Annotated in this window: 52 protein-coding genes, 1 tRNA gene and 1 pseudogene (1 of these 54 cut by a window edge); 26 read left to right on the forward strand and 28 right to left on the reverse strand. The window is 63.9% G+C overall.

Translation table 11 applies throughout. The features are described from left to right. From GSQ89_RS30410 to GSQ89_RS30425, 4 genes and pseudogenes are all read right to left on the reverse strand, one after another. Positions 1 to 285: pseudogene (locus GSQ89_RS30410) on the reverse strand (TetR family transcriptional regulator); the annotation flags it as partial. Between the two features lie 30 nt (positions 286 to 315). Continuing rightward, a complete protein-coding gene (gene proC, locus GSQ89_RS30415; protein ID WP_158931855.1) occupies positions 316 to 1,134 on the reverse strand; it encodes a pyrroline-5-carboxylate reductase in 819 nt (272 codons plus the stop codon). A 215-nt stretch (positions 1,135 to 1,349) separates the two neighbouring features. Beyond that, positions 1,350 to 1,853 (reverse strand): YbjN domain-containing protein, encoded by a 504-nt coding sequence (locus tag GSQ89_RS30420; RefSeq protein ID WP_158931856.1) that lies wholly within the window; start codon positions 1,851 to 1,853, stop codon positions 1,350 to 1,352. 216 nt (positions 1,854 to 2,069) lie between these two features. After that, positions 2,070 to 2,381, reverse strand: coding sequence for an accessory factor UbiK family protein (locus tag GSQ89_RS30425; protein WP_158931857.1), 312 nt, complete (start codon positions 2,379 to 2,381; stop codon positions 2,070 to 2,072). A 66-nt stretch (positions 2,382 to 2,447) separates the two neighbouring features. Between GSQ89_RS30425 and rfaD the strand changes: the two genes are divergently transcribed. The 4 genes from rfaD to GSQ89_RS30445 are packed head-to-tail and all read left to right on the forward strand — an operon-like array spanning position 2,448 to position 6,119. Then, entirely contained in the window at positions 2,448 to 3,428 is a 981-nt protein-coding gene (rfaD, locus tag GSQ89_RS30430) for an ADP-glyceromanno-heptose 6-epimerase (protein WP_158931858.1), read from the forward strand. Continuing rightward, a complete protein-coding gene (lgt, locus tag GSQ89_RS30435) occupies positions 3,425 to 4,315 on the forward strand; it encodes a prolipoprotein diacylglyceryl transferase (RefSeq protein ID WP_158931859.1) in 891 nt (296 codons plus the stop codon). The genes rfaD and lgt overlap by 4 nt, the downstream gene beginning before the upstream one ends. 38 nt (positions 4,316 to 4,353) lie before the next feature. Then, positions 4,354 to 5,313 (forward strand): class I SAM-dependent methyltransferase, encoded by a 960-nt coding sequence (locus tag GSQ89_RS30440; RefSeq protein ID WP_158932025.1) that lies wholly within the window; start codon positions 4,354 to 4,356, stop codon positions 5,311 to 5,313. A gap of 20 nt (positions 5,314 to 5,333) precedes the next feature. Next, on the forward strand, positions 5,334 to 6,119 hold the full coding sequence (locus tag GSQ89_RS30445; RefSeq protein ID WP_158931860.1) for a class III extradiol ring-cleavage dioxygenase: 786 nt from the start codon (positions 5,334 to 5,336) through the stop codon (positions 6,117 to 6,119). A 172-nt stretch (positions 6,120 to 6,291) separates the two neighbouring features. Here the strand turns inward: GSQ89_RS30445 and GSQ89_RS30450 are convergent, their stop codons facing one another. After that, positions 6,292 to 7,914, reverse strand: coding sequence for a tetratricopeptide repeat protein (locus GSQ89_RS30450; protein ID WP_158931861.1), 1,623 nt, complete (start codon positions 7,912 to 7,914; stop codon positions 6,292 to 6,294). Between the two features lie 454 nt (positions 7,915 to 8,368). Here GSQ89_RS30450 and GSQ89_RS30455 point away from each other — a divergent pair, with 454 nt between their 5' ends. Together GSQ89_RS30455 and GSQ89_RS30460 are read left to right on the forward strand one after the other, a co-directional pair. Next, positions 8,369 to 9,748: a phospholipase D-like domain-containing protein gene (locus tag GSQ89_RS30455; RefSeq protein ID WP_158932026.1), complete on the forward strand. Its 1,380-nt coding sequence runs from the start codon at positions 8,369 to 8,371 to the stop codon at positions 9,746 to 9,748. 190 nt (positions 9,749 to 9,938) lie between these two features. Continuing rightward, a complete protein-coding gene (locus GSQ89_RS30460; RefSeq protein WP_158931862.1) occupies positions 9,939 to 10,589 on the forward strand; it encodes an endonuclease/exonuclease/phosphatase family protein in 651 nt (216 codons plus the stop codon). 285 nt (positions 10,590 to 10,874) lie between these two features. On the opposite strand, the gene GSQ89_RS30465 is transcribed toward GSQ89_RS30460, so the two are convergent. Next, positions 10,875 to 11,348, reverse strand: a complete 474-nt coding sequence (locus tag GSQ89_RS30465; protein ID WP_158931863.1) for a Spy/CpxP family protein refolding chaperone — start codon at positions 11,346 to 11,348, stop codon at positions 10,875 to 10,877. A 208-nt stretch (positions 11,349 to 11,556) separates the two neighbouring features. Here GSQ89_RS30465 and GSQ89_RS30470 point away from each other — a divergent pair, with 208 nt between their 5' ends. Together GSQ89_RS30470 and GSQ89_RS30475 are read left to right on the forward strand one after the other, a co-directional pair. Next, positions 11,557 to 13,098, forward strand: coding sequence for an acetolactate synthase large subunit (locus GSQ89_RS30470; protein ID WP_158931864.1), 1,542 nt, complete (start codon positions 11,557 to 11,559; stop codon positions 13,096 to 13,098). A 164-nt stretch (positions 13,099 to 13,262) separates the two neighbouring features. Beyond that, entirely contained in the window at positions 13,263 to 13,628 is a 366-nt protein-coding gene (locus GSQ89_RS30475) for a BrnA antitoxin family protein (protein ID WP_158931865.1), read from the forward strand. Between the two features lie 56 nt (positions 13,629 to 13,684). Here the strand turns inward: GSQ89_RS30475 and GSQ89_RS30480 are convergent, their stop codons facing one another. The 3 genes from GSQ89_RS30480 to ispH form a co-directional block, all read right to left on the reverse strand. Next, positions 13,685 to 13,966, reverse strand: coding sequence for a hypothetical protein (locus GSQ89_RS30480; protein WP_158931866.1), 282 nt, complete (start codon positions 13,964 to 13,966; stop codon positions 13,685 to 13,687). Between the two features lie 210 nt (positions 13,967 to 14,176). Beyond that, positions 14,177 to 15,337 carry an adenosyl-hopene transferase HpnH gene (gene hpnH, locus GSQ89_RS30485; protein WP_158931867.1) on the reverse strand — a complete coding sequence of 387 codons (1,161 nt, stop codon included), beginning with the start codon at positions 15,335 to 15,337 and terminating at the stop codon, positions 14,177 to 14,179. A gap of 14 nt (positions 15,338 to 15,351) precedes the next feature. Next, positions 15,352 to 16,281, reverse strand: a complete 930-nt coding sequence (gene ispH, locus GSQ89_RS30490; protein ID WP_158931868.1) for a 4-hydroxy-3-methylbut-2-enyl diphosphate reductase — start codon at positions 16,279 to 16,281, stop codon at positions 15,352 to 15,354. Between the two features lie 385 nt (positions 16,282 to 16,666). On the opposite strand from ispH, the gene GSQ89_RS30495 reads away from it, so the two are divergent. The 8 genes from GSQ89_RS30495 (at position 16,667) to hpnK (ending at position 24,433) form a co-directional block, all read left to right on the forward strand. Further along, on the forward strand, positions 16,667 to 17,533 hold the full coding sequence (locus GSQ89_RS30495; RefSeq protein ID WP_158931869.1) for a polyprenyl synthetase family protein: 867 nt from the start codon (positions 16,667 to 16,669) through the stop codon (positions 17,531 to 17,533). A 19-nt stretch (positions 17,534 to 17,552) separates the two neighbouring features. Beyond that, the gene (gene dxs, locus GSQ89_RS30500) at positions 17,553 to 19,535 is read left to right on the forward strand and encodes a 1-deoxy-D-xylulose-5-phosphate synthase (RefSeq protein ID WP_158931870.1); all 1,983 of its coding nucleotides are present in this window, start codon (positions 17,553 to 17,555) and stop codon (positions 19,533 to 19,535) included. Between the two features lie 34 nt (positions 19,536 to 19,569). Then, positions 19,570 to 20,205: an ABC transporter substrate-binding protein gene (locus GSQ89_RS30505; protein WP_158931871.1), complete on the forward strand. Its 636-nt coding sequence runs from the start codon at positions 19,570 to 19,572 to the stop codon at positions 20,203 to 20,205. Next, positions 20,202 to 21,440, forward strand: coding sequence for a bacteriohopanetetrol glucosamine biosynthesis glycosyltransferase HpnI (gene hpnI, locus GSQ89_RS30510; protein ID WP_158931872.1), 1,239 nt, complete (start codon positions 20,202 to 20,204; stop codon positions 21,438 to 21,440). The genes GSQ89_RS30505 and hpnI overlap by 4 nt, the downstream gene beginning before the upstream one ends. Beyond that, complete coding sequence (hpnJ, locus tag GSQ89_RS30515; protein WP_158931873.1) at positions 21,437 to 22,864, forward strand: hopanoid biosynthesis associated radical SAM protein HpnJ; 1,428 nt, start codon at positions 21,437 to 21,439, stop codon at positions 22,862 to 22,864. Before hpnI ends, hpnJ begins: the two co-directional genes overlap by 4 nt. Positions 22,865 to 22,956: 92 nt before the next feature. Further along, positions 22,957 to 23,205, forward strand: a complete 249-nt coding sequence (locus GSQ89_RS30520; RefSeq protein WP_158931874.1) for a hypothetical protein — start codon at positions 22,957 to 22,959, stop codon at positions 23,203 to 23,205. Next, complete coding sequence (locus tag GSQ89_RS30525) at positions 23,205 to 23,564, forward strand: hypothetical protein (RefSeq protein WP_158931875.1); 360 nt, start codon at positions 23,205 to 23,207, stop codon at positions 23,562 to 23,564. The genes GSQ89_RS30520 and GSQ89_RS30525 overlap by 1 nt, the downstream gene beginning before the upstream one ends. Positions 23,565 to 23,641: 77 nt before the next feature. Beyond that, the gene (hpnK, locus tag GSQ89_RS30530) at positions 23,642 to 24,433 is read left to right on the forward strand and encodes a hopanoid biosynthesis-associated protein HpnK (RefSeq protein WP_158931876.1); all 792 of its coding nucleotides are present in this window, start codon (positions 23,642 to 23,644) and stop codon (positions 24,431 to 24,433) included. Between the two features lie 99 nt (positions 24,434 to 24,532). Here hpnK and GSQ89_RS30535 read toward each other — a convergent pair whose 3' ends face one another. The 4 genes from GSQ89_RS30535 to GSQ89_RS30550 form a co-directional block, all read right to left on the reverse strand. Next, on the reverse strand, positions 24,533 to 25,996 hold the full coding sequence (locus GSQ89_RS30535) for an ATP-binding cassette domain-containing protein (RefSeq protein WP_158931877.1): 1,464 nt from the start codon (positions 25,994 to 25,996) through the stop codon (positions 24,533 to 24,535). After that, a complete protein-coding gene (locus GSQ89_RS30540) occupies positions 25,993 to 26,910 on the reverse strand; it encodes a branched-chain amino acid ABC transporter permease (protein ID WP_158931878.1) in 918 nt (305 codons plus the stop codon). The genes GSQ89_RS30535 and GSQ89_RS30540 overlap by 4 nt, the downstream gene beginning before the upstream one ends. A 1-nt stretch (position 26,911) precedes the next feature. Further along, positions 26,912 to 27,787 carry a branched-chain amino acid ABC transporter permease gene (locus GSQ89_RS30545; protein ID WP_158931879.1) on the reverse strand — a complete coding sequence of 292 codons (876 nt, stop codon included), beginning with the start codon at positions 27,785 to 27,787 and terminating at the stop codon, positions 26,912 to 26,914. 64 nt (positions 27,788 to 27,851) lie between these two features. Continuing rightward, positions 27,852 to 29,081, reverse strand: a complete 1,230-nt coding sequence (locus tag GSQ89_RS30550) for an ABC transporter substrate-binding protein (protein WP_158931880.1) — start codon at positions 29,079 to 29,081, stop codon at positions 27,852 to 27,854. Between the two features lie 258 nt (positions 29,082 to 29,339). Between GSQ89_RS30550 and GSQ89_RS30555 the strand changes: the two genes are divergently transcribed. Continuing rightward, positions 29,340 to 30,365, forward strand: coding sequence for an amidohydrolase family protein (locus tag GSQ89_RS30555; protein ID WP_158931881.1), 1,026 nt, complete (start codon positions 29,340 to 29,342; stop codon positions 30,363 to 30,365). Positions 30,366 to 30,684: 319 nt separating this feature from the next. Continuing rightward, positions 30,685 to 31,272, forward strand: coding sequence for an amidohydrolase family protein (locus GSQ89_RS30560; protein WP_305782264.1), 588 nt, complete (start codon positions 30,685 to 30,687; stop codon positions 31,270 to 31,272). Positions 31,273 to 31,435: 163 nt separating this feature from the next. Here the strand turns inward: GSQ89_RS30560 and GSQ89_RS30565 are convergent, their stop codons facing one another. The 8 genes from GSQ89_RS30565 to GSQ89_RS30600 all read right to left on the reverse strand — a co-directional run bounded on the left by GSQ89_RS30565 (position 31,436) and on the right by GSQ89_RS30600 (position 38,276). Next, positions 31,436 to 32,518: a mandelate racemase/muconate lactonizing enzyme family protein gene (locus tag GSQ89_RS30565; protein ID WP_158931882.1), complete on the reverse strand. Its 1,083-nt coding sequence runs from the start codon at positions 32,516 to 32,518 to the stop codon at positions 31,436 to 31,438. Positions 32,519 to 32,866: 348 nt separating this feature from the next. Then, entirely contained in the window at positions 32,867 to 33,676 is an 810-nt protein-coding gene (locus GSQ89_RS30570; protein ID WP_158931883.1) for a family 1 encapsulin nanocompartment shell protein, read from the reverse strand. Next, complete coding sequence (locus GSQ89_RS30575; RefSeq protein ID WP_158931884.1) at positions 33,669 to 34,718, reverse strand: Dyp-type peroxidase; 1,050 nt, start codon at positions 34,716 to 34,718, stop codon at positions 33,669 to 33,671. The genes GSQ89_RS30570 and GSQ89_RS30575 overlap by 8 nt, the downstream gene beginning before the upstream one ends. A 129-nt stretch (positions 34,719 to 34,847) precedes the next feature. Beyond that, positions 34,848 to 34,921: transfer RNA gene (locus GSQ89_RS30580), tRNA-Gln, on the reverse strand. Positions 34,922 to 34,982: 61 nt separating this feature from the next. Continuing rightward, entirely contained in the window at positions 34,983 to 35,660 is a 678-nt protein-coding gene (locus GSQ89_RS30585) for a lipid-binding SYLF domain-containing protein (RefSeq protein WP_158931885.1), read from the reverse strand. A gap of 153 nt (positions 35,661 to 35,813) precedes the next feature. Beyond that, positions 35,814 to 36,938: a CaiB/BaiF CoA-transferase family protein gene (locus GSQ89_RS30590; protein WP_158931886.1), complete on the reverse strand. Its 1,125-nt coding sequence runs from the start codon at positions 36,936 to 36,938 to the stop codon at positions 35,814 to 35,816. A 90-nt stretch (positions 36,939 to 37,028) separates the two neighbouring features. After that, positions 37,029 to 37,415, reverse strand: coding sequence for a lactoylglutathione lyase (gloA, locus tag GSQ89_RS30595; RefSeq protein WP_158931887.1), 387 nt, complete (start codon positions 37,413 to 37,415; stop codon positions 37,029 to 37,031). A 12-nt stretch (positions 37,416 to 37,427) separates the two neighbouring features. Further along, positions 37,428 to 38,276 carry an LpxI family protein gene (locus tag GSQ89_RS30600; RefSeq protein WP_254073435.1) on the reverse strand — a complete coding sequence of 283 codons (849 nt, stop codon included), beginning with the start codon at positions 38,274 to 38,276 and terminating at the stop codon, positions 37,428 to 37,430. A 113-nt stretch (positions 38,277 to 38,389) separates the two neighbouring features. Between GSQ89_RS30600 and GSQ89_RS30605 the strand changes: the two genes are divergently transcribed. Both GSQ89_RS30605 and GSQ89_RS30610 read left to right on the forward strand, forming a co-directional pair. Next, a complete protein-coding gene (locus GSQ89_RS30605) occupies positions 38,390 to 38,596 on the forward strand; it encodes a hypothetical protein (RefSeq protein WP_158931888.1) in 207 nt (68 codons plus the stop codon). Positions 38,597 to 38,848: 252 nt separating this feature from the next. After that, positions 38,849 to 41,008 (forward strand): EAL domain-containing protein, encoded by a 2,160-nt coding sequence (locus GSQ89_RS30610; protein WP_256367361.1) that lies wholly within the window; start codon positions 38,849 to 38,851, stop codon positions 41,006 to 41,008. A gap of 78 nt (positions 41,009 to 41,086) precedes the next feature. Here GSQ89_RS30610 and GSQ89_RS30615 read toward each other — a convergent pair whose 3' ends face one another. Then, positions 41,087 to 42,973: a propionyl-CoA synthetase gene (locus GSQ89_RS30615; protein ID WP_158931890.1), complete on the reverse strand. Its 1,887-nt coding sequence runs from the start codon at positions 42,971 to 42,973 to the stop codon at positions 41,087 to 41,089. 119 nt (positions 42,974 to 43,092) lie between these two features. Here GSQ89_RS30615 and GSQ89_RS30620 point away from each other — a divergent pair, with 119 nt between their 5' ends. From GSQ89_RS30620 to GSQ89_RS30635, 4 genes are all read left to right on the forward strand, one after another. Then, entirely contained in the window at positions 43,093 to 43,854 is a 762-nt protein-coding gene (locus GSQ89_RS30620) for an SDR family NAD(P)-dependent oxidoreductase (protein ID WP_158931891.1), read from the forward strand. Positions 43,855 to 43,945: 91 nt separating this feature from the next. Continuing rightward, positions 43,946 to 45,100 (forward strand): LLM class flavin-dependent oxidoreductase, encoded by a 1,155-nt coding sequence (locus GSQ89_RS30625; protein WP_158931892.1) that lies wholly within the window; start codon positions 43,946 to 43,948, stop codon positions 45,098 to 45,100. A 103-nt stretch (positions 45,101 to 45,203) separates the two neighbouring features. Further along, positions 45,204 to 45,392, forward strand: coding sequence for a hypothetical protein (locus GSQ89_RS30630; RefSeq protein WP_158931893.1), 189 nt, complete (start codon positions 45,204 to 45,206; stop codon positions 45,390 to 45,392). A gap of 21 nt (positions 45,393 to 45,413) precedes the next feature. After that, entirely contained in the window at positions 45,414 to 45,926 is a 513-nt protein-coding gene (locus GSQ89_RS30635; protein ID WP_256367362.1) for an acyltransferase family protein, read from the forward strand. Positions 45,927 to 45,930: 4 nt separating this feature from the next. Here the strand turns inward: GSQ89_RS30635 and GSQ89_RS30640 are convergent, their stop codons facing one another. The 6 genes from GSQ89_RS30640 to GSQ89_RS30665 all read right to left on the reverse strand — a co-directional run bounded on the left by GSQ89_RS30640 (position 45,931) and on the right by GSQ89_RS30665 (position 52,993). Continuing rightward, positions 45,931 to 46,989 carry an acyl-CoA dehydrogenase family protein gene (locus GSQ89_RS30640; protein WP_158931895.1) on the reverse strand — a complete coding sequence of 353 codons (1,059 nt, stop codon included), beginning with the start codon at positions 46,987 to 46,989 and terminating at the stop codon, positions 45,931 to 45,933. 16 nt (positions 46,990 to 47,005) lie between these two features. Further along, positions 47,006 to 47,671, reverse strand: a complete 666-nt coding sequence (locus tag GSQ89_RS30645; protein WP_158931896.1) for a 3-oxoacid CoA-transferase subunit B — start codon at positions 47,669 to 47,671, stop codon at positions 47,006 to 47,008. Positions 47,672 to 47,686: 15 nt separating this feature from the next. Further along, positions 47,687 to 48,370, reverse strand: coding sequence for a 3-oxoacid CoA-transferase subunit A (locus tag GSQ89_RS30650; RefSeq protein WP_158931897.1), 684 nt, complete (start codon positions 48,368 to 48,370; stop codon positions 47,687 to 47,689). A 240-nt stretch (positions 48,371 to 48,610) separates the two neighbouring features. Further along, complete coding sequence (locus GSQ89_RS30655; RefSeq protein ID WP_158931898.1) at positions 48,611 to 50,290, reverse strand: hypothetical protein; 1,680 nt, start codon at positions 50,288 to 50,290, stop codon at positions 48,611 to 48,613. A 321-nt stretch (positions 50,291 to 50,611) separates the two neighbouring features. Continuing rightward, positions 50,612 to 51,139, reverse strand: coding sequence for a hypothetical protein (locus GSQ89_RS30660; RefSeq protein WP_158931899.1), 528 nt, complete (start codon positions 51,137 to 51,139; stop codon positions 50,612 to 50,614). A gap of 213 nt (positions 51,140 to 51,352) precedes the next feature. Further along, positions 51,353 to 52,993, reverse strand: a complete 1,641-nt coding sequence (locus GSQ89_RS30665) for a sulfotransferase (RefSeq protein WP_216856488.1) — start codon at positions 52,991 to 52,993, stop codon at positions 51,353 to 51,355. Positions 52,994 to 53,705: 712 nt separating this feature from the next. On the opposite strand from GSQ89_RS30665, the gene GSQ89_RS38820 reads away from it, so the two are divergent. After that, positions 53,706 to 54,326, forward strand: coding sequence for a PEP-CTERM sorting domain-containing protein (locus GSQ89_RS38820; protein ID WP_216856489.1), 621 nt, complete (start codon positions 53,706 to 53,708; stop codon positions 54,324 to 54,326). A 196-nt stretch (positions 54,327 to 54,522) separates the two neighbouring features. Continuing rightward, a protein-coding gene (locus GSQ89_RS30675) for a tetratricopeptide repeat-containing sulfotransferase family protein (protein ID WP_158931901.1) crosses the window boundary here: on the forward strand, positions 54,523 to 56,653 show its 5' portion. Its footprint extends 77 nt past the window's final position; 2,131 of the gene's 2,208 nt are visible here — the first part of the coding sequence; its start codon is at positions 54,523 to 54,525; the stop codon falls past the right edge of the window.

Raw genomic sequence — 56,653 nt, forward strand, 5'->3', positions numbered from 1 at the left:
GCCGGCGCGATGGGCTTGCAACACGTCGAAACGGCGCATCAGCAAATCGAAAAGGCGGTCGCGGACCGACCCCTCAGACGGTGCGTCCTGCAGTGCCGCCTGGTCGGCAAGGCGGCCGAAGCGCAACAGGATCGCGGCACGAGATGGAAAACGAGCACGGGCCTCGGACAAAGAAAGGTCGGCGGCTCGGGCCGCGGCGGCAACGTTGACCTTGGGCCAGCCGTCCTCACCTGCCAGGCGAAAGGCCGCGGTGACCAGGGCGGTATCGAATTCGGTGTCGCTCATGGACTAAAGATAGGATGCGCGAACACCGGCTCAACCTGCCAGTTCGCGGGATCGCCTGGTCGCGGCGGCGATGGCCTGCGACATCGCGGTCGGCCAGGCATCCGGGTTCATCAGGACCGACAGCGCTTCCGCCGTGGTGCCGCCAGGGCTGGTGACGGCGACCCGCAGGGCGGCGGCATCTTCCTGGCTGGCGGCGAGCAGCGCGCCGGAACCGGAGACAGTCTGCCGGGCCAACAGGCGGGCGAGATCCGGCGGGATGCCCTGTTCGATAGCGGCCTGCTCCATCAGTTCGGCGAGCAGGAAGACGTAGGCCGGACCGCTGCCGGACACGGCGGTAACGGGGTCGAGCAGTGCCTCATCCTGCACCCATGCCACCTTCCCGATGGCTTGCAGCAGACGGTCGCACAACGCCTGCTGCTGCGTGCTGACGGAGGCACTGGGGCAGCCGACCGTCACCCCCTGGCGGACCGCCGCCGGCGTGTTGGGCATCGCTCTGACGATCGCGGCGGCGGAACCCACCAGGGCGGCGATGCCGGCGATGGTGCGGCCGGCCATGATCGACAGGAACACGGTGTTGGGGACGAACCGGGCATAGGCCGGCAACGTGGCGGCGGCGTTCTGCGGTTTGACCGCGAGCACGATAGCGGCGGGGGCGAAGCCCTCGGGGATAGCGGCGGGATCGGCGACCACCGTCAAGTCAGGCCCAGCGAACGCTGCCGCGGCAGGCGACGGATCGATGACAACGGATGGAGCAAGCCCCTGTTCGCGCCAGCCGGCCAGCATAGCGCTGCCCATACGACCGCATCCGACGAGGAGGATGGGCGGGATGGCGCCTGAGGTGGATGTCATGGTGTTGCCTCTCAGTGGCGGTTAGGGCACGAATTTTTCCTTTTGTGCCATAGCCAGCCCTGTGCTGGCCATCCACGCCTGTGTGTCACCATCGGCAAGTCGTGAATGGCCGAACCGAGCCCGGCCATGACACGAGGGGCAATCCTGTTCTCCGACATGACGAACACACCCATGCCCGACATACGGGATGCATCCGTCGGCCACGATGCAAGCGGCTATGCCTCCCCCACGCAGTCCAGCATGGCGGCGGCCAGAGCGTCGGTGGGGGTTTTGCCGCCCCAGAGGACGAACTGGAAGGCAGGGAAGAACCGCTCGCACTCGGTCAGGGCGATGTCTACCAGGTCTTCCAGGCTTTCCGCTGACGCGCCCTGGGCGCCGCGCAGCAGGACGGCGTGGCGGAAGACAGGGTTACCGTTGTCGCCCTCCAGGCCGAAATGGCCCAGCCACAGCTTCTCATTGGCCAGGGCGAGCAGTTCGTACAGGATGCCTCGCTGTTTTTCCGGCACTTTCAGGTCGAAGGCGCAGGTGAAGTGCATCACGCTGATTTCGTGCGACCAGTTGAAATACAGGCCGTAATCGCACCAATGCCCCGGGGCCTGGGCGGCCATTTCGGAGTCACTGCGGCGGTCGAACTCCCACTCATTCGCGGCGACGATTTGCTCCATCATGTCAAGGGGATTGGCGGCGTTGTCCAATGACGTGGTCAGCGATGCTGACATGCGGGGTCTCCCGTTAGAGGGGAAGGCCGAGCGTGGCCTTCACCCCCAGGACAGTGTCGAAGCCGGAACGCTTGCCCGGTGATTCGGAGTCGCCCGAAGTTGGCCACGGGTCGAGCCTATTCACGTGTTCGCAGCCGCCGCAAGTGGGATTCGGGCAACAAATCGTGTCTTTTTTTCCACAAACCGGTTACATTCGGGTTACGGGGCCGCCCGCGATTACACGTCGGTAGCGGGGATGGCGTCGGGATCGGGTGATTCCAGGGCGGCCAGGCGAACCTCGATCGCGGTCAGGCGGGTTTCCAGGGTGGCGAGTTTGGCTTCGGCGGCTTCCTGCCCTGCCCTTGCGTTGGCGGCGAGTTCCTGGATCGCCTCCAGTTCCTCTCGCTTCACCAGGTCGAGGCGCTGGATCAGGTCGTCGGTGCGGGCACGCACCATCGCCTCGGCTTCCTCGCGCAGGCCGGCGAGGGCGGAGATGGCGCCGCCGGCGACACCGGCGATGTCATCAAAAAATTTTGGCCGATCGCTCATGGCTTGGTGACTCCTGGTTCGAAGGCGGCTTTCGCGCCCTGCGTTCGGCACGTATATATCGCGCCCATGATCCTGATAACTGGCGGCGCCGGCTTCATCGGCTCCAACCTGCAAGCGACGCTGGCGCGGCGCGGGCAGGAAACCGTGGTCGTCGACACGCTGGGCAGCGACGGCAAGTGGCGCAACCTGGCGAAGCATCCGCCAACGCGCATCGTTCATCCGGACGACCTGGAATCGTTCCTGGACGGCCGTCCGGCAGTGGAGATGGTGTTCCATCTGGGGGCCGTCAGCGAGACGACGGCGGTGGACGGCGATCACACCTGGGCGACCAATGTCGAACTCAGCCGGCGGTTGTGGGAATGGTGCGCGGATCGCGGGGTGCGCTTTGTCTATGCGTCCTCGGCGGCGACGTACGGGGATGGGGCTCGGGGGTTCGATGACGATACCGCGCCGGCGGCGCTGGATGGGCTGCGGCCGCTGAACTTGTATGGCTGGACGAAGCACGCGTTCGACCTGCTGGTGACCCGGACCCTGCTGACCCGGCGGGAGCAGCCGCCGCAATGGGCCGGGCTGAAGTTCTTCAACGTCTATGGGCCGAACGAGTACCACAAGGGCAAGATGATCTCCGTCGTGAAGGTCAAGCACGATGAGGTCGCGGCCGGTGGGCCGGCGCGGTTGTTCAAGTCGGATCAGCCGGGGCTGCCTGATGGGGCGCAGGCGCGGGACTTCATCTGGGTGGGCGACGTCGTGGACGTGATGTTGTGGCTGATGGAGACTCCGTCGGTCAGCGGGTTGTTTAACCTGGGGACGGGGCGGGCCAGGACGTATTTGGACCTGGCGCATGCGGTGTCGGACGCGGCGGGGCAGCCTCGGCGGGTGGAGTTTATCGATATGCCGGCCAGTCTGCGCGGGCAGTACCAGTCGTTCACCCAGGCGCCGATGGACCGGTTGCGCAAGGCGGGGTACGCGGGGCAGTTCACGCCGCTGGAGGAAGGTATCCGGCGCTACGTGCAGAACCACCTGTCCGGGACCGATCCGTTCGTATGAACCACGTACTGCTGTTTCCCCAGTTCGACCCGGTCCTGGTGCAACTGGGGCCGTTGAGCATCCGATGGTATGCGCTGGCCTACATCACCGCGCTGGTTGTGGGCTGGCAGCTGGTGCGGCGGTTCGTGCGGCTGGCTCCGGTTGTGGCCACGCCGCTGCAGGTGGATGATTTTCTCACCTGGGCGACCCTGGGCGTCGTGTTCGGCGGGCGGCTGGGCTACGTGCTGTTTTACCAGCCGACGGTTTATTTCTCGCATCCGCAGTTGATCCTGGCGGTCTGGGAGGGCGGCATGAGCTTCCATGGCGGCATGTTGGGGGTGGCCGTGGCGATTGCCATATTCTGCTGGCGCAATGGGATTCCTCTGCTGGGTTTTGCCGACCGGATCGCGATCGTGGCGCCGATCGGGTTGGGGCTGGGGCGCTGCGCGAACTTTATTAATGGCGAGTTGTGGGGGCGCCCTGCCCCGCTGTGGTGGCCTGGGGCGATGGTGTTTCCCTATGCGACGCCGGCGGCGAACCCCTCGATCGAGACGTATGACGCGCTGCGAACGACGGTGTGTTCCGGACTGTTGCCGGCGCAGTGCGTGCCTCGATTCCCGAGCGAATTGTATGAGGCGCTGCTGGAGGGCCTCGTTCTGTTCGTCGTGGTGTTCTTGCTGTCCCGGAGGGAGGGGCTGCGCGCGAGGTTTGGGTTGCTGACGGGGATTTTCCTGGCTGGGTATGCTGTGGCGCGGATTATCGGCGAGTGTTTTCGGGAGCCGGATTCGTTCCTGGGGTTCCTGTCGTTCGGAACGACGATGGGGCAGATCCTGTCGGTGCCGATGCTGTTGGCGGGGCTTTGGCTGATCATCCGGGCGCGCCCGCGTGAGCGCGTTGCGGTGCCGTGACGGTGGGAGACGGGCAGCCGGAGCGGCTGGACCGGTTTATGGGCCGAGCGAACGCGATCTATTACTCGATGCATGATCCGTTTGCGGATTTTACCACGTCGCCCGAGATCAGCCAGGTGTTCGGGGAAATTATCGGGCTGTGGGCGGCGGTTAGTTGGCAGGTGCTGGGGCGGCCCGATCCGGTGTCTCTGGTGGAGGCCGGGCCGGGCCGGGGCACGCTGATGGCAGACGCGCTGCGGGCAGTGCGGCGGGTGATGTCGGATTTCTCCGCCGCGCTGCAAGTGCATCTGGTCGAGACGTCGCCTCGGTTGCGAGCGGCGCAGGCGGTTCGGGTGCCGGAGGCGACATGGCACGACAGCCTGGCGAGCGTGCCGACGGGGCCGATGATCCTGCTGGCCAATGAGTTCCTGGACGCGCTGCCGATCCGTCAGTTCGTGCGCCGGGGGGCGGGGTGGACGGAACGGTTTGTCGTGGACGGCGAATGGGTGGAGTTGGCGGTGGACGCGGCGGAAGTGCCGCCGAGACGCGCGGCCAGCGAAGGCGACGTGGTGGAGGTGAATGAGCCGGCTCGGGCGTTTGTCGGAGCGGTGGCGGAGCGGGTGGTTCGGGATGCGGGCGTGGCGCTGTTCCTGGATTATGGGCCGGAGCGCAGTGCGGTTGGGGATAGTTTGCAAGCGCTGGCGCGGAAGCGGCCGGTCGATCCGCTGGTGCAGGCGGGGTCGGCCGATCTGACGGCGCATGTGGATTTCGCCGATCTAGCGGCGGTGGCGCGGGGTGCGGGCGCCGATGTGCGGGGACCGGTGGCGCAGGGGCCGTTCCTGGCCGCATTGGGATTGTTCCAGCGGACGGAGCGGCTGGCGCAAGGGCGGACGGCGGCCGAGGCGGCGGCGCTGATGGAGGCGGCCCGCCGGTTGGCGGAACCGGCGGCGATGGGGCATTTGTTCAAGGTGATGGCGGTGTGTTCGCCGTCCTGTCCGCCGTTGCCGGGGTTGGCGTAGGTTTTTGTTATTAATGTGGAATGATACGTATAATCCCTGCCCTGTTCGTCAGTCATGGATCGCCGATGCTGGTGCTGACCGAGTCCCCGGCTCGGGATTTTCTGCGTGGGCTGGGGCGGGCGATCGGGCGGCCGAGTGCAATTCTGGTGGCGTCGGCGCATTGGGAGACCCGGGTGCCGACGCTGAATGCGGTAGCGCGAAATGCGACGATCCACGATTTCTATGGGTTCCCGCCGGCATTGTTCGCGATGCGGTATGAGCCGCCGGGGGCGTCCGAACTGGCTCGGCGGGCGGCGGGGCTGCTGGCGGCCGCGGGGTTCGAGACCGGGATCGATCCCGAACGAGGGTTGGATCACGGGACCTGGGTGCCGCTGTCGCTGATGTATCCGGACGCGGATATTCCGGTGCTGCAGGTGGGGATTCAACCGGCACTCGATCCGGCGCATCACTGGCGGGTTGGGCGGGCGCTGGCGCCGTTACGGGCGGACAATGTGCTGGTGATGGGGTCGGGGTCGTTCACGCACGATCTGTCCCGGTTGCGGCGCGGGGTGGTGGACGGGGCTCAGCCGGACGATGTTGTTGCATTTTCCGATTGGTTCGATACGGCGATCGGTGATGGACGCGCGGCGGATTTACTGGATTACCGGGAACGGGCGCCACACGCGGTGCGGCAGCACCCGACGGATGAGCATCTGCTGCCGCTGTATGTTGCGCTGGGGGCGGGTGGTGAGACGGTGGCGGCGGAGCGGCTGCATTGTTCGGCGATGTATTCGAGTTTGCGGATGGATGCGTATGCGTTCCGGTAGCGGGTTGATCTGGGTGATTGCAGTTGTAACCGTTCGATCGGCGGTGCCAGGCGGATGTGGCGTTCATGCCCCAACCGAGACGGCGTGCGGGATTTTCGGTTTCCGGTGTGAAGAACATTGTTTTCATCGCACGGGCCCTCTCTGACACCGACCCGCACCCGCATCGACACTCTCAACGAACCGCGCGGCGGAAAACGATATAGGCCAGCCGGCCCTTGATTCCGGCATCGTGCGGGGCGAGTTCGTTCGCTCGGCGCAGCGCTGTCTCGGCGCCCGCCAGATCGCCGGTGTGCAGACACAGCGCGGCCTGCTGGCCGTGCCCCGCCACATCGAGCGGCCTGGCGGCCATCGCCTTTTTCGCCCAACGGAAGGCTGCGGGCATTTTGCCACGCCGAGCGGTCAGTTCGCTCATGCGCCGCATCAGGGCGGCATCGGCGGGCGCGAGATCCAACGCTTGCTTCAGGGCGGCCTCGGCGGCCGGGAGGTCATCGTGACGAAGATACATATTGGATAAATGGGCGTGGGCACCCGCGTCGAACGGCCGGGCCACCACCGCCCGTCCGGCCCAGTCGAATGTCGCTTCGACATCGCCACGGCGAAGCGCGAGATCGCTCATGCGCCGCATCAGGTCGGTGTCGGTCGGGGCGCGTTCGAGCGCCTGGCCAAGGGCCGCACCGGCCGCTGCCAGATCGCCGCGTTGTATATGGATCGAGGCTAAATGGCCGTGGCCGGCCGGATCGAGCGGCTTGGCGGCGATGGCCCGTTCGGCCCAATCCAACGCCGCCGCCCAATCCTTGCGCCGTGACGCCAAATCACTCTTGCGCCGCATCAACCCCGCGTCGGTGGGTGCCAGTTCGATCGCCTGGGCCAACGCCGCTTCGGCCGCCGGCAGATTATCCTGCTGGATGTGGATCAAGGCGAGATGGTCATAACCGGCGGCATCGAACGGCTGGATCGCGATCACGCGCTGGGCGTGCTCCAAGGCCCCGGCCGGGTCGCCAAGCCGGGCCGCGAGGTCGCTCAACCGCCGCAGCAGGCCGATATCGTCGGGGGCGAGTTCCCGTGCCTTGGTTAGCGCGGCCAGACTGGCCGGCAGGTCGGACTGGGTGAGGTGCAGCCGAGCGCGGTGCATATGGCCACCTGGATGGTCAGGCCGTGCCGTGATCGCCTGATCGGCCCACGCGAGGGCGGACGGCATGTCGTTACGCCGAAGAGCGATTTCGCTCATGAGGTAGAGCATACCTTGGTCGTTAGGTGCGAGGTCGAGCGCCACGCGCTGCGCCGCCTCGGCCGCCGGGACATTGGCCTGCGAAAGATGCAACCGAGCCAAATGACTGTGGCTGATTGGATCGTCCGGTGCGACCGCCACGACCCGATTGGCCCATTCGACTGCCGCCGCCAGGTCGCCGCGACGGGCGGCGATGTCGCTCATGCGGCGGAGCAGCATCCGGTCCGCCGGCATGATCTCCAACGCCTGGCGCAGCGCTTCCGCCGCCGCCGCCAGGTCGTGCCGGTCCACGTGCAGGCTGATCAGTTGGTTTCTGTAGTACGATTCGGCGGGTTTAGCCTCGATTGCCTTCGCTATCCATTCACCCGCCGCCTGATGATCGCCACGTCGCACGGCGATATCGCCGCATACACTCAGCAGGCCAGCATCGGTGGGATTGAAGTCGAGCGCGAAGCGGACGACGCGCTCCGCCCCTTCCAGGTCGCGCTGCGTCAGCTTCTCACGCGCCAATCGAACTGCGTCTTGCGGTTTGGTCGGGTCGGCGAGGACTTCGAGATCGTCTGACATGACCGGTATCCTACTGGAGCTTGATCGCGCTGAACGGTCAGCGTTTCGTTGGACCGCTTATTGGCATCAGCCAAGCTGGCGGAACGCGAGAGAACGTTCAATGGAAATGAATTATCCCATCAAGCACGGCGTTAAGCGACGAACAAAATTAATCGGTCGCCGTGGCGGACGCACCTGTACTCCCCACCCTGAGATGATCGGGCGGCCCTCGGCCCGATACCCGCGAACGACGACCTCAAGCTGTCGTTGCGAGGAACGCGGCGACGCGGCAATGTCGCTGATCGATGGCATCCGGACGGGAGGATTGCCACGTTACCTCTTCCTCGCAACGACAATCCGGGCCAATGACCCAGCGACAAATCGCCCCCTTTGACACCCACTGCCCTGTCGCCAACAGCGTCCTGCCGTCGTGATTGACATCTGGGACAGCCTGACACGCGGCCGGTCCGGGGTAATGTTGGCGATTGGCCTGGTACTTGCCATTGGCGTCACCATCCACATCCTGCTGCGCAAACGGGAGGTGGCCTCGGCGGTCGGCTGGATCGGGCTTGTCTGGTTCGCGCCGAACCTCGGGGCGATCGCGTATTCGATGTTCGGCGTCAATCGGGTGCGCCGCCGCGCCCGCCGCCTCCGCCCGCGGGACAGCGATTCCGACGATCAGCCGGGGCCGCTGCCGTCGGCGGGCGACGGCGGCCTTAATGCGCTGGGACGTGGGATCGGCCATATCACCGGTCGTCCCCTGTTGGCGGGAACCGTCGTGCAGGCTTACGAGAATGGCGACAACGCCTATCCCCCCATGCTGGCGGCCATCGCCGCGGCGAAGTCCAGCGTCGGTCTGTCATCGTACATATTCCAGGACGACCGCTGGGGCGGCCGCTTTATCGAGGCCCTGACCGAGGCCAAAGCCCGCGGCGTCCAGGTGCGCGTGCTGATCGACGGGATCGGCGGCGGCTGGCTGCGGTCGCCGGCCTATCATCAATTGTGCCGGCACGGCGTGACCGCCGCGCGCTTCATGCACTCATCGCTGCCCTGGCGGATGCCGTTCGTCAACCTGCGTACCCACAAGAAGATCCTGCTGGTGGATGGAACCATCGGCTTCACCGGCGGCATGAACATCGCCGACGACAACGTCATGGCCACCCAGCCGAAGATGCCGGTGCAGGACCTGCATTTCCGGATCGAAGGGCCGGTTGTCTCCCAACTTGCCGAGGCGTTCGCGGAAGACTGGGCCTTCGCCGCCGATGAGGACCTGACGGGCAATGCCTGGTCGCCGGAAATTGTTCCGAACGATGGCGCGTTGGCGCGCGTCATCGATTCCGGCCCCGACGAGGACCTGGAGAAGGTCGAATTCGCGGTGCTTCAGGCGTTGGCCTGCGCGCGCGGCGACATCGAGGTGATGACGCCGTATTTCCTGCCCGATGAGCGCCTGGTCACCGCGCTGGCACTGGCCGCGATGCGCGGCGTGGCCGTCGACCTTGTCATACCGGCGGAGAGCAACCACCGGCTGGTGGATTGGGCGGCTCGGGCGAATATCGGGCCCTTGTTGGACGCCGGCGTCCGCATCTGGCTGAGCCCGGCACCGTTCCATCACGGCAAGATCATGGTCGTGGACAGGGAATGGTGTCTGATCGGCAGCAGCAATTGGGATATCCGTTCTTTCAGGCTGAATTTCGAGCTTTGCATGGAGGTTTACGACCACAACCTGGCGACGACGCTGACGGCCATCATGCGGCGCGCCCGCGGTCCCGCACTGACGCAGGCAGCTCTGGATGCCCGCCCGCTGCCCATTCGCATCCGCGACGCCGGCGCACGTCTGATGCTGCCCTATCTGTGACCGCACCCCGATCCCTAAAATCTCCGCCCACGGCTATTCAAGCCTCGCAATCCGGCCAGGAGGCCCCTATACGTGCGTTCCAGATCGCCATTTGGCGATGGTCGCTCCGAACATCCCTGTCGGCAAAAGGACAGCCATGCGAACCTCGTGGTTGTGCTAAGCCCTACGCCACGCCCATTTATCGAACGCAATGATCAAACTCATCAGTTGGAACCTGCTCCGTCTGACCGGGGCCTCGCTTGACGACATCGTGCGGCTGATCCGGCGGGAGCAGCCCGATCTGCTCCTGATGCAGGAGGCGACGCGGGAAATGGACGGGCTGACCATGCAGGTCGGCGGTCAGTACCAGCGGAATCTTCTGCCGGGCCGCGTCCATGGCCTGGCGGTGTGGAGTCCAATCCCGCTGCAGAGCCTGCCGGTTGTGCTGCCGCTTCAGGCTGGGGCGATGTTCAATCGCATTTGCCAAATCGTCGAAGTCGGCCCGGTCACGATCGCCAACGTCCATCTCTCGCATGGGCAAATCCTGAACCGCCGGCAACTTCGCCGGATCGCCGCTTGCCTGCCGTATCGTGCGGCCGTGGTGGGCGACTACAATCTGATCGGCCCTACATTTCTGCCCGGCTTCCGCGATGTCGGGCCCCGCGAACCAACGCATGTCGCGGGCAATGTGATCCCGTTGCGGATCGACCGGTGCCTGATACGAGGCATCGGGTGCCTGGAAGCCGGTACTTTGTTGCGGGAGGCGTCGGACCATCGGCCGATCGTGGTGAGACTCAGCACCGGGGCGCATGCTGTCCCGGCGGAGGCACCGCCGGCGGTCGCACTGGGTATTGTCGCATAAGCAGTCGGAATTACTGGTGTACCGTTGCCGAAATCACGCATTCGTGCAACCCTCTATGCCGCCCGTTCCGGCGTCGCCATGGCCGAATTTGATCCTGGTCGCTGGTGATCGCCGGGATAAGTTCGGCCGATCACCAAGCGGTAGGGTTGACGTATCAGCCTCGTCATGGACCGGCGAGTGCGGCCGTCTGATCCAGCATCTTACCGTTTCGGGTGACCAGAGTGGCGCGAGAGCCACGACGACTCCATAGAGTCGTCCTCAATCGCGATTGGTATCCAGCACGTCCTACTTCGATGTCTGCTTATGGGCCGCGCCGTGATTGCCATAGTGGCGGAACATCGCATCGGCGGCTTTCTTCTGATCGTCCGACATCGTGTTGTACAAAGCCTGGAATGAGGTCGCCAGGTTCTCGACGCCCTGCGCCCGGGCCTGCTCGATCTGTGCGAAGTTCGTCATGTTGTCGGGCGCCGTCATGGTCGCGAGCGACTCAGACCGCTTTTTGTAGGCTTCATCGGTCGACGTCACGTTGGTCCGCATCACCTGTGCGAACGCATTCCACGCCGTTTCCTGTTCCGAGGTGATCTTCAACTGTTGATGCATTCGTGTGATCCGCTGATCCACCCGCGCTTCAACCGTCGCGGTACCGGCGGCTTTCGGCGCCGGGGGCGTAACCGCCCCAGCCGGTTGCGCGAGCACCGGCCCAGCCACCAACAGCGCGACAACAAGCATGGCAAATGTCTTCACGGGGGTTCCCTTCATTGTCCGTTCACGGGAAATGGAGCGGCATGGCCTTCGTTCCAGGTAGCGCCGGATTTGTTGAGGGGAAATCGACTTATTTGTTACGAACTGTATCGACAAATCGTCGCCGTGACCACTCTGGTCAAGATATGACAAACCGGGTACAGAATCATTCCCGCCCAGGCTTGTTCGTTATGGCCGAAAATCGTGACGAGGAGACACCATCCGGATGAACGGCGCCGAAAGCCTTGTGCATTCGCTGTTGAAAAGCGGTGTGACGACCTGCTTCTCCAACCCCGGGACGTCGGAAATGCATTTCGTCGCGGCACTCGACCGCGTTCCCGGCATGCATTGTGTGCTCGGGCTGTTCGAGGGTGTGGTGACCGGCGCCGCCGATGGTTACGCACGTATGGCCGGCAAGCCGGCCGCGACACTGCTGCACTGCGGTCCAGGCCTCGCCAACGGTCTGGCCAATCTGCACAACGCACGGCGCGCCGCCACCCCGATCGTTAATATCGTCGGCGACCAGGCGACATATCACCGGCCGTTGGATTCACCGCTGACCGCGGATACCGAAGGCTGGGCACGCGGTGTGTCCGGCTGGGTGCGCACCTCGATGGACGTTCGCACGGTCGGGGCCGATGCCGCCGCCGCCGTGCAGGCGTCGATGATGGCGCCCGGCCAGATCGCCACGCTGATCCTGCCATCGGACACGTCCTGGAACGACGGCGGCATCGTCGCCGAGGCCTTGCCGGTGCTGCCCACGTCGCCGGCTTCTCCCAATCAGATCGAGGAAGCGGCGACCATTCTGCACCGCGGCGGCGCCGGCGTGGTCCTGCTGCTGGGCGGCGTCGCGCTGCACGAGGAAGGGCTGGCGCTGGCTCACCGTATCCAGGCCGCCACCGGTTGCCGCGTCGTCGCGCAAGGCTCCAACGCCCGCATGGCGCGCGGCCAAGGCCGCTTGTCGGTGGAGCGCGTTCCCTATGTGGTCGACGCCGCCGTCAAGGCGATGGCGGGAACGCAGCACCTGATCCTCGCCGGGTCCCGCAAGCCGGTCACGTTCTTCGCCTATCCGAACAAGCCACAGACCTCGATCCCGCAGGACGCGGGCATCCATATCCTGTCGCGTCCGGAACAAGATGTGGTCGAATCGCTGGCACGTCTGGCCGATGCACTGGGATGCAAGAAGGTGGCACCACCGGACAACGGCAGCCGCCCTGAAACCGGCCGCGGCGCGCTGACGCCGGAAGCCGTCGCGGCCACCGTCGGCGCGCTGATGCCGGAGCATGCGGTCATCGCCGACGAGTCGGTTAGTTTCGGCCGTGGTTTCTTCGCCAACACCAAGGCCGCCCCGCCGCATGACTGGCTGAACGTGACCGGCGGGGCGATCGGCGGTGGCATGCCGATGGCTACCGGAGCAGCGATCGGCGCGCCCGGCCGGCGGGTTATCAACCTGCAAGCCGACGGGTCAGCGATGTACACCGTGCAGGCGCTGTGGACCCAGGCGCGGGAGAAACTCGACATCACCACCGTTCTTCTCTCGAACCGGAAATATCAAATCCTCCTCGGAGAACTCGCGAACGTGGGCGCGAACCCAGGTCGTACCGCACTCGACATGATGGACATTGGCAATCCCGACATCAACTGGCCGAATCTGGCCGGTTCGTTGGGGGTGGAGGCCGCCCGCACGGACACTGCGGAAGGCTTCGCCGATCTTCTTACCCATTCCCTGAAGCGGTCCGGGCCGTTCCTGATCGAGCTGCTGATTTGAACGTCCCACAGCCGTTACAGAGAAGAATTGGCTACGGTCACTCCTAGCTTGACCGTAGCCACAAACGTGCGTACATCCAAGCCAGCTAGCTTACAAGTTGTTGGCCAACACGTTCAACCGATCTTGGAACCAACCAAGTTCGACCTGATGGGAGGAATACAAACATGGCAAAGGCAAGCCGCGGCGCGAACGGGCAATCCAAATCACGCCAAGCGCCCACCGTGAACGCCCGGTCTCGTACCAAGCCGGCCAAGGCATCGGCGCCAGCCCACGCGGCGGCCGAACCGGCCCGAGCGGGTTGGGCGACCGATCTGGTGTTCGACGTGCGGGAACCAAAGCTGGCCGTCAGCTTGCGACTGGATGCGGACGTGCTCCGCTTCTTTCGCGGCTTCGGCGGCGGTTACCAGACCCGGATCAATGAAGTGCTGAAAGCGTTCATGCAAGCGAGAGGCGGTGTTGAAGCCGTCAGTCACGCCGGCGCCAGGGCATCCCGTGCCTCGGTCAGTAACGGCAAGCGCGCGGCACGCTGAAACGCCAAAAAGACACCGGGAAGCCCCGGTGTCCCGATCGGTCGAGAACCCTCGTATCAGTCACCCGGTTGGATATCCGGCAACGGCCGCATTTGTTCGGCGATCCCGGTCCGCGGGGCGAATTCCTGTCCCTTTTGCCATTTGGTTCGGCCAGTCTTGAACCAAGCGAGCGTCTCGGCATCGATATCGGTCGTCCGGCGCGGCGACGGCCAGTCACGCATGTCCTGCACGCTGTCCGAACCGAACCGCGGCCTCGCCGGGTCGCCGCCGACATAAGTTTCCAGCAGGTTCTCATCATCGAGGGCGTCGGCGTCCTCATCCGGTTCATCTGAAATCATCGTCGATCGATACGGTTTGCTATGACTGAAAGGCTGAAATAGTCCTGAAAAAACACCTTGGAACCTGCCTGCCCATAAACCCGGTGAGGACGCCGGAGCACACCCTATCCGACATTGGTTAAAAAAAGACTAACGACCGCCGGCTTGGTGAATAACGTCGCGTGCGGCGGCGGTCGTCCTTTATGAGCAGGTGGCGGCAGGGGCCAAACCTCAATCAGCCGCGTCAGCCACTTCCTCGGTCGGCTTTTTACCGGCGCGGATGCGCTTCAATGCCGTCTCGACATGCTTGCCGAACACGTATTCCGCCGGCCGCTGTCTTGCCAGCGACACGTCCGGCGCCATCGGCCCCTCGGTGCGGATGCCGCGCATGACTTGCGCCGCGGCGCGCCAGGGCTTGCGGACGGTTTCAGCGACCGCGCTTGCCTCGTAGCCGGAATGCACCATGCAGTCGGCGCATTTTTCGTAATTGCCGGTGCCGTACTTGTCCCAGTCGGTGGTTTCCATCAGTTCCTTAAACGTCTTGGCATAGCCCTCGCCCAGCAGGTAGCAGGGGCGCTGCCAACCGAAATAGGTGCGGCACGGGTTGCCCCACGGCGTGCAGTGGAACGTCTGGTTGCCGGCGAGGAAATCCAGGAACATCGATGATTGGTTGAACGACCACTTTTTCTTCCACGTCCCCTTCCCTTGCCGGCGGAAAATGCCGCGGAACAATTCCTTGGTTTTCGACCGGTTCAGGAAGTGCTGCTGGTCCGGCGCCCGTTCGTAAGCGTAGCCGGGGGAGACGGAGATACCATCGACGCCCATCGCCATCACGTCGTCGAAGAACGTCGCGACCTTTTCGGGTTCGGCGTTGTTGAACAGCGTCGCGTTGATGATGGTGCGGAAGCCGCGCCGTTTCGACTCCCCGATCGCAGCCACCGCGCGATCGAACACGCCCTCCTGGCAGACCGAGATGTCGTGTTCCCGCTTGCCGCCATCCAGATGCACCGACCAGGAGAACCACTTGGACGGCTTGAACAGGTCCATCTTCTTTTCGAGCAGCAGCGCATTCGTACAGACGATCACGAACTTCTTGCGCGCGATCGCACCTTGCACGATCTGGTCGATTTCCTTGTGCAGCAGCGGTTCGCCGCCGGCGATCACCACCACGGGGGCGCCGCATTCGTCGACCGCCTCCATGCACTCGGCCACCGACAGGCGCTGATTCAGGATCTCGGCCGGGTAGTCGATCTTGCCGCAGCCGGCGCAGGCCAGGTTGCAGCGGAACAGCGGCTCCAGCATCAGCACCAGCGGGTAGCGCTTGCGGCCCAGCACATGCTGCTTAACGACGTAGGCGCCGACACGGATCGCCTGGTTCAACGGAACGGTCATAGTCTGTCTTTTCCTTATGCGTCGACGAGTTGCGCGGGGAAGCGGAACCGGACGTCCTCGGCCACCCCATCTTGGGTGGAGATTTCGATGTCACCGAACTGGCGGAGTCCAGCCAGCACGCCTTGCACCAGGGTCTCCGGCGCGGAGGCACCCGCGGTCACCCCGACCGAGGTAATGCCTGTAAACCATTCGGCCCGCAGCGCATCCGCATCGTCTATAAGGTATGAGGGCTTGCCGAGTTCCTGGCCGATCTCACGCAAACGGTTGGAATTGGAAGAATTGCGTGATCCTACCACCAAGATCATGTCGACTGCGCTGGCCAGGTCGCGCACGGCCTGCTGGCGATTCTGCGTGGCATAGCAGATGTCGCGCACGTCGGGGCCGACGATGGTGGGGAAGCGCTTGATCAGCGCCTGGATGATGCCGCGTGTGTCGTCCACCGACAGCGTCGTCTGGGTGATATAGGCCAGCTTGTCGGGGTCCTTGACCGTCAGCAGGTCCACGTCCTCGACCGTCTGCACCAGGTGCACCTTGGCCGGCACCTGGCCGATAGTGCCCTCGACCTCGGCGTGCCCGGCGTGGCCGACCAACACGATTTCGCGGTCCTGGCGGGCGTAGCGGCGGCCTTCATTGTGGACCTTGGCGACCAGGGGACAAGTGGCGTCGATCACCGGCAGACCGCGTTCGGCGGCTGCTTCCTCGACCCGCTTGGCGACGCCGTGGGCGGAGAACACCGTCATCGAGCCGGCCGGGATCTCATCCAGTTCGTCGACGAACACCGCGCCGCGGGTGCGCAGGTCCTCGACAACGTGTCGGTTGTGCACGATTTCGTGACGGACATAAATCGGCGGGCCGTATTTCTTCAGCGCGCGTTCGACGATCTCGATGGCCCGCTCCACACCGGCGCAGAAGCCGCGGGGCTGGGCGAGGACGACGCGAATCATGCAGACAGTCTCCGAAGTGATACCGGACCTTGGAGGTCGGGATATGGCAGGTCGGGCGTTTTGCCGCAACGCCGCATAAAGACCGGAAATGTGGCAAAACGCGGCATCGGGTCATCCATTCATCGTCACATAGGGTTGCATGTCCGGGTCCGCCATGGCTTGTGCGGAATGGTTTTGCCGACATGCTTGAGGCGGCGGCCTTCGCAGGTGGTGTGGCGTGGCAAATTGGCAACTATTTCCGTGATCGCACGTGCGTGAGCATGTGCAACATCGCCTGACGTGTTACTTATAGAAAGATTGGCTCCCGTTTCGTGGAGTCGCTTTGGTCACGAGGCTGCGTGTGGCGTCCGACGGTTCTATCTCCCCAATCGATCTTCCGAAAGAAATGGCTCGTGTCGCGAGTACCGTGGAACAGGCGCTGGATATCCTGCTGCCGCCGGTGGAAGGCGCGGAAGGCCGGCTGGCCGAGTCGATGCGCTATGCCACACTGGGCGGCGGCAAGCGCCTGCGGGCGTTCCTGGTGATGGAAAGCGCCGCACTGTTCAGCGTGAACGAGACCTGCGCCGCCCGCGTGGCTGCCTCGGTGGAGATGATGCACGCCTATTCGCTGGTGCATGACGATCTGCCGGCGATGGACGACGATGACCTGCGGCGTGGCAAACCGAGCACACACAAAGCGTTTGATGAGGCGACGGCGATCCTTGCCGGCGACGCATTGCAGTGCCGCGCGTTCGAGATACTGGGCGAGCACGACACGCATTCCGACCCCCAGGCGCGCTGCGAACTGGTCATGGCGCTGGGGGCCGCGGCGGGGGCTCGCGGCATGGCGGGCGGACAGATGATCGACATGGTGGCGGAAGGACAGGTGTTGGACGGGCCGGCGGTAACGCGGTTGCAAGCGCTCAAAACCGGTCGGCTTATCCAATACAGCGCCGAGGCGGGCGCTATTCTCGGTCGGGCCACGTCACAACAGCGCCATCTTCTTGCGGCGTATGGGCGTGATCTTGGCGCGGCGTTCCAGATCGCCGACGACGTACTGGACGTGGAAGGAGACGCGGCGGAGATCGGAAAGACAGCCGGCAAGGACGAAGCTGCCGGCAAGGCGACCATGGTAGCGGTTTTGGGATTGGAACTGGCCCGTTCCCATGCCGATATGCTGTCGCGGCAGGCGGCGGCCCATTTGGATGGTTTCGGGCACCGCGCAGCGAATCTGCGGGCATTGGCCGCTTTCGTGGTGGCTCGACGTAGCTAAAGCGAGGACAGGAGATTTGATGAGCCCAATCAACACGCCGTTACTCGACCGCGTTCAATACCCGGCCGATCTGCGCAACTTCTCCGGGGAGCAGTTGCGACAACTGGCGGACGAATTGCGTTCTGAGACGGTGGACTCGGTCTCGGTCACCGGCGGGCATCTCGGTGCTTCGCTAGGGGTGGTGGAGCTGACCGTCGCCATCCACGCAGTGTTCGACACGCCGCGCGACCGGCTGCTGTGGGACGTCGGGCACCAAGCCTACCCGCACAAGATCCTGACCGGGCGGCGCGACCGCATGCGAACGCTGCGCCAGGGCGGCGGGCTGTCCGGCTTCACCAAACGATCGGAGAGCGAATACGATCCGTTCGGCGCAGCGCATTCGTCGACGTCGATCTCGGCCGGGCTGGGCATGGCGGTCGCCCGTGACCTTAAGATGGCGCGCTACGAAGCGACGCCGCAGGCGGAACGGGCGGGCAAGAAGCCGGATGACCGCAATGTGATTTGCGTGATCGGCGACGGCGCGATGAGCGCGGGCATGGCCTATGAGGCGATGAACAACGCCGGGGCGCTGCATTCGCGGCTGATCGTGATCCTGAACGACAACGACATGTCGATCGCCCCGCCGGTGGGCGCGATGAGTGCCTATCTGTCGCGACTGATGTCGTCTCGCAGCTTCCTGTCGCTGCGCGAATTGGCAGTCCGCATGGCCAAGCGCTTCCCGCGTGGGATTGAGCGCACCGCTCGGCGTGCCGAGGAATATGCCCGCGGCATCCTGACCGGCGGCACGCTGTTCGAGGAGCTGGGCTTCTACTATGTCGGCCCGATCGACGGGCATAACCTGGATCACTTGCTGCCGGTGCTGCGCAACGTGCGTGAGGCCGAGGACACCGGGCCGATCCTGGTTCACGCGATCACGCAGAAGGGCAAGGGATACGCGCCGGCCGAGAAATCCGCCGACAAGTATCATGGCGTGTCCAAGTTCAACGTGATCACCGGTGAGCAGGCCAAGGCGCCGCCGGGTCCGCCCGGGTATACGAAAGTGTTCGCCGACGCGCTGATCGCGGAAGCCACGAAAGACCCCACCGTGGTCGCCGTCACCGCGGCGATGCCGTCGGGCACTGGGCTCGACCGATTTGGAAAAATGTTTCCGGACCGGACGTTCGATGTCGGGATTGCCGAACAGCACGCGGTGACGTTTGCCGCTGGCCTGGCGACCGAGGGGATGAAGCCGTTCTGCGCCATCTACTCTACGTTCCTGCAGCGTGCCTACGACCAGATTGTGCATGACGTGGCGCTGCAGTCGTTGCCGGTGCGGTTTGCCATGGACCGGGCCGGTTACGTTGGCGCGGACGGGGCCACCCATGCGGGCAGCTTCGATCTGTCCTATCTGGGGTGTTTGCCAAACATGGTGATCATGGCACCGGCCGATGAAGCGGAGCTGGTGCATGTCGTCGCCACCGCCGCGTCGATCTGCGACCGACCCAGCGCGTTCCGCTATCCTCGCGGCGAAGGCACCGGCGTTGCCCTGCCGACCGAGGGCGAGGTACTGACGCTGGGCAAGGGCCGACTGATGCGGGAAGGCAGCAATATCGCCATCCTGTCGCTGGGCACGCGGCTGGGCGACGCGTTGAAGGCGGCAGACGAGCTTGCGGCACGCGGCTTCCCCACAACGGTCGCCGATGCCCGGTTTGCCAAGCCGATCGACACCGCGCTGGTGGAGCAGTTGGCCCGCGATCACGAGGTGCTGATCACCATCGAGGAAGCGGCGGTCGGCGGCTTCAGCGCCCAGGTGATGCAGCATCTGGCGTGGAAGGGGCTGCTTGATTCCGGGTTGAAAATCCGGCCGATGGTGATGCCGGATGTGTTCATCGACCACGATTCGCAGCCCAAGCAACTGGCGGAAGCGGGGTTGTCGGCCAAGGACATCGTGTCGGTGGCGCTGACGGCGATGGGTGTGAAGACACCCGATGTGCGTCCGGCGAAGCTTATCACGTCGCGATGATCCATCGGAGAGCGACCCGGGGGAGATGGTTACGGTGACCAGACGCACGTTCCTGCTGTTCTCGACCGCGGCGGCGGCCATGCTGGCCATCGGTGGGCAGCGCGCTGCGTGGGCCGATGCCACCGCGCCGGTGGATCAGCCGCTGCAGGCGCTGTATGCGGCGCTGGAGGGGGCGATGCGAGCTGGTCCGCGTGCATCGTTCCCGCAGCGCTTTGATGCGCTGGCGCCGGTAGTGGATCGGGTGTTCGACCTGGAAACCGTGCTCAAGGTCTCGGTGGGGCTGCGCTGGGACGCAATGAACGCCGACGCGCGACAGCGCCTGCTGACGACGTTCCAGCGGTTCACAGTGGCGACCTATGTCGCCAATTTCGACAAATACGACGGCGAGCGCTTCCAGATCTTGCCGGGCGCGCGCGATTCCGGCAGCGACCGCATCGTCGGGACCGAGATCGTAAGCGGCAACGGCGATCATACGCGGCTGGATTACGTGATGCGGTCCGACAACGGCGCGTGGCGGGCGGTGGACGTGCTGCTGGAGGGTTCTATCAGCCGGGTGGCAGTCCAACGGTCCGATTTCCGCAAGATCCTGGCGAGCGGCGACGCCGACGCGCTGATCGCCAGCCTGCGGCAGAAGATCACCGACCTGTCGGATGGCTCGCTGAATTCATGATGACGGTGCTGGCGGGGGTGGCCGCGGTCCTGGGCGGTGTCGGGGTGGCCGAGGCGCTGGTGGTATCTCGACTGGTCGCGGGCTTTGCCCATCGGCGCCCGGCTGAGCCGTCCGCTCGGCCGCCGGTGACGGTGTTGAAGCCGCTGCACGGCGATGAGCCGCTGCTGGAGGAGGCGCTGGAGACGTTGTGCCGGCAGGATTATCCGGAATTTCAGATCGTTTTCGGTGTGCGGGAGGCGTCGGATCCGGCCGTGGTGATCGTGCGCCGATTGCAGGCTCGGTTTCCCGGCGTGGATATCGCGTTGGTGGTCGATTCCACGCTGCATGGGAGGAACCATAAGGTCAGCAACCTGATCAACATGCTGCCGGCGGCGCGTCATGACGTGCTGGTGATCGCGGACGCCGATGTGCATGCGCGGCCGGACTACCTGGATCGGCTGGTGGCGGCGCTGGAAGGGCCCGGGGTCGGGCTGGTGACCACGTTGTATGCGGGTTTACCGGTGGGCGCGTTGCCCGCTCGGCTGGGTGCCGCCCATATCACGTACGGGTTCCTGCCGAGCGCGGTACTGTCTCGGCGGCTGGGGCGCCAGGACTGCCTGGGGGCGACGATGGGTCTCCGGCGGGATGACCTGGACCGCATCGGCGGCTTGCGGGCGCTGGTCGATCACCTCGCGGACGACAATGTCCTGGGGCAGCGGATCGCCGCGCTGGGGCTGCGGATCGCGCTGGCCGATACGGTGGTGCTGACTACGGTGCCGGAGGCCAGCGTGGGGGCGTTGTTCCGACATGAGCTGCGGTGGGCGCGCACCATACGCGCGCTGGAACCGGTCGGGTTCGCGGCGTCGGTGGTGCAGTATCCGCTGGCCTGGGCGTTGCTGACAGTGCTGCTGGCGGGCGGCGCGCTGTGGTCCATCGGCGTGTTCTGCATTGCCTGGGTACTGCGGGCGGCCGCCGCACTGGTCGTCGACGGCGCACTGACTCGGGCCTGGTCCGATGCATCCGGCTCGCGGGGGCGGGACAGCATTGACGTCGTGGCGCTTGCATTCTGCTGCCCGGTCTGGCTTCTGCCGCTGCGAGACGTCTTTTCAGTGGCGGTGATGCTGGCCAGTTATGGCGGACGCCAGGTCGACTGGCGCGGTCATGGGTTGCACGCCGACACGCCGCCGCCATTTACCAGACAAGCCGCCGACCCTTCCCTGGCCCTACGCCGGATCGAGAGAACCAACGCCCAATGATGAAGACCCTGTTTCTGCAGCCGCCCTCCTTCGACGGTTTCGATGGCGGCGCTGGCTCCCGCTACCAGGCGAAGCGTGAGATCAAGTCGTTCTGGTTTCCGACGTGGCTGGCGCAGCCGGCCGCGCTGGTGCCCGGCAGCAAGCTGATCGACGCGCCGCCGGCGCGTATCGGGCTGGACGAGGTCGTGCGCCAGGTGCGTGATTATGAGCTGTGTGTGATGCACACGTCGACGCCGTCGTTCGCGTCCGACGTGAAGGTGGCGGAGGCGCTGAAAGCAGCCAATCCGTCGCTGAAGATCGGGATGGTCGGCGCCAAGGTGGCGGTGCAGCCCGCGGAGAGCCTGGCGCAGGGCGGTGTCATCGACTTTGTGGCGCGCAACGAGTTCGACTTCACCATCAAGGAGATCGCCGAGGGCCGAGACTGGGGTTCGGTCGACGGTATCTCCTACCGCAACAACGCCGGCGTCATCATCCACAACAAGGATCGTGCAACGCTGGAGGACATGGACACGCTGCCGTTCGTGACCGAGGTCTACAAACGCGACTTGCGGATCGAGGACTATTTTATCGGTTATCTGATGCACCCGTATGTGTCGCTGTACACGGGCCGCGGCTGCAAATCGCATTGCACATTCTGCCTGTGGCCGCAGACTGTCGGAGGGCATCGGTATCGGGTGCGTTCCCCCGAACACGTGGCCGAGGAAATCCGCCAGGCCAAGGCGATGTGGCCTCAGGTGCGCGAATTCTTCTTCGACGACGACACCTTCACCGACAACCTGCCGCGTGCCGAAGCGATCGCCAAGCTGCTGGGCAAGATGGGCGTTACCTGGTCGTGCAACGCCAAGGCGAATGTGCCGCGCGATACCTTGAAGGTGCTGAAGGATAATGGGCTGCGGCTGCTGCTGGTGGGTTACGAGAGCGGCAACCAGCAGATCCTGCACAACATCAAGAAGGGTATGCGGATCGAGGTCGCTCGGAAATTCACCCAGGACTGCCATGAGCTGGGGATCAAGATCCACGGCACGTTCATCCTGGGCTTGCCTGGTGAGACCAAGGATACGATCGAAGAAACGATCAAGTTCGCGACGGATATCAATCCGCATACCATCCAGGTGTCGCTGGCCGCGCCGTATCCTGGCACGTTCCTGTACAAGCAGGCGGTGGAGAACGGCTGGCTGGATGCGGAACATGCCGAACTGGTGGATGACAGCGGCGTGCAGATCGCGCCCCTGCACTATCCGCATCTGTCGCACACGGAAATCTTCGACAATGTGGAGACGTTCTACAAGCGGTTCTATTTCCGAGCGCCGAAGATCGCCTCGATCGTTGGGGAGATGGTGCGGAGCCCGCAGATGATGAAGCGGCGGCTGCGTGAGGGGGTGGAGTTCTTCCAGTTCCTCCGGGAGCGGCATCACGCGGCGTAGGGCGGGTTCTTGCACACGATTGTCTGCCGGTATGCACTTGAAATAGTTGGGGTTTTGGCTTAGTAATTCGGCGTCGGTCTGTGGAGGCGGTGATGCCGGATTACAAGGCTTACGATCATACTGATAATTTTGAATACCCGGTTATGGAAGACGCACCGCGGGGCGGGCACCAGGTTGGCGAAGGTGTGATGATGTTCGACTTCCGGCCGGCCTCGGCCGAAGAAGTCGCGATGTGCGTGCAGATCGATGAGATCCATAACCAGCTCGCACGCGACATACCGAAACTTCAGCATGAGATGGACGAACTGCTGCTTCGTGTCCGCAGGGCGGGCCTGATTTAGTGGCGCTCGCGGCGCTTGGGCAACTGTTCAAGTTCGCTCGCGACACGCAGGACCTTTACAAGCTGCATGAGACGGTCAAGGCGACGATCATGGCGCTGGACAGTCGGTTGCGGGCTGTCGAGGACCGGCTGACCCGGTTGGAGGCCGAACAGGGGCAAGTCGTCAGTGAGGCCAAGAGTGCCGCGACAGGAGCGGCCACGATGATCGCCAGTGCGGTTATCGCCGATGCTGTGACCCGGGTGACGCGCATCGAGGAGGGACTCAGCCGGTTGTCCGACCGGCATGGTATGTTGGCTGTTGCGGGCGACAGGGCGTTGCGCAAAGCAGCGCCGTTGGGTGAGTTTGGGATCAGCGGGTAGATCGCCGGCACGCGCCACCTTTCCGGAATCAACCCGGGTCCCTAGCTTAGCCGCATGATGCACGCTGCTTTCATCGCTTGAAAACCGTCACTTTCTCGGCCGACGATTTCGGTCTGTCGGAGTCCGTCAACGAGGGCATCGAGCGTGCCCATCGGGACGGCGTCCTCCAAGCCGCCAGCCTGATGGTCGCCGGCCTCGCCGCCGCGGATGCTGTTCGTCGAGCACGAGCCAATCCGTCGTTGCGGGTCGGGCTGCATCTGGTGGTGATCGAGGGGCCGGCCGCCCTGCCCCATGCGCGCATTCCCGACCTCGTTGACGAAGCAGGGCAATTTCCGTCCGACCAGTTGAAGCTGGGCGTGAATTACTTCTTTCGCCCGCGTGTGCGCCGGCAACTCTGGGCGGAAATCCAGGCGCAGTTCGCCGCCTTTACCGCGACTGGCTTGGTGTTGGACCACGCCAATGCCCACAAGCATATGCATCTGCATCCGACGGTTGGAGCGATGATGCTTCGGGCGGGGGCGGCATACGGATTGCGCCGCATCCGCGTCCCCGCTGAACCGCCGGCGATCATGGCGCGCTGCGGCGTTGCATCGACGTTTGGCGACAAGGTTTTGCACCGCTGGACGCGGATTCTTCGCCGCCAGGCGCGTGCCGCCGGGGTGGCTACCAACGACCACTGCTTTGGCCTGGCTTGGAGCGGGCATATGACTGCCGATCGCATCCACCGCCTGCTGCCGCATCTGCCCGACGGCGACAGCGAGATCTACTTCCACCCCGCTGCCTGCCGTGATCCGCTGTTGGATCGGCTGATGCCCGGCTACGAGCACGAGGCGGAGTTGGCCACGCTGCTGGATACGCGGCTGCGGTAGACCCGTTGCGGGTCGGCATGGTCCGGGTATCGCTTCCGACGCGTGCCGCGATAGGTGGCCCGGACTTCGCCGAGCCATGACGGGAGGAAGCGACGCCGATTACAGGTAGCCGGCGCCGGCTTCCTCGGCGAAACGGGCGGGGTCGCCTTCCCAGATGATGCGGGAATGTTCGATGACGTAGACGCGGTCGGCGTGCGGCAGGGCGAAGGTCACGTTCTGCTCGCCTAGCAGGACGGTGATGTCGGTGGTCTGGCGCAGGACTTCCAGCGCCTTTGACAACTGCTCCAGGATCACCGGCGCCAGGCCCAGTGTGGGTTCGTCCAGGATCAGCAGTTTCGGTCGCATCATCAGCGCTCGGGCGATCGCCAGCATCTGCTGCTCGCCGCCGGACAAGGTACGGGCCGCCTGGCCCTGGCGGGCTTTCAGGATGGGGAACAGGCCGAACAGCCAGTCCAACTGCTTCGCCGCCTCCGCCACCGGAAAATGCTGGCCGCCAAGATCCAGGTTCTCCCGCACCGACATGTCGCCGAACAATTCGCGGGATTCCGGGCACTGCACGATACCACCGCGGGCGATGGAGCCTGGGGTGCGGCCCGCCAGCGTCTCGCCGCGCCAGTTGATGGTGCCGCTATAGGGCACCAGGGCTGAAATGGCGTTGAACAGGGTGGTTTTGCCGGCGCCGTTCAAGCCGACGACAGAAACGAATTCGCCCTCGCCGACATGGATCGACACGTCATCCAGGGCGGTGGCCTTGCCGTAGAGCACACCCAGGCCGCGCACATCCAGCAGTGGCGTGCGATCCTTGCCCTCGCGTTCCGGGCGCGCGGCGGTTTCGATCTTGCCGCCGAGGTAGACGCGGCGGACGGTTTCGTTGCGCATCACCTCCTCGGCGCTGCCCTCGGCGACGTATTCGCCCAGGTACATCGCCAGCACGCGGTCGACCAATGCCGCGACGCTCTTGACGTTGTGGTCGACCAGCAGCACGGCATGGCCCTCGGCACGGAAACTGCCGATCAGTGCTGAAAAATCAGCGACTTCGCCGGAGGTCAGGCCGGCGAAGGGTTCGTCGACCAGCACCACCTTGGGGTTGCGGGCGATCGCCTTGGCCAGTTCCAGGCGGCGCAGATCAGCGAACGGCAGCGTGCGCGGCAACCGGTGCATCACCTGCGACAGTCCGACGCGGGCGGCGATTTCCTCGGCTCGTCTGGTGACGCCGTGATCGGTCGCCAGCATCAGCAGATTGTCGGGCAGCAGCGCCAGCTTGATGTGCTCCAAGATGGTTTGCCGCTGTAACGGCCTGGCGTGCTGGAAGACGATCCCGACACCCGCACGCGCGATGCGATGGGTCGGCCAGCCGGCGACATCGATGCCATCCAGTTTCACCGAACCGGCGTTGGGTTTCTCGATCCCCATGATGCATTTCATCACGGTGGACTTGCCCGACCCGTTCGGTCCGATCAGGCCGAGGATTTCGCCGGCCTCGATCTTGAAGCCGATGTCCTTCACCGCGACCAAGCCGCCAAACCGCTTGGTCAGGCCTTTGACGTCCAGCAGCGCGGTCATTCGCGGCCTCCCGACTGCAGCAAGCGGCCCATGAAGCCGCCGGGGAAGAACAGGATCACCACCAGGGCGATGGCGGACACCACGAAGGTGGACAACTGTCCCAGCGGGCGCAGGATTTCGCCGGCACCGATCAGGAAGATCGACCCGACCGCGGCGCCCAGGATGGTGCGGCGGCCACCCAGCACGGCGGCAATGATGACGTTCACGCCGACGCCGATATCGACCACGGTGCCGACCGACGCGGTGCCCAAATAGAAGATCAGCATCGCACCGGCCAAACCGGAGAAGAACGCGCTCATGCAGAACGCCGCCAGCTTGTGCTTGGCGACGTTGAAGCCCAGCGCCGCGGCCTCGATGGCGTCCTGACCGCTGGCCTGCAGGATCAGTCCGACCGGGGATTGCGCCAAGCCATACAGGATGGCGCCACTGACGGTCATGAAGGCCAGTGCATAGTAGTAGTTGGTGGAGGCGTCGATCGACAGCACGTCCGGCAGGTCCAGACCGATCTCACCGCCGGTGATGCCGGCGAACAGCACCAGCACGTTCTGCAGCAGCAACACCGCGACCAGGGTGATCAGGCCGAAATACGGGCCGGTCAGCCGCAGCGCCGGGATCGCCAGGACGGCGCCCGCCACCACGGCGGCGAATGCGCCGGCCACCAGGCAGGGTGGGATCGGCCACGACCAGTAATGGTTCAGCAGCGCCGCGGTGTAGGCACCGATGCCGATCAGGAAGCTGGGGCCGAAATTGACCTCACCGGCGAAGCCGAACAGCAGGTCCCACGACATGGCGAACACGGCATAGTAGTAGGCCAGCGTCAGCAGCCCGAGGATGTAGCCGTTCACGCCCAGCGGCAGCAGGATCAGCACCAGCAGAGCCGGCACCACCACCTGGAAGGTTCGCGATCGCAGCATCTTATCGCCTCCCCAGCAGGCCTTGCGGGCGCACATAGACCACGATGATCAGCAGCAGCAGCGCCGGCACCGTGCGGATGGACGGATTGACCAGATAGGCCGTCAGGGTTTCCAGGTAGCCGACAACATAGGCGGCGATCAGCGACCCGGACACACTGCCGAGACCCCCCAGCACCACGATCGCGAACGCACTGGCGGTCAGCGTGCCGGCATTGTCGGAACTGACGCCGAGGAAGGCGCCCAGCAGCACGCCGGCGCCTCCCGCCAGCAGCCCGTAGATCGCCCAGACCAGGATGTAGATGCTGGAAAGCTCGAACCCCAGCAGGGTCAGGCCGCGCGGGTTCATCGCCGCCGCCAGCAACGTCTTGCCGGTGCGGGTGCGGTTGACCAGCAGGTACAGCAGCGCGATCGCGCCCAGCGACACCGCGGCGGTCAGCACCTCGTTCCACGGTGTGCGGACGCCCATGATGCGGACGACGCCCTCGACCAGCGGGCGGACGGTCTTAGGATTGTTGGTGAACAGGTAGGCCACCGCCTCCTGCAGCATGATGCCCCACAGCAGGGTGGCGGTCAGCACGAAGATTTCCTTCTCCTCATGCGGGATCGACGGCGATTTTTGCAACGGCCGGACGATTACGCCGTAGGTGAAGAAAGAACACGCAAGGCTGGCGGCGAGGCCGGCCAGCGCGCCCAGGTAGGGGCTGACGCCGTAGGTGCCGGAAACCCACCAGGCGATGACGGCGGCCACCACCATGATCGCGCCGTGCGACAGGTTCAGGACGCCGGACACACCGAAGATCAGGGTGAAACCGATGGCGCCGAGGGCGTAGAGACTGCTGATCGCGAAACCATCGATCAGTATCTGCAATGCAAGCATGAGACTCCGTCCGGCAGTGCCGGTTTCGAAAGAAGGGCGGCCCGAAGACCGCCCTCGTGTTCGGCTACTGCGGCAGTTTGGTGAAGGCTGGGAAGGCCATCTTGCCCGCGGCGACATTGGCCGGCCAGATGGTGACCTGCTTGCCGTTCTGCCACTGCACCATCAGCCCGCTGACAAAGCCCTTCCCGATCCGCAGGCCATGGGCGAACGTGTCGGTCTTCGGCAGGAACTGGATGCGCCCGATGGTGCCGACATAATCGGTCTTCTCCATCGCCGCGACCATCTTGTCCGGATCGGTGCTGCCCGCTCGGCGGATCGCGTCGGCCCACATGAATACGTCGTCATAGGACTGGTAGGCGGCGTAGCCGGGCAGGCTGCCGTATTTCTCCTTATAGGCATTGGCGAACGGAATGGTCTTCGGTGTCACCGCCACGTCCGGCGCCGCCACCGAGTTGAAGATCACGCCGTCGGTCGCGCCGTTGGTATCTTTCCAGAACGTGGCGTTGGTCGCCTGGCTGGACACGCCATACATCGCCATCGGCACTTGCTGCTGCTGCCACTGCACCGTCGGTTGCACACCGACATGGCTGATGCCGGTCATGATCACGTCCGGCTTGGCCGCCTCGATCTTGTTGAAGATCGGGGTAAAGTCGGTGGTATCCGGCGACAGGCGGATATGGTCCAGCACCTTCAGGCCGGCTTCCGGCAGGCATTTCAGGTATTCGGCGTCCAGCGGGATGGTCCAGGCGGCATCCTCGCTCATCACCACCGTGGTCTTCATGTGCAGGTCGTTGACCATAAGATCTTTCGCCGCGTCGCAGACGATGTCGGCGATCTGCGTCGAGGCCAGGTAACCGTGGAAGACGTATTTCTCGTGGTCGTAGTCGTCGTGCACGCGCTTGGTGATGTCGTTACTGGCCGCGCCGGGGGTGATCAGCGGCATGTGCAGGCGGCCGGCCCAGGGTTCCAGCGCCAGCATCACCTCACTGATATAGGTGGCGATGACGGCACTGACCTTGTCTTCCTGTGCCGCGCGCTGGAACGCACGCACCGCGTCGGTGGCGGAGTTGTGGTCGTCGTAGGCGACGATTTCGATCATGCGGCCGTTAACGCCGCCGGCCTTGTTGATCTCGTCGGCCGCCATCTTGGCGGCGTTGGGGATGCCCACGCCACTGATCGCCGAGGTCTCGGCGATGACCCCGATCTTGATCGGGTCCGCCGCGTGCGCGAGCGGCGCCGCCAGCACACAACCGAGCGCCGCACCGAACACGGCGTTCCGGTGCGAAATCCGCATATTTCGTTTCCCTTTTATCATATCTCTACCTGGACAATCTGACAGTATTGCGACAGCCCTCAATGCTTGATCCCGTTCGGCGACGCAACCCGCTGATGCGAGAAAAATGCATGGCTAGGTTACGAATAAATCACAAATGGACTGCCTGGCCCTGACAGTTGTGGAGACGGCGCCTTGGGTGTGGCGCGGGACGCGCCGGACCGGCACTATGGTGGGCAGAACGGCCGGGATTCGGCCGCCAGAGAGGAGGACCCGCCAGTGATCATCGACGTGCATGGCCACTACACCACCGCGCCCAAGGCTTTGGAAACATGGCGCAATCGGCAGATCGCCGGGATCGCGGACGCCTCGGCGAAGCCCAAAGTCAGCGAGCTGAAGATCAGCGACGATGAGCTGCGTGAGAGCATCGTCACCAACCAGCTGGCGAAAATGCAGGAGCGCGGTAGCGACCTGACCATCTTCAGCCCGCGCGCCAGCTTCATGGCGCATCATATCGGCGACTTCGCGGTGTCCTCGACCTGGGCGTCGATCTGTAATGAGCTATGCTACCGGGTCAGTCAGTTGTTTCCTGATAGTTTCGTCGGCGCGGCCATGCTGCCGCAGTCGCCGGGCGTGGACCCGAAGACCTGCATCCCGGAGTTGGAGCGGTGCGTGAAGGATTACGGCTGCGTCGGCATCAACCTGAACCCCGATCCGTCAGGCGGGCATTGGACGTCTCCGCCGTTGTCGGACAGGTCGTGGTATCCGATCTACGAGAAAATGGTCGAGTACGACATACCGGCGATGGTGCATGTCAGCACCAGCTGCAACGAATGCTTCCATACCACCGGCGCGCATTACTTGAACGCCGATACAACCGCGTTCATGCAGTGTTTGACCTCAGACCTGTTCAAGGATTTTCCGACGCTGAAATTCCTGATCCCGCATGGCGGCGGCGCGGTGCCGTATCACTGGGGCCGGTTCCGCGGCCTGGCGCAAGAGATGAAGAAGCCACTGCTGACCGAGCTGCTGCTGAACAACATCTATTTCGACACCTGCGTCTATCACCAGCCGGGCATCGATCTGCTGACCAAGGTGATCCCGACGAAGAACATCCTGTTCGCCAGCGAGATGATCGGCGCGGTGCGCGGGATCGATCCGGAAACCGGTCACTATTACGACGATACGAAGCGCTACATCGAGGCATCCAGCCTGTCGGCCGGTGCTCGGGCCGCGGTGTACGAGGGCAATGCGCGGCTTGTGTTCTCCCGGCTGGATGCGGCGCTGAAGGCGAAGGGCCGGTAGGCGATGGCGTTCGAGAAGACTCCAGGGTCGCTGGATCGGTATGCCGGCCCGTCCAAACCTCGGTTGCAGGTGCCGACCGGGGTGGTGGACGCGCATTGCCATGTGTTCGGGCCGGGCGCGGAGTTTCCGTTCGCCCAGAGCGTAAATACACGCCATGTGACGCATCGAATGAGCAGTTGTATGCGCTGAGGGACTGTCTTGGTTTCGCCCGCAACATCGTCGTGCAGGCTACGTGTCACGGGGCCGACAACCGGGCGATGATCGATGCGCTGGTGCAGTCCGGCGGCAAGGCTCGGGGGATCGCGACGGGCGTCGGGACGTGGCCGATGGGGAGCTTCAGGCGATGCACGCGGGCGGCGTGCGGGACGTGCGGTTCAATTTCGTCAAGCGGCTGGTGGACTTCACGCCGAAGGACGAACTGCTTGAGATCGCCGGGCGGATCGCGAAACTGAGTTGGCACGTGGTGATCTACTTCGAGGCGGTGGACCTGCCGGAACTGTGGGATTTCTTCATCGCTCTGCCGACGACGGTCGTCGTCGATCACATGGGCCGTCCAGATGTGACCAAGCCGCTGGACGGGCCGGAGTTTGCGCTGTTCATGCGGGAACATCCAAATGTCTGGTCGAAGGTGACCTGCCCCGAACGCCTTTCAGTCGCCGGCTCCCCTGCCCTGGATGGCGAGCGGAACGCCTATCGCGATGCCGTTCAGTTTGCTCGGAGTATCATCGAGGCGTTTCCCGATCGAGTGCTGTGGGGCACCAACTGGCCGCACTTCAACCTGAAAGGCCACATGCCCGATGATGGGCTGCTGGTTGATTTCATCCCGCACATCGCGGTTACGCCGGTGCTGCGCCGGAAGCTGCTCGTTGATAATCCGATGCGGCTTTATTGGCCGGAGGTGGGGTGAGTGGTCGCGTGCAACCGTCATGGCGCACGAAGGCTCGCCATCCACGCCTTTGTTTCGCACGTAGAAGGCGTGGATGCCGATCTGCATCGGCAAGACGGACGGTGCCGACCGACGTGCAACCGTTATGACGGGAATGAAGGGTCGCTATCAACGCGCGTTGCTGTCAGACGCTCTTCTCCAGCGCGGACCAGTCGAATTCTATTCCGTGGCCGGGCCGGTCGGGAGCCATGGCGTTGCCCTCGGTGATGGTCACCGGTTGGGCGATGTAGCGGTCGAGGCCGAAGCCGTGGACCTCGAGGTAGGACCGGTTCGGCGCGGCAGCCAGAAGGTGCACGGTCAGGTCGTGGGCGCCGTGGGAGGTCAGCGGCAGGTTGAAGGCCTCGGCGAGGTGGGCGACCTTCATGAACACGGTGATGCCACCGCAATTGGTGACGTCGGGTTCGGGGAACGTCACCCCGCCGGCGGCGATCATCTGGGTGAATTCGTGCAGCGTGTGCAGGTTTTCGCCGGTGGCGATGGGCACCCCGCCTTCCCGCACGATCCTGGCGTGGCCGGCGACGTCGTCGGGGATGGTGGGCTCCTCCAGCCAGGTCAGATTGCTGTCCTGGAAGGCTCTGGCCGCCCTGATCGACTGATCGACGGTCCAGCGCATGTTGGCATCGGCCATCAGCGGGAAGTCGTCGCCCAGATGGGCGCGCATGGCCTGGACACGGGCTCGATCTTCCGACAGCCGGTCGCGGCCGACCTTCATCTTGATCGCTCGGAAGCCTTTGGCGAGGTTGTTGTCGGTCTGTTTCAGTAGCGCATCGAGGGTGAATTCCAGGTCGATGCCGCCGGCGTAACACGGCACGGCGGGATTGAAGCCCCCCAACAGGCGCCACAAGGGCGTGTTCTGCCGCCGAGCCTTCAAATCATACAGAGCAATGTCGCAGGCGGAGACGGCGAGACTGACCGACCCGCCGCGGCCGCCGTAGTGGAGGCGCCACCACATCTGGGTCCACAACGCCTCGATCTTATCGGCGTCGGCGCCCAGCAACACCGAGCGCAGCCCCTGGTCGATCAGCGCATGCACCGCCGCGCCGCCGGTGCCGACGGTGTAGGTGTAGCCGACGCCCTCGGCACCGTCGCTGTCGCGCAGGCGTACGGTGACCAGTTCGAAGTGCGTCATCGTGCCATGGGTGGAGTCGGACAGCGGCACTGGCAGCTTGATGCGATACAGCGCGGTTTCGAGTGAGGCGATAGTCATGGTGGATCCTTCGTTTGCCGCAGAATTAGCCGTAGGGTGCTCCTCCCAAGTCCAATCATAAGTCGCGGACTAAGCCAAGGATCTCCGCTAATTTCTCTAGCCGGTCGACCTTCTCTTTGGTCTGCGAGTGGGTATTTACGTACCCATTGGCACCCCGAATTCGGGCTGGGTGTCCTCCCTTGGTGACAAGATGAGGTGATGCTGGAAATAGATCCCTTGTTTGGCGTCTGTTTTGTGTTCCTTTCTTTCGCCTCGAAAGCTAACGGTTACGCGTTGTCATCGTTTTCCCCTCATTCGTCCTCACCCTCGTAGGCCGATTCAGCTTATATCGACTAGGCTCCGAAGGACTCACTTTTTCTCCGGAACCGCTAGCGCAACGGCCGCTTCCGTTGTCAGCAGCCGGAAGGTGAAGCTCTCCTGCAAGTACAGTTCGACGGTTGTCTCGGAATGGCTGAGATAACCGATAGAGATGTCTTGCCCGATGTCCAATTCGAAATCACCGCCACGGGTGGTGAGCACGAGACCTCCCTCGATGGCGGGAGCCCAGACGATCTCGCCATCCACCAAGCGCTGAACATGCTGCAGGACCGGGTACCCTTCGTCGCTGCCTCCGCTGATGGCGGTGTATGGATCGCTGCCCAGCACCAGTACGTATGGGCCTTCTACCCCGGCGAGGCGCAACTGATTCACCGCCTGTGCGACTGCGGCCGAATAGCCCGTCACGGTGGGCGGCAGCGTCACAGCCGGGTTGCTGGCGCCTTGGCGAATGCCCTGGATGCCGGCGGCGGCGTATCCATCGAAGACGGAACGATCTTCGGCGTAGGCGATCTTGCGCGCTGCTTCCTTCAGCGGGTCCCAATCCGAATCCGAGGCACCCCGTTCGACGTCATCGACCGCCTGGCGCGACAGTGTGAACGGAACGCGCAATTCCACCAGCGCCTTTGCCTCCCGTTGCACCGCTCGGATTCCCGTGGCCGGTGCCTCGATTTGCTGGACGTGGCCGGTGCCGACCGCCGAGAGTTCGAGGCCTTTCGGGGCTGGCACGTCCACGACCCGCCGAGCCGCCAGATAGCGCTTGAGGGTGCGGGACGCCTCTTCCTCGATTTCGGCCCACGCCGCGTCGGAGATAGGGGCGAGTTCCCGGTGGAGATTATTCATGTCCTGCCTCTTTTTTCAGTGAACCAATACCAAGCGAGCCGTCAGTCGAAGACGATCGCGGCCTGGATCTAGCCTGATCCTCGCGTTCGGTGGCGGTCGGCAGAGGAGATATCGCGGTCGCGACGGTCTCCAGAAATGTCGCTGAGGGCACGAAAAACAACGTTCCGGTCACCGCTCGGCTGAAGTCGAGCAGCCGGTCGTAGTTGCCGGGCGGCCTGCCGATGAACATGTTTTCGAGCATCTGCTCGATCCGCTTCGGGGACCTTGCATAGCCGATGAAGTACGTGCCGAACTCGCCCTTGCCGACGTCGCCGAACGGCATGTTGTCGCGGAGGATTTCCAGCGGCTGTCCGTTCTCCTCGATCGAGGTCAGGGCGTTGTGCGCCGAGGTCGGCTTCACCGCATCGTCCAGTTCGATGTCGGACAGTTTCGTCCGGCCGATGATCCGCTCCTGCGTTTCGACCGGCAATGCGTTCCACGCTGCCATGTCATGCAGGTATTTCTGGACAATCACATAGCTGCCGCCGGCAAAGGCGGCGTCTTCCTCGCCGATGATGGTGGCGTCGACGGCGGCCTGATCTACCGGGTTTTCGGTCCCGTCGACGAACCCCAGCACGTCGCGTTCGTCGAAATAGCTGAAGCCATGGACTTCATCTGTTGCGGACAAGGCGTCGCCGAACCGTGACATGATCTGTGCCGCCAGTTCGAAGCAGAGATCCATACGGGCGGCGCGGATGTGAAACAGGACGTCGCCCGGCGTGGCGACGGCATGATGCCTGCCGCGAATTTCGCGGAACGGATGCAGGTCTTTCGGCTTCGGCACCGTGAAGACGCGATCCCATACGTCGGAACCCAGCCCCATGACGCATGACAGTCTGCCGTTGGGGACACGAAAGCCCACGGCTCGGACGAGGGCGGGAAGATCGCCACACAGGGTGCTCACGGCGGCGGCGTGCTCTGATCCGGCGTTCACCGTGGCGACCAGAAAAATGGCGGCACGCGTCAGTTGAGCGTCCACAGCTTGCGGTAATGTGGATGACACGCCTGACTCCTTAGCTGCCTGTTCGGGAACCATTCATCTAAAGCATGAATGGGTCGATCGGCAAACCGAGGCCACGGAGAAAGTCGGAACGCCGGGACAGCCGCGTAAGAAGCTGGGCCGTGAGGAATTTGGCTGGGGGACCTGGATTCGAACCAAGGATGCCCGGGTCAGAGCCGGGAGTTTTACCGCTAAACTATCCCCCAGAGGAGCGCGGGCGGGCGCAATAACACGCCCGCCCGTGCCTCGCAACGGCTTCCGTGCAACTTATCCTATGCTGGCCAGTTCGCGCCGCAGCGGTGCCGCGCGCGGGCTGCCCACCGGGCCGAACAGCACGCTGCGCGGTGTTACCGGCCGGCCGTAGAAGGTCGTGTCGTCGCTCGGTTCGGACTTGATGACCGATCCGTCGACCGTCAACCCGCCATACAGCCCGGTGGACGACGACCACACCACGATATCAGGCGGCGTCGCGCCGCCGATCGCACCCTCGACGCCGGATCCCAGGGTGACCACGGAAATGCCCGCCTGAGCGCCGATCTTGAAGTTGTCGTGCAGCACGCCCTCAAGGCCTCGCGGGGTCATGATCAGCATGATCATCTCGGACTGCTCCAGTCCCGCCTGCAGACCGAAAGACGCCGCGCCGATGGCGTAGAAACCGGGGGCGCTCCAGCCGCCGCGGCGCTGGACCAGCATGACACCGTCACCGCCCTCACCGCCGACAAAGAAGCCGCCCTTGACCAGCCTGGGGACGATCAGAACCGCCTTGGCCTGACGGAGCAGCTGTTCGGCGTTGCCGAACGCCTTGTCGTGCCGCAGATCGGCCAGCACCTTGCGGGCGCCGTCGACGGTGACTTGCGGGCTGGTCTGCGCGCGGGCCAGCGGCGCGGCGGACACGGTGGCCGCGAGAAGCGCCGCGGTGCCGAAAAGTCTCGCTCGAGTGAACATCTTGTTTTCCTCTCTTGCCATGGCGCAACAATGCGCCCGTAACAGAGGGGATATTTCATGCCCGAACGGTAAAAATAGGACCGTATTTCTAACGACTGCGTGAAAATCCCGCTGTCTCACGGGATCGTCACGGCCAGGCACAGCGCGTTTCGGTCAGGTCCCAGACAATGCCGCGATCTCAGCCGCCGACAGGTTCCAGGCAGCCAGTGCCTCCGCGACCGGTACCGATCCGGGCGGCCGAGGCGCTGCCAGCTTCGTCGTACCGAAGCGCGGTGCCGGCGCCGGCTGGCGGTAGTCGCCGACATCGATGAACGCCCCACGCGCCTGGTTGTGCGGGTGTGCGTGCGCTTCCGCCATCGACAGCACCGGGGCAAAACAGGCGTCCGAACCCTCCAGGATCCGGCACCAGTCGTCACGCGTCCGTGTCCGGAAGCGATCGGTCAGCACCGCCTTCCACCGCGCCCAGCCGGTCTTGTCGCGCTGCGCCGGCATCGACACCGGGTCGATCTCCAGCAGCCGCAGCAATTCGGCGTGAAACTTCGCCTCGATCGGCGCCAGGGAGATGAACTGCCCGTCCGAACATTCGTAGACTTCGTAGTAATAGGCGCCGGAATCGAGCTGGTTCTCGCCGCGCGGCGCGGTCAGCCGCCCTCCGGCCTGCATGGCGTAGATCGGGGTCATCAGCGATAGCGCGCCATCGACCATCGCCGCGTCGACCACCTGCCCTGCCCCGGTCGCCCGAGCGGAAATGATCGCCGCCAGCAACCCGGTCACCAGGTAGAGCGCGCCACCGCCGTAATCGCCCACGAGATTCAACGGCGGCGTCGGCTTCTGGCCCGCTCGTCCGATTGCGTGCAGCGCACCGGTTAGTGCGATGTAGTTCAGGTCGTGCCCGGCGGCCTGCGCCATCGGACCTTCCTGCCCCCAGCCCGTCACCCGCCCGTAGGCCAGTTTCTTGTTGCGGGCCAAACATACATCGGGGTCAAGACCCAGTCGCTCCATGACGCCGGGCCGGAAGCCCTCGATCAGCGCGTCGGAACCGTCGATCAGCCGCAGGACCAGCGCGACCGATTCCGGCTTCTTCAGGTCAAGCGCCAGAGCGGCTCGGCTGCGGCGGGTGAATTCATGCTCCTCGGCCATCGGCACGCCCAGATCGGCGGCAGCGACGCGGTCGATACGCACAACCGTCGCACCCATATCGGCTAGCAGCATGGATGCCATCGGCGCCGGCCCGATCCCGGCGAATTCGATTATTTTTACGCCCGCCAACGGTCCCATGGCCGACTTCCTCCCACTGTTTTCGTACCAGCGGAATTTAACGCCCAGGCGGGTGGGCGGCGCAACGGCGAGCGATGCGCCGCCGATGCGTCAGGCCCGCTGCACCAGTTCGATCTTGTAGCCATCCGGGTCCTCGACGAAGGCGATGATGGTCTTGCCGAACTTCACCGGGCCGGGCTCACGCGTCACTTTGGCGCCGAACGAACGCAGCGTTTCGGTGGTCGCGGCAACGTCCGGCACGCCGATCGCGAGGTGGCCGAACGCAGACCCCAGATCGTATTTCTCAGTGCCGTAGTTGTAGGTCAGTTCGATCACCGTATTGGCTTCTTCGGTGCCGTAGCCAACGAAAGCCAGGGTGTATTTACCGTCGGGCACGTCGGTGCGGCGGATTTCGTTCATGCCGAAACCCTTGGTGTAGAAATCGACGCTGCGTTGCAAGTCCCCGACGCGCAGCATGGTGTGCAGAAAACGGCTCATTGGAAGTCCCCTTCAGGATAAGGTCTCGGGATCGAGGCCCAGCAGAAACAGCCCCGCCGCGTCCGCCGCGGCAAGGCAGGCCTCACGTTCCGCCAGAATGGTGGCGTTGGCCTCGAACGCAAGCCCCCTCAGTCCCGCCGCTGCCGCGTTGCGCACCGTATCCGGCCCGATCGTCGGCAGATCAGCGCGTTTGTCCTGGCCCGGCTTCACCAATTTCACCAAAACGCCACCGACGCCGTCGCGCCGCAGCGCCCCGGCCCGAGCGAGCATCGCGTCGGTGCCCTCAATCGCCTCGACTGCCAGGACCAGGCCCTGCTGGACGACACAGCCCTGCCCGACATCGGCCGATCCCAGCAGACGGGCGACATGGGCACCGCGGTTGATGTCGGTCATCGCCTGGGCATCCGGCGCTACCCTTGTCAGCACGCCGCTTGGGGCCACCGCCTCCCGCATGATGTCCTGCATGCCGATGACGCGAAAACCTTCCTCGGTCAGCACGCGGATGACGGCCGCGAGCAGCCCGTCGTCGCCGGCGAAGGCCGCTCGGCCGACGCGCGCCAGCAGCTTGGCGCCCTCGGCATCCGGCCGCAGATCCAACAATGACGGCCGGCGCACCGGGCCGATCATCACCAGATCCTGGCACCCGTTCTCCCGCAGCGCCGCAATGATGCGGGATGCCGCGCCAAGCCGGCGCATTTCGTGCGGCCAGGGGGCAAGCACGGCCGGATCGGCGAAACCTTCCAGCCCGATGATGAAGATGCCCCGGCCGGCCGCCCGAGCCGCGGCGGCGACCTTGACGGGAAGCAGCCCGCTGCCGGCGATGATGCCCAGCTTGCGTGGCATTTCTGCCGGGTTTTTCATTGTGGAGTCCGTCGCATCCACTCTTTTCTTGCACAAAGCATTAATTTTTCCTCATACAGCGGCGCTGTCTATCTCACGCTGGGGTGAGATAGCCTATAGAGATTACAAACCTGATGTTTGATGACGAACTATCCGAAGAGGCCCTGCATGCAACGGCGGCCAACGTGTTGCAATGCCTGACCATGCTGGTCGAGGAAGCGGAGAGTCTCAATTTGCCCCGCACCATGGTTGCGCTGCGTAAAGCGATCCGTGCCTGCCAGGCAGAGCAGGCTCGCCCGGCGCCGGCCCTACGTCCACGACGGCATGTAGTGCTGCATTAGGCCGCGTTCAGGAGAGCCAGAAACAGCCCCAGGAGATTATCCCCCGATCGGCGTCAACCCGGGCCACCGATCGTGCCCGCGATCCGTCGAGCGCTGAAACCCCAATTGTGGTCGATGTTGGTATACAACTTGCTCTCGGGCCGGTCGTCAGTCCTATAGTGTAGGATGACCGACAGTTGTGGGAACCATCGTCGTGATGGACGGCCTTTGAAGCGCGCGGGCAGCTGAGACGGGCGTCAAGAGGAACTCCACCTGCTGTCGCTTGTGGCGAACGGGACGGATCAGTCGGTCATGATCCTGGATCGAGAGCGGCGCGTCGTCTATATCAACAATGCGTTCTCGAAATCGTTTGGTTACCATTTGTCAGACGTGATTGGACAAGTTCCGACCACGTTTCTGATCGCCGAACAGACGAATGCCGATGCGCTGGCGCTTTGGCGGCAGAATCTGTGGGGGACGGAGGGGTTCCATGTCGATCTTCCCGCCCGGGACATGGAAGGCAGGCATATATGGGTTTCCAGCACAGTCAGCCCCATTCTCGATGACGATGCCGCGGTCCGCAATGTCGTCGTCTTTCTGGTCGACGTAACCAGGAACAGGCTGATCGAGATGCTTCGCCGCGACATACTGGAAAAACTGGCCGGCGGCATGGCACTGAAAGACGCCGGCGATTTCCTCTGTCTCCAGGTCGAACAGATGGCGCCGGATATTGTCGTGTCGATCTTGCTGGTGGACGCGGAGGGCCGGTTGCGCCCCTTAAGCGGCCCGAGCCTGCCTGCCCGATATTGTGCCGGACTGGACGGTGTGAAAATCGGTGAAAACGTGGGGAGTTGCGGCAGCGCGGCGTTTCTTGGCGAGCCGGTGCTGGTTCGGGACATCGCAACTGACCCGCGATGGGAGCCTTATCGGTACCTTGAGCTTCCGCATGACCTGGTCGTATGTTGGTCATCGCCGATCAAGCAGCGCAACGGCGAAGTCGTGGGAACATTCGCGTTCTACTTTCGTGAGAAACGCGGGCCCGACGCATGGCATGAACAAGTCGTCGATGCATGTTTACATCTGTGCATGCTTGCGATCGAACACAGCGAGACCAAGGGCCGGATCGCGCAATTGTTGCATTTCGATCCCCTCACAGGATTGCCGAACAAAGCCAGGTTCGAACAAGACATGGCCGAGCGCCTGCCAAAAGAGGGACGAAATACGGCCTTCTTCTTCGTCGATCTGGATCTATTCCGGGATATCAACGAAGTGCACGGTCATTCGACCGGCGATCTGCTGCTGGTTGAAACCGCCAATCGCTTGCGCTCCTTTCTCTTGCAGGAGGAGACAGCCTATCGGTTCAGCGGGGATGAATTCCTGGTCGTGCTTCCCAACACCGACGCCCCGGTTGCGTCCAGGCGAGCGCAGCAATTGCTTGAAGCATTCGCGAGCCCTGTTGTCATATCAGGCGGGGCGTTGGTGCCATCCGTGAGCATCGGAATCAGCCTGTTCCCGGACGACGGAGGCGATGCGGGGACCCTGCTCAGACAAGCGGGCACTGCCTTGTCTCAGGTCAAGGCCGACGGACGGGGAAGCTATCGCTTTTTCAGTCCGCGAATGAACCGGATTGCCCAAGACCGCTTTATAATCTGCTCGGCGTTGAGAGCAGCGTTGGCCAATGAAGTGCTGCAGCTTCATTACCAACCACAAGTGATCACAAACGGTCTGGCGCTACATGGTGTCGAGGCCCTGATGCGCTGGACGGATCCGGGGCTGGGTCAAGTCCCGCCCGCGCGATTCATTCCGATCGCAGAAGACCTGGGCTTGATCAACATGCTCGGCTGCTGGTCGCTTCGCCGCGCCTGCAGGCAAATGACCGATTGGCGCGAGGCCGGCATCGTCGTTCCGGCGATCTCGGTCAACATCTCACCGCTGCATTTTTGTGATCCGCAGTTCCCTGCTTTTCTTGTAGGCGTGCTCGCCGAATTTCGGCTGCCACCAGAGAACCTGACGCTGGAAATAACCGAGGGCGTCATGATCCATGGCGGCAAGCGCACGCATGATATCATCCTGGCCATCCGAGAGATCGGGGTACGGCTGTCGATGGATGACTTCGGAACCGGTTTCTCCAGTTTATCGGGGCTCTATAATCTGCCGATTAGTGAACTGAAGATCGACCGTAGCTTCATGCGGAATGTCGACAAGGACAGCAGGGCACTTGCACTGGCTACAGCGGTTGTGAGGATCGGACAAAGCCTGGGATTGACCGTCGTGGCCGAGGGCGTGGAGACCGAGGAGCAGCATCGGGTTCTTATTGATCTCGATTGCCAGGTCGCCCAGGGTTATCTTTTCTCCCGCCCCCTGCCGGCACCCAAACTGGTCGAGTGGATATCCAAGCGGGGTCGTGTGCCTGCCGATCAGCTTTCGGTGTAGCCGGCTCACAAATTCCTCACCACTGGCGAACGCACCCATCCGACGCCAACAAACGCTGGCTGCTCAACGCGTTCGATCCTACCCGCCGAACAACGCCCGTAACTCATCCAGCGCCGCGGGGTCCTCGATCGTCGGGGGTACCGGCGCGTCCTCTCCATCCGCGATCCGCCGGATGCTGCCGCGCAGGATCTTTCCCGATCGGGTCTTGGGCAGCCGCGCCACGACCCTTGCATCCTTGAAGGCGGCGACGGGGCCGATGCGTTCGCGGACCAGAGCGATCAGTTCGGCGGCGACGTCCGCCTCCGGCCGATTGACGCCAGCTTTCAGCACCACGAATCCCATCGGGGCCTGGCCTTTCAGCTCGTCGCGCGCGCCGATCACCGCGCATTCGGCGACATCATGGTGGGAGGCGAGAACTTCCTCCATCGATCCGGTGGACAAACGATGGCCGGCGACGTTGATGATGTCGTCAGTGCGCCCCATCACCCAGACGTCACCATCCGAATCGACCACGCCGGCGTCGCCCGTGCGGTACCAGCCGGGGAAGTCGGACAGGTAGGACGTGCGGTAGCCCTCGTCGTTCTGCCACAGCGTCGGGCCACAGCCAGGCGGCAGGGGCAGCCGCAGCGACAGGTTGCCGGTCTCGCCAGCGGACAGCACCCGGCCGTTGTCGTCCAGGGCGTGCAGGTCGTAGCCAGGACATGGGCGACCGCCGCTGCCGGGTTTGAACGGGAACAGGCCGAACTGACGGAAGCCGGCGGTGATCGGCCAGCCTGTCTCGGTCTGCCACCAGTGATCGACGATGGGTTTGCCGAACAGTTCGTGCGCCCAGATCGCCGTCGGTGGGTCGCAGCGCTCGCCGGCGAGATACAGCGCCTGCAACGACGACAGGTCATGGCGGCGGGTCAGCGCGCCCTCGGGGTCCTGCTGCTTGATGGCGCGTATTGCGGTGGGGGCGGTGAACAGCACCTTCACCTTGTGCTGCGCGATCACCCGCCAGAACGCGCCGGCATCGGGTGTGCCGACGGGCTTGCCCTCATACATCACCGAGGTGCAGCCGCGCAGCAGCGGGCCGTAGACGATGTAGCTGTGGCCGACGACCCAGCCGACGTCGGAGGCGGTCCACCACACGTCGCCCGTGTCCACCCCGTAGATCATCCGCATCGAGTTCCACAGCGCGACCGCGTGACCGCCATTGTCCCGAACCACCCCCTTGGGCCGGCCGGTGGTGCCGGAGGTGTACAGCACATACAGCGGATCGGTCGCCGGCACGGGAACGCAGCCATGCGGGACAGCCGCATCCATCGCGGCAGCGAAATCATGATCCAGGCCCGGCGTCAGCGCCGCCTGGGCCTGCGGACGCTGCAGGATAAGGCAGGCATCGGGCTTGTGCGGCGACAGTGTGATGGCGGCGTCCAGCAGAGGCTTGTATTGGATCACCCGGCCTGGCTCCAGCCCGCAGGACGCCGAGACGATCACCTTGGGCTTGGCATCGGCGATGCGCGAGGCCAGTTCAGCCGCCGCGAACCCGCCGAACACGACGGAGTGGATGGCGCCGAGGCGGGCGCTGGCCAGCATGGCAATGGCGGCCTCGGGAACCATGGGCATGTAGATGACGACACGGTCGCCCTTGGTGACCCCCAGGGAGGCCAGCGCGCCGGCCAGGCGCTCCGTGCGGTCCAGCAGTTCCGCGTAGGTGAAGGTTGTGACGGTGTCGGTCATCGGGCTGTCGTGGATCAGCGCGGCTTGCGCGCCTCGGCCGGCTTCGACGTGGCGATCCAGGCAATTGTAGCAGGTGTTCAGCATTCCGCCGGCGAACCACTGGCCGAAGGCGCCCAGGGATGGATCGAAAACCTTGTCCCACGACCTAATCCAGTCGATGCCTTGAGCCTCCGCCGCCCAGTAGGCGGCGGGATCGCGCATCCAGTCGCCGTAGGCTGCCGCATAGGACGGGGCGTCGGTCATGCTGCGTTGCTCCCTGGTTCGTTGCGTTGGTTTTCAGACGGGACCGCGCGGCGGTCAAGCCAGACTTGCGTGCGCCCGCGCGGGGTGGTTTCTGCATGCCGGTAACGGAGGAAAACACGATGCGGATCGACGGTCTCGCGGCGCTGGTGACGGGTGGCGGTTCCGGGTTGGGCGCGGCGACGGCGGCGCATCTGGCGGCGCTAGGCTGCAAGGTGGCCGTGGCCGACATCAACCAGGCGGCGGCCGAAGCCCGCGCCGCGACGATCGGTGGCATCGGCATCGGCTGCGACGTCGCGGATGCGGCATCGGGCGAGGTCGCCTTCGCCGCTGCTCGCAAGGCCCATGGGCCGGTCCGCATCCTGGTGAACTGCGCCGGCGTCGGCACCGCCGGGCGCATCGTCGGACGTGACGGGCCGCTGAAGCTGGAGGCATTCGAGCGTGTTATCCGGGTCAACCTGATCGGCACGTTCAACATGCTGCGTCTCGCGGCGGCGGAGATGTCCGACGCCGAACCGCTGGACGAAGGCGAACGCGGCGTGATCGTGAACACGGCCTCGATCGCGGCGTATGAGGGTCAGGTCGGGCAGCCGGCCTATGCGGCGTCGAAGGGCGGCGTGGTCGGGCTGACGCTGCCAGCGGCACGTGAACTGGCTCGGGCCGGCGTGCGGGTGGTGACCATCGCGCCGGGACTGTTCCACACGCCGATGGTGGACGGATTGCCGCCCGAGGTGCAGGCCAGCCTGGGCGCCGGCATCCCGTTCCCGGCTCGGCTGGGCCGGCCATCCGAATACGCCGAACTGGTGGAGCATATCGTGCGCAATCGTTTCTTGAATGGTGAGGTCATCCGGTTGGATGGCGCCTTGCGCATGCCGCCGCGGTGACTTTCATCTCCGCCCGCGCGGCCGGCGGGCTTGGCCCGGCCGAGGCGCGGACGGTAGAGTCGACGCCAATCAACCCAGGGAGAAAAACGCCATGATCACACGCTTCTCCACCGTCTATCCCGGCCATATCGATCTGCCGGACCACGGCCAGAACGCCACGCCGGCCAACGAACGCCGCTTCTCCAACACAGAACTGGCCGGCGTCTTCGGCAAATCCGAACGCATCGCGATGCTAATGGACCGCCTCGGCTGGGACACGCTGTGGATGGCCGAACACCACTTCCAGTACGAGGGCTACGAGGTCATCCCGAACTTGCTGATGCTCGCGGTCCACCTCGCGCACACGACGAGAACCCTCAAGATTGGCTGCGGCTTCAACATCGCGCCGATGTGGCACCCACTGCGGCTGGCCGAAGACTACGCCGTCGCCGATATCCTCACCAAGGGCCGCACCGTGTTCGGCGTCGGCCGCGGCTACCATACGCGCGAAGTCGAGGCCTTCGGCGCCCCGATGCTCGACCAGGACGCCAACCGGGACCTGTTCGAGGAGCAGGTCGAGATCATTTTCAAGGCGTTCAACAATGAATCCTTCGCGCACCACGGCAAGCACTACACCCTGCCGCCGGAGGTCCCCTATCGCGGCTACACGCTGAAGGAACTGACGTTGGTCCCGCGTCCGATCCACTCGACGGAGACGTGGCAGCCGGTGGTCAGCGCCAGCGCCCGCGGTTTGGATTTTATGGTCAAGCACGGCATCAAGGGTGCCGTGGGCGGCGGCGCGGCGACGTTGCAGCAAGGTCCGATCACCGCCTACCAGCAGGCCGCCGCCCGCGCCGGCCAGGACCTGAAACTTGGCGAGAACCTGATGTTGGGCATCTTCTTCCACCTCGCCGAAACCCGCGAAAAAGCCGTGGCGGCGCTGCGGCCGCTATATGAGGAACACGCCAAGATGTTCGCCCCGCTGGGTTTCCTGCCCGGCGCCACGCCAGCGCAGGTCGCGGCCATCGGCAAGCGCGGTGGCTGGGCCGAGGCGGGCGTGCCGACGCTGGAGCACTACATGGAAACCGGCGCCTGGTTTGCCGGCACGCCCGAAGACCTGGTCGCCTACCTGAAGGACCTGGAAAACCGCTATCCCGGGATGCAGGACATCAACCTCAGCACCCCGATGGGCACGCCCGAGGCACTGATGCTGGAGCAGTTTCAATGGGTGTCGGAGGCGGTGATGCCGGCATTCCGCCGCCAATGATACCAAATTGAAACCACACCCCACATAGACTTCGGCTTTCAGTCGCCGATGCGCCGCCGGCTCCTCGGTATCGGTGGAACCGCTCGGCACCCGAGGGCGATCGATGACCGAGCCGAGCCGGAACACGCCGCGCTTGGGCTGGCTCGACGGTTTACGCGGGCTGGCCGCCATGCAGGTCGTTCTACTGCACTATGTCTTCGCATTTTCGCCGACCATGGACTCGACCTATCCGCTGCCGATCTATGACTTCTGGTGGCGCGGCCTCCTGACCGCGCCGTTCATTTTCCTGTAGGATGGGCACTCGGCCGTCTATCTGTTCTTCATTATGAGCGGCGTCGCCCTGACTTACGCCTTCTCCGCTCGTCCCTTCGCGTTTCTGCCTACGGTGACGCGCCGCGTGATCCGCCTGGGCCTGCCGATGACGGCGGCTACCATCCTCGCCGCCGTCCTTTATGCGCTATTGCCCGATGCGCACGCCACCGCCGCGGCTTACACGGGATCGCCCTGGCTGCGGACCATCGGTCCGGTCAGTCCCTCCGTGACCGCGATCATCCACCAGATCGTCTTTGAGGGCCTGCTGGTGGGCTTCGACGGCTGCTCCCTGCTACCCGGTTGGGCAATCGGCCACCTGACCCTGGCCGGGGAGCACGCCTTCGACGCACCGCTCTGGACGCTGCATATCGAGTTCTGCGGCATTGCCGCCAGTCTGGTCCTTGCGTTCGCGTTCGAACGCTGGGTCGATCATCCCGCGATCAAATTGAGCCGCATGATCGACGCCCGCCGCCGGCCCTCTGTTTCGCCTCTACCAGTGAGCGAGGCCGTCTAAGCCCTCAATCCTCGTCACTCTCCGGCGCGAGCGCCCGGAACCGCGCCCGATGCAGCGAAGCCGACCCATAGGACGGCGCCAGTACCATCATCTTGCGCAAGAACAGCCCCGGATCAGCAGCATCCGTATAGCCGATCCCGCCATGCAACTGGATGCACCCGCGAGTTACCATGCCCGCCGCATCCGACGCTCGGGCCTTGGCCCGTGACACTGCCGCCTTGCGTACCGCGGGATCGCTCGCCGAGTCATATTTCGCCGCCGACGCCTCCACCACCGCTCGCGTCAGCGACAACTGGATCCGCAAATCCGCCGATCGGTGCTGCAACGCCTGGAACGACCCGATCTTGCGGCCGAATTGCTCGCGGGTTTTCAGATACTCCAGCGTGACCCCGAATACCCGGTCCATGCAGCCTAACAGATACGCACTCGTTGCCAGAACGGCGGTTTCCAGCGCCTCGGACGCGTCACCGGGGAAAATCTCCGCCGGTGCGTTATCCAGCGTCAGCGTGCCGAACCCACCGCCGTCCTGGGTCTGCGTCATCTCCAGGTGAGTTCCCGACGCACCGCGTTCCACCAGCGCCAAACCCGTCGTCGTGGTCACCAGGAAGGCATCTGCCCCGGCGGCCATCGCCACGAATAGTTTTTTGCCGGTGACTGTCCCGTTGCCGGCAACCGTGCCACCGGCGGCGACTTCCAGGCTGTGCGGTCCTTCCTGCCACGCTGGCAGCACGATCCGGTCGCCGCTCAGCACCTCGGCCAGATGCGATTCCGGCAGCAGCCGAGCCGCCATCGCCGCACCGATCAGCGGTTCGGGGACAAGCGACGCACCAAGTTCCTCGGTCAGTGCGCAGAATTCCCGGGTGCCCAGTCCCGACCCACCGGCGGCTTCCGGGATCATCAGGCCGAGCCAACCCATCTGGCACATTTCCCGAAACACCGCCCGATCGAATCCCGGTTCAATGAACCGCCGTGCCCTGATACGTCGGAAATCACCAGTGCGAGGCGCGATCCCGGCCGCGCTGTCGCGGATCATCCGCACGCCTTCGTCGCGGTCCTCGCTCATCGGGTCGTCTCCGGTATCAGGCGGGCAAATGCAGCTTGGCTTCGGTGCGCGCTTGCAAATCGTCAAAACTCAGACCTGGTGCCATGCTCAGCACCACGAATCCTCGATCGGTGACGTCCAGCGTCGCCAGGTTGGTGTAGACGCGCTTGACAGCGCCCGGCGCGGTCAGCGGATAGCTGCACTTGGTTACCAACTTGGACTGGCCGTCCTTGGTGGTGTGCTCCATCAGCACCCACAGGCGCTTGGCCCCGGCCGCGAGATCCATCGCACCGCCCACTGCCGGCGCCGTATCGTTCTCACTGGTTGCCCAGTTGGCGATGTCGCCGTTGTCCGCGACCTGGAACGCCCCCAGCACGCACAGATCCAGGTGCCCGCCACGGATCATCGAGAAACTATCGGCGTGGTGGCAGAAGCTGCCGCCCGCCCGCATCGTGACGTATTGCTTGCCGGCGTTGATCAACCACGGCTCGATCTTGTCCTTCGCCGGTGCCGGCCCCATGCCCAGCACGCCGTTCTCGGAATGGAAGATCACTTCCCGATCCATCGGCACGTAGTCGGAGATCATCGTCGGAATCCCGATCCCCAGGTTGACATACCAACCCTCGGGGATGTCGGCGGCGGCGCGCTGCGCCATTTGCGCGCGGCTGAAAGGCTTGAAGTCGGCGAGTGCGGTAGCGGACATATCAGCGTCTCCTGATCAGAAGCCGGAAGGGTCACCGTAAGGTACGTGCAGCACGCGGTCCACGAAGATACCGGGCGTCACGATATGGTCGGGGTCGATGTCGCCCAACTCGCGCACGTGCTGGCTCTGCACCAACGTCAGCGCCGAGGCCATCGCGATCACCGGATTGAAGTTCCGGCCGGCCTGCTTGTAGGTCAGGTTGCCCCAGCGATCGGCTTCCCACGCTTCCACCAGCCCGACATCGCCTTTCAGCGCCTGCTCCAGGATGTAGATGCGTCCATCGATCTCCCGGTGTTCCTTACCCACGGCCATCTTGGTGCCGACACCGGTGGCGGTGAAGAACGCCGGCACCCCTGCCCCGGCCGCGCGCATGCGTTCGGCCAGCGTGCCCTGCGGAACGATTTCCAGCTCGATCTTGCCGGCGCGATAGAGGGTTTCGAACACCACGGGGTCGGAGCTGCGCGGGAATGAGCAGACGATCTTGCTGACGCGCCCCAGTTCCATCAACCGAGCCAGGCCGGTATGGCCAACGCCGGCGTTGTTGCAGGCGACGGTCAGGTTGGTGGCCCCCTGCTCGATCAGCCCGTCGATCAGCGCATTGGGCTGTCCGACAGCACCGAATCCACCGAGGAGGACGACGGAACCATCCTTGATGCCGGCCATCGTATCGGCCATGGACTGGACGATCTTGTTGATCATGCTAGGCGTTTCCTCGAAGCGCTATTATCCCGGCTGGTGTAGCGCCACCGCTCGCATGTGCCAAGGACCACGGACCGAGGAGACCGGACATGAGGGTGAAAAACCGAAGCATCACCGCTAGGTCTCGAAGGCCTCGGAACGATCATCCAAGCTTGGATTAAGCCGCGCCAGACAAGCGGTTGTCCGCCATCTTCCGCCGGTTTGCCGTGGCAACGAGGACCCATTCGCATATTTTGGCACTCAATTTTGGCACCTCGGCGTTTCATCCCACTGTATCAGACCACACCAGCAGACCAGAAAGAACAGGGTCGCCAGCCGCGGTGCCTCCAGCACATTGTCGAACAGGCCAGAGATCATGAACCCGGCGATCGCGCCTGCCACCGCGGCACCCGTCACCGCACCACCGCGCAGCGCCCGTAAACCGCCCGCAAGCGCGAGGCCGGTCAGCGTGGCAAAGGCGGTCAGTCCCAGGATACCGGTTTCGAACCACAGCATCAGATACTGGCTCAGCATGCGCCAGGACACGTGGCTGTCGTCGGTAAATATCCAGCGGTCGAGGCCGTGGCGGAAGTCGCCATTGGCCAGCATCGGCCGGCCGGAGTCGTCGGTCAGGCTGATGTCACGCACCTCGATCCGATGGCCGATCCGGCCGGACAGCGACAATTCGACCGGACGGCGCAGCAGGCCAAACAACGCCCAGCGCCCCAAGCCGGTAGTGGGAATTGTGGCATGAAGGGTCGTCCACTGGTTCGGTATCGCGGACGCGGTGTCGGCGGATTGGCAATTGTCCGAATACAGCAGGACTTTGTCGCAGATTAACGCACTGGCCACCAGTCCGTCGGGGGAACGTGACCAAAACGTCAGATGCCACGGACCGTTGTCCGGCACCGTGATCTTCTGGCCCAGGTAGAACGGCGTTTCGACCCGCATCGACACGTACGGGCCAGCGGCATCCCGGTCCAGCACCAGATCGCTCGGCCGATTAACGGGGGAGCGTGACAGCATGGTCCGTTGGTAACTGCCGAGCCCCATGCCAAACAGCGCGGTGGAGATGTCGCGGTCGCGCACCGCCAGCCCGGCCCACCAGTTCTGTTCCCGCGTCGAAAGGTCGGTCTCACTGTCGGCGAAACGATGGTACATACCGGTGAAATCCGCCACGCCGGCCAGTGTGGCCAGCATCAGGACAACCGGCACGATGCCGATCGCGGCCCAGCGCATGCGGCGCCGGGTGGCGATCCACAGGCCCCCAAGGCCGGTGATCGCCATCGCGGCGGTGCCGGCGGCGTAGCCCGTGCGGGCGAAGGTGACGGCCAGCGTGTAGGCTCCCGCCAAACAGGCCAGCGGCGCCAGGACCGTGCCCACCCAGCGCGGGCGAAACTGGAACAGGCACAGCGTGAACGGCAGCGCCAGCGCGGTGTAGGCGCCGATATGTCCGCCGCCGACACGCATGCTGGAGAACGGCCCAGCGACCCGGTACGCCGTGCTGGTGTCCAGGATACTGGCGAACAACAGCCGTTCGGCGAGAACCTCGACCGTCACCGCCATCAGCCCGGCGGCCATGCCATAGGCGAACAGCGACACCGCGTCATGGTGGGTGCGCTGGCGCCGGCGGATGAACGGCAGCAGCGCGAGCGCCTCGACGACCGCCTTGGCGAGGCGCAGCGCATTGTCGGGGCGCAGGAACGGGTTGTCCGAGTGGCCAGTATAACCGAGCGGAGAGGCCAGACCGATGATGGTGCTGACGGCGTAGGCAGCAACCAGCAGCAGCAACACGGCCCGGGGCCAGAGGGCAGGAAGAAGGTCGTCCGGCCGTGGTGGCGCGCGCAGCAGAAGAACGGCAAGGGTGATGAGGACGAAGAAGTCGGACTCGCCGACGACCATCCAGCCGGTCCACAGGCCAAGGTCGAGGGCTGGGATCACAATGGGCCATATGACGAGAAAGATTGCCGGCCAGCGCCACAAGACAGCGGCATAGACGATTAGGGCAGCAGTGAGGGGCAAGGCGGGCAGTGGGTAGTCCCAGCAGCCCAAGGCCACGATGGCAAAACAGATTGCAGTCAGGGATAGACGCACCGAGCGGGCCAGCCTGTCGACGTGCGGACTCACATACCCCCCAAGATCAAGCCATCACGCCGGCGGCGGCATCCCGTTCAAACCAGCGGTTCATTAACCCGGGGGGACCCGGCACGCTACCTCATCTGCCATGATCGCAACAGTCAGCATTGCCGGCTGGCAGTGCCGTCAGCAATGGCTCGCAGACACCGTGACGGCAAGCATCGGTGCGGAGCCGCTGCCGCAGAATGAGTATGTGCCTGTGCTGCTGAACGGGATGGTACCCGACATATTGGCATAAAGCGTGTAAGTATAAGAAGCGGAACCGTATGTGTACGTTATTGTCCCTGGCGCCTGAGAGTTAATTGGATTGGTAGAGACGACAGAATAACTGCCCGTAGGATGCGCAATTGTATCGGATGGATCGATCGGATCAGACGGGCCTTTCTTGTAATCGAGCACGAACCCGCTTTTATGCTGCTCATTCCACGTCGCGTTTGGGGAGTTGCCCACACAGGCCCAACGGCCACCACCACCTGTCAGGAGACTGGAGATCTGACTTGATGTCAGCGCCGTCGCGCCCGGGCAAGTTTGCCCGAAGGCATGGCTGGCGCCAAACATCATCAACGACGCGCCCGCAGCAAGAAACCGGTTCACTGACATGTCTCCGTAAGCAAGAATCACGCAATCTTGAAGTGGCCACGTTAATGCAGCCATGATCGATCCGCAAGTGGTTCAAAGGGTTTTGCTCGTATCATTTACGATGGGATGACGCATTTTATGATCGCAACATCAACTGGATATGGATTGCTCCAATGGATGAGATCATGACAACCGAGACGGGCGTTCATGCCATCGATTTAGCATACAATAGGATCAACGGATCATGACAAATTCAACCCTTGGTTGCAAATATCACGGCCAAACTACCTACACTTCCGCGTCAATTGGGGACGATTCAGCAACGTCTGACAGCAATTCCCGCAATTCGCCGAGCCAGGGCTCATAACGCCGCCAGCGTTCGACCGACGTTCGGTAGATCGGCTGGCGCGCCTGCCACAGGCTGGCGGTAATGATACGGCGTTGGTTGTGGTGCGGGGTGAGACAGGCGTCGTCCCACTCAAGGCCGCAGGTCGCGATTAGCTGCCGCGTGAGCGGTTCCGGATCCGCGACGAGGGCCTCATAGTCGACCTCGATGAAGCGATCCGGCGGCAGGACCGCGCGCCAGTGGGCCATCAGACGCAGATATTGGCGATAGAAGAAAACTAGGTCGCCCCGATTGCTGGCGAAATCGAATGAAGCCTGGAAATCAGTGCTGTAGATGGACAGGCAGGTATCGATCGGGTTCCGCCGGCAATGCACGATCGTCGCACGTGGAAACACCTGCCGGATCACACCCAGGTGGGCGAAATTGAACGGCAGTTTATCGGTGACGCGATGTGCGTCAGGCGAGATGCCGCGCAGGACCGCCAGATAGTCGCTGGCGAGACGGCGTGCCGCATCGGGCTTGGCGGGGGCGTCGAAAGTGCCAAGGCCGGCGAGATTTTGCTCACGCCAGAATGGCAGTTCACCGCCGGCCGCGACATTGGGATGGCTCGACACGATTTGTTCGGCCAAGGTGGTACCAGAACGCGGCATGCCCACGATCAGGATCGGCGTTGCGTCCTCAACCCCCATCTCCGGGCGGCGTTCAAGATAACCTGGTGGTGCGGAAGCGATGACATGGTCCGTTTGCCGCGCAAGTGTCATGTGATCAAAACGGCCGCGCGTCGCGCGGATTCGGTTTGCGGCATCGATGTGACGAATGGCCGTGGCATAATCCTGGATGTCGTCGTGCGCCTTGCCGAGCGCGAAATGAAGGGCTTGGCGTTGCAAAACCCTCAATTCCGGCCGGGCCAGGCAGGTGCTCATTCGATCGATCAGGTCTTTATCCTGGACCCGGAATTTCTTATTCGTCGCAAGTTGGTTCCACGCACCTAGATTCAGGTCGAGCGACAGGCCACGTTCCAGATGGGCTGCTGCCTCCCCGGATCGGCCGCTCTCGGCCAAGAGTTGGCCGAGCGCGACATAGGCTTCGCCGCACTCGGGCTCCTCCGCGATAAGATCGCGCAGCAGCGATTCCGATACGGCGACGGCTCCGACGATATTTTGGGCATAGGCTGCGTAAATACGGGCGCTGACGGATCCCACAGCGGTCGCAGCGGCCGCAGCGGCCTGAAACGCCACTTCGGCCTGGGGACGCCGCCCCATCGCCAAATAGATCTGCCCTATGCGGGCATGCACGGCGTGCAGGCTGGGATCCAGCCTGACGGCCATTTGGAAAGCAACGACCGCCTCACGCTCGCGGCCGAGATGGTCGAGGGCATTCCCGAGATTCATGTGTGCGTTTTTGAGATCGGGTTTGAGACTAAGCGCATGACCAAACGCGGATACCGCCTCTTCCAGTCGCCCGAGATACAGGCAAGCCAACCCCAGATCGTGCCGTACCGTGGCGACCGTGGGATCGAGTTCGATCGAACGCTGGAATTGTTCGACCGCCAGTACGTGCTGCCCCGCCTGGGCGAGCCTCACACCCCGAACAGCAAGCTGGTTGGCCTGGCGGACGCGTGATTTCGATGGCTGCCCCGCTATCGCGGCGGCAGGCCGCAGCCGCTTAGCCGCATGGTCGCTGAAAATCTGGCCCGCGTCCGGAAGTGGCGGAGACAACGAGGGCTTAGGCGCGATGTGGGCGAATATTGCCTTGTCGGCGGGGCTCGGCATCGGTCACGCCCTCTGTCTGGTTGTTGCGGGCATGACGGGGTCCTATCCGGAATGACGCGCCGAACGCAATCGAGCTGACGTCCTGACGATATCATCCAGATGAAACCGCCGGGTTCCGGCGAACGATCGGCGCACGAAGTTATCGGGATAGCTCGTCAAAATTGCCTTTTATTTAGAATGGTTACATGGGCTGTCAGCAATTTTTACATTCATTTATTGCGAATTATCAAAAATATCACCCTGAAGCCGACCTTGATGGCAGTGCGATTGGCAACCTTGCGAGTCGCGGTCCGTGCTGGGTGTCGGGAGTGGCTCCGGATGTCGGCGATGTGTCGGAAAACTTTACACATCCCCAATTTAACGCACGAAATGTACGCGAAAACGGTCTCCATACCATTGATTAATTGCGATTCATTTCGATTGGCACAGATAGTGCTACGATGTGATATAGTGACGGGTGCATCGTTCGCGGTGTCGAATCCGACGCGGAATTACGGCGTCTAGATCGGGTGGGGCGAGAGCCATGGGCTTAAAGAATGTGTTGCTAACAGGTGCATCAGTCGTTGCGCTTGCCACCGCGGCGATCCCGGCCCATGCCGCGCCCATACAAACCAATCAAATACAAACCAATCAGTGGTACACAGGCGCGTTCAATTCTACGGCCGCCTCCGCCCTGTTTGGCCCCGGCACGGTTTTGGGCGCCAATCCGACACCGGGCACGAACGCCACGGTGGTGTTTGCACCTGTTAACACGAGCACCCCTTGGACAACGGTCGATTTGCCGTTCGGCGGATTTCTTACGGTCACGGATGTGGAAAATTCGGGTGACTCGTTCGATATCAGTGTGAACGGAGTCGATCTGGGAACAACCTCCAAGGGCACGATAGGTGCCAACTGCAACAACGAAATCGCTTGCGCGGTCTCTGGTACCAGTGCTGCCGATTTCAGCCATGGGACATTTGTCCTTCCGGCTGGCACCGATACATTTAGTGGAATCGTCAACACCCAGATCAGCGGTGGCAATTTTGACTTCATCATCGAGGCGAATGCCAACCCCAATAATCCCGTGCCTGAGCCGGTTTCGCTCGCTGTTCTCGGAGTGGGTATGGCTGGCTTGGCCGCCGTTCGCCGTCGCAAGCGATAAGGTTTCGGACGTCGCGGTATCCGGAACCAGCAATCGACCTGCGTAGCCAAATACGCGGGCGACCCGACTAACTTGTCCGTCATGGCCTTGGGTGTTCGCGCCCAAGGTATATTCTTAACCAGCTTGCTTGCACGATCGCGGATTTCCTTCAACCATCGGGCCTGCCGCCACCAAAGCGGAAGAGGTACGGGACCGCGTGGCAGACGACATCGACCTTGAGCAAATCCTCGACAAAGCCCTGACGTGGCAGGAAGCTGGGCAGTTGGATCTGGCCGAAGCCGGCTACCGCACCGTCCTGCAACACGACCCAAACGAGTTGGATGCGCTCAACCTGCTGGGGGTCATTCTGCAGGAACGTGGTGCTATAGATGAGTCGATAAGGCTCATCATGCGCGCGCTGGAGATAGACCCTGCCTTTCCGGAGGCGTTGGCCAATCTTGCCCGAGCGAAGCGTCTCGTGGGGGAGCCTATGGCGGCGGCGGAGGTGGCGCGTCGCGCCATCGCCTTGGATCCGGAACTGACGACGGCGCATCTCCAACTTGGGCGGGCCCTGTTCGATCTCGGCGATGACGCCGGAGCGGCCGAGGCCTTGCGCCAGGCCACCACCCTGGCACCGCTGTCGATAGAGGCCTTTGTGCCGCTTGGTATGGCCCTGGTCCGGCTGAACGACCCCAAAGGTGCCGACAGCGCCCTGACCGCCGCCCTGGCACTGGCTCCGGACCAAGCCGCCACCACGATCAACCTTGCGCCCGCATTCGCCGATCTCGCGCGCATCTATCGCGAAACCGGCGATGCCTCAGCGGCGGTCGAGGCGGGCAGGCGCGCGGTCGCTCTTGATCCGGGTCTGTCCGACGCACACCTGCAACTCGGTCGCGCGCTACTCACGCATCAGGATGATGGCGGCGCGATCGAGGTATTTCGTCGCGCGACCGCCATGGCTCCGGGTTCGCTTGAGGCACATATCGGTCTCGCGCTGGCCCTGACCCGTCTGCAGAATCATGTGGCCGCCGTGGAGAGCTGGCGGGCGGCGCTGGCGCTGCAGCCCGACGATCCCGGCTTGCTGATCGAGGTCGCGAGTTCACTCGGCGCGCTCGAACGCTTCAACGAAGCGTTGGCGACCTATCGGCGAGCAGACGCCCTGATACCCGGCCACCTGCGCGCGCAAGTCGGCATCATAGGAACGTTGGCCCGGATCGGGGACGTCACCACAGCGGCTGATCTGTGCCGGCAAGCGATCGAGAAGACGCCGGACTGGTCCAGCCTGTGGGTGCTGATGGCTTATTGCGAGGGGAGGATGGGGCATTTCGATGCGGCCGCAGACGCCTACCGGCGCGCCCTGGTGCTCGAACCCGGCTTGGGCAACGCACTCAACGGCCTGGCCGCGGTGGGTGAACGCTTCGACGACGACGCGGCGAAAGATGCGGCGCGGGACGTGGTGAACGACCCGTCCCGGCCAGTGCGAGACCGCATTGCCGCGGGGTTCGCGTTGGGGCGGGTGCATGATCGGTACGGAGCGTATGATGAAGCCTTCGAGGCCTATACCGCCGCCAACGCGCTGATGCGAGCGGACCGGGGGCTTGCGTTCGACCGCACTCACTATCGTCTTCTGGTGGATCGGCTGATCGCGGCGGTTGGTCCACAGGCTTTCGCGGCAACGGCGGGATTAGGCGATCCGACAGAGATGCCGGTGTTCGTTGTTGGCATGCCGCGCTCCGGCACGACTTTGGTGGAACAAATAGCTTCCAGCCATAAGTTGGTCTTCGGTGCCGGCGAGCAAAAGGACATCCCCCGGATTCTCGCCGCGTTGGGTGCGGAGGAAGCGGCTTGGCCCCCTGCCGCGTGGGATCGGGCATCGGTGCGCCGCGAAACCCGGTCGCACGCGCGGCACCTCTACGACTTGGCCGGTGGTGCCGTCCGGGTGATCGACAAACAGGTGGATAACATCATGTTTCTTGGTCAGATCGCCGTATTGTTCCCGCGAGCCAGGATCGTGGTCTGCCGGCGCGACCCGCGAGACGTGTGCCTGTCATGCTTCTTCCAGTTCTTTTCAGACGATACCATGACGTGGACCAACGACCTCACGGATTGCGGATTTCGGGCACGCGAGATCGACCGCCTGATGGATCACTGGCGCAAGGTGCTACCAATCCCTATCCTGGAAATTCAATACGAGACCCTGGTCGGCAACCTGGAACGGGAGAGTCGTCGGCTGATCGATTTCCTCGGGCTGGAATGGGATCCAACCTGTCTTGCGTTCCATGAAACCGAGCGGACCGTACTGACGGCCAGTTACTGGCAGGTGCGACAGCCGCTCTACGCCAGTTCCG

The sequence above is a fragment of the Acidisphaera sp. S103 genome, assembly GCF_009765975.1.
GTDB lineage: Bacteria > Pseudomonadota > Alphaproteobacteria > Acetobacterales > Acetobacteraceae > Rhodopila.

What these genes read in the sequence shown, in the direction of transcription:
- GSQ89_RS30540 (WP_158931878.1), bottom strand. Translation starts at nt 26,910, where the DNA reads ATGCTGCGATCGCGAACCTTCCAGGTGGTGGTGCCGGCTCTGCTGGTG.
- GSQ89_RS30455 (WP_158932026.1), top strand. Translation starts at nt 8,369, where the DNA reads ATGTTGGCGATTGGCCTGGTACTTGCCATTGGCGTCACCATCCACATC.
- GSQ89_RS30460 (WP_158931862.1), top strand. Translation starts at nt 9,939, where the DNA reads ATGATCAAACTCATCAGTTGGAACCTGCTCCGTCTGACCGGGGCCTCG.
- GSQ89_RS30590 (WP_158931886.1), bottom strand. Translation starts at nt 36,938, where the DNA reads ATGGGACCGTTGGCGGGCGTAAAAATAATCGAATTCGCCGGGATCGGG.
- hpnH (WP_158931867.1), bottom strand. Translation starts at nt 15,337, where the DNA reads ATGACCGTTCCGTTGAACCAGGCGATCCGTGTCGGCGCCTACGTCGTT.
- GSQ89_RS30470 (WP_158931864.1), top strand. Translation starts at nt 11,557, where the DNA reads ATGAACGGCGCCGAAAGCCTTGTGCATTCGCTGTTGAAAAGCGGTGTG.
- GSQ89_RS30660 (WP_158931899.1), bottom strand. Translation starts at nt 51,139, where the DNA reads ATGGCTGCATTAACGTGGCCACTTCAAGATTGCGTGATTCTTGCTTAC.
- GSQ89_RS30480 (WP_158931866.1), bottom strand. Translation starts at nt 13,966, where the DNA reads ATGATTTCAGATGAACCGGATGAGGACGCCGACGCCCTCGATGATGAG.
- GSQ89_RS30600 (WP_254073435.1), bottom strand. Translation starts at nt 38,276, where the DNA reads ATGAAAAACCCGGCAGAAATGCCACGCAAGCTGGGCATCATCGCCGGC.
- GSQ89_RS30475 (WP_158931865.1), top strand. Translation starts at nt 13,263, where the DNA reads ATGGCAAAGGCAAGCCGCGGCGCGAACGGGCAATCCAAATCACGCCAA.
- lgt (WP_158931859.1), top strand. Translation starts at nt 3,425, where the DNA reads ATGAACCACGTACTGCTGTTTCCCCAGTTCGACCCGGTCCTGGTGCAA.
- GSQ89_RS30640 (WP_158931895.1), bottom strand. Translation starts at nt 46,989, where the DNA reads ATGAGCGAGGACCGCGACGAAGGCGTGCGGATGATCCGCGACAGCGCG.
- GSQ89_RS30465 (WP_158931863.1), bottom strand. Translation starts at nt 11,348, where the DNA reads ATGAAGGGAACCCCCGTGAAGACATTTGCCATGCTTGTTGTCGCGCTG.
- GSQ89_RS30625 (WP_158931892.1), top strand. Translation starts at nt 43,946, where the DNA reads ATGATCACACGCTTCTCCACCGTCTATCCCGGCCATATCGATCTGCCG.
- rfaD (WP_158931858.1), top strand. Translation starts at nt 2,448, where the DNA reads ATGATCCTGATAACTGGCGGCGCCGGCTTCATCGGCTCCAACCTGCAA.
- hpnJ (WP_158931873.1), top strand. Translation starts at nt 21,437, where the DNA reads ATGATGAAGACCCTGTTTCTGCAGCCGCCCTCCTTCGACGGTTTCGAT.
- GSQ89_RS30645 (WP_158931896.1), bottom strand. Translation starts at nt 47,671, where the DNA reads ATGTCCGCTACCGCACTCGCCGACTTCAAGCCTTTCAGCCGCGCGCAA.
- GSQ89_RS30585 (WP_158931885.1), bottom strand. Translation starts at nt 35,660, where the DNA reads ATGTTCACTCGAGCGAGACTTTTCGGCACCGCGGCGCTTCTCGCGGCC.
- proC (WP_158931855.1), bottom strand. Translation starts at nt 1,134, where the DNA reads ATGACATCCACCTCAGGCGCCATCCCGCCCATCCTCCTCGTCGGATGC.
- GSQ89_RS30570 (WP_158931883.1), bottom strand. Translation starts at nt 33,676, where the DNA reads ATGAATAATCTCCACCGGGAACTCGCCCCTATCTCCGACGCGGCGTGG.
- GSQ89_RS30420 (WP_158931856.1), bottom strand. Translation starts at nt 1,853, where the DNA reads ATGTCAGCATCGCTGACCACGTCATTGGACAACGCCGCCAATCCCCTT.
- dxs (WP_158931870.1), top strand. Translation starts at nt 17,553, where the DNA reads ATGAGCCCAATCAACACGCCGTTACTCGACCGCGTTCAATACCCGGCC.
- GSQ89_RS30615 (WP_158931890.1), bottom strand. Translation starts at nt 42,973, where the DNA reads ATGACCGACGCCCCGTCCTATGCGGCAGCCTACGGCGACTGGATGCGC.
- hpnI (WP_158931872.1), top strand. Translation starts at nt 20,202, where the DNA reads ATGATGACGGTGCTGGCGGGGGTGGCCGCGGTCCTGGGCGGTGTCGGG.
- GSQ89_RS30425 (WP_158931857.1), bottom strand. Translation starts at nt 2,381, where the DNA reads ATGAGCGATCGGCCAAAATTTTTTGATGACATCGCCGGTGTCGCCGGC.
- GSQ89_RS30650 (WP_158931897.1), bottom strand. Translation starts at nt 48,370, where the DNA reads ATGATCAACAAGATCGTCCAGTCCATGGCCGATACGATGGCCGGCATC.
- GSQ89_RS30565 (WP_158931882.1), bottom strand. Translation starts at nt 32,518, where the DNA reads ATGACTATCGCCTCACTCGAAACCGCGCTGTATCGCATCAAGCTGCCA.
- ispH (WP_158931868.1), bottom strand. Translation starts at nt 16,281, where the DNA reads ATGATTCGCGTCGTCCTCGCCCAGCCCCGCGGCTTCTGCGCCGGTGTG.
- GSQ89_RS38820 (WP_216856489.1), top strand. Translation starts at nt 53,706, where the DNA reads ATGGGCTTAAAGAATGTGTTGCTAACAGGTGCATCAGTCGTTGCGCTT.
- GSQ89_RS30605 (WP_158931888.1), top strand. Translation starts at nt 38,390, where the DNA reads ATGTTTGATGACGAACTATCCGAAGAGGCCCTGCATGCAACGGCGGCC.
- GSQ89_RS30445 (WP_158931860.1), top strand. Translation starts at nt 5,334, where the DNA reads ATGATACGTATAATCCCTGCCCTGTTCGTCAGTCATGGATCGCCGATG.
- GSQ89_RS30630 (WP_158931893.1), top strand. Translation starts at nt 45,204, where the DNA reads ATGACCGAGCCGAGCCGGAACACGCCGCGCTTGGGCTGGCTCGACGGT.
- GSQ89_RS30440 (WP_158932025.1), top strand. Translation starts at nt 4,354, where the DNA reads ATGGGCCGAGCGAACGCGATCTATTACTCGATGCATGATCCGTTTGCG.
- GSQ89_RS30545 (WP_158931879.1), bottom strand. Translation starts at nt 27,787, where the DNA reads ATGCTTGCATTGCAGATACTGATCGATGGTTTCGCGATCAGCAGTCTC.
- GSQ89_RS30495 (WP_158931869.1), top strand. Translation starts at nt 16,667, where the DNA reads ATGGCTCGTGTCGCGAGTACCGTGGAACAGGCGCTGGATATCCTGCTG.
- GSQ89_RS30450 (WP_158931861.1), bottom strand. Translation starts at nt 7,914, where the DNA reads ATGTCAGACGATCTCGAAGTCCTCGCCGACCCGACCAAACCGCAAGAC.
- gloA (WP_158931887.1), bottom strand. Translation starts at nt 37,415, where the DNA reads ATGAGCCGTTTTCTGCACACCATGCTGCGCGTCGGGGACTTGCAACGC.
- GSQ89_RS30550 (WP_158931880.1), bottom strand. Translation starts at nt 29,081, where the DNA reads ATGCGGATTTCGCACCGGAACGCCGTGTTCGGTGCGGCGCTCGGTTGT.
- GSQ89_RS30520 (WP_158931874.1), top strand. Translation starts at nt 22,957, where the DNA reads ATGCCGGATTACAAGGCTTACGATCATACTGATAATTTTGAATACCCG.
- GSQ89_RS30620 (WP_158931891.1), top strand. Translation starts at nt 43,093, where the DNA reads ATGCGGATCGACGGTCTCGCGGCGCTGGTGACGGGTGGCGGTTCCGGG.
- GSQ89_RS30535 (WP_158931877.1), bottom strand. Translation starts at nt 25,996, where the DNA reads ATGACCGCGCTGCTGGACGTCAAAGGCCTGACCAAGCGGTTTGGCGGC.